The 57671-nt window shown below is 55.2% G+C and carries 52 protein-coding genes and 1 tRNA gene (1 of these 53 running past the window's edge); 13 read left to right on the top strand and 40 right to left on the bottom strand.

The features are described from left to right. The 5 genes from fdhF to ispF all read left to right on the top strand — a co-directional run. Positions 1 to 1494 carry the 3' portion of a formate dehydrogenase subunit alpha gene (gene fdhF / locus LG203_RS04715; protein ID WP_230344712.1) on the top strand. 1353 nt of this gene lie to the left of the window's left edge, so 1494 of the gene's 2847 nt are visible here — the last part of the coding sequence; the start codon falls outside the window, past its left edge; it ends in the stop codon at positions 1492 to 1494. A 6-nt stretch (positions 1495 to 1500) separates the two neighbouring features. Further along, entirely contained in the window at positions 1501 to 2361 is an 861-nt protein-coding gene (gene fdhD / locus LG203_RS04710) for a formate dehydrogenase accessory sulfurtransferase FdhD (RefSeq protein WP_230344711.1), read from the top strand. Continuing rightward, a complete protein-coding gene (locus LG203_RS04705; protein ID WP_230344710.1) occupies positions 2358 to 2582 on the top strand; it encodes a formate dehydrogenase subunit delta in 225 nt (74 codons plus the stop codon). The genes fdhD and LG203_RS04705 overlap by 4 nt, the downstream gene beginning before the upstream one ends. A gap of 121 nt (positions 2583 to 2703) precedes the next feature. Then, positions 2704 to 3423 carry a 2-C-methyl-D-erythritol 4-phosphate cytidylyltransferase gene (gene ispD, locus LG203_RS04700; RefSeq protein WP_230344709.1) on the top strand — a complete coding sequence of 240 codons (720 nt, stop codon included), beginning with the start codon at positions 2704 to 2706 and terminating at the stop codon, positions 3421 to 3423. Next, positions 3420 to 3902 carry a 2-C-methyl-D-erythritol 2,4-cyclodiphosphate synthase gene (ispF, locus tag LG203_RS04695; protein WP_013442038.1) on the top strand — a complete coding sequence of 161 codons (483 nt, stop codon included), beginning with the start codon at positions 3420 to 3422 and terminating at the stop codon, positions 3900 to 3902. Before ispD ends, ispF begins: the two co-directional genes overlap by 4 nt. 102 nt (positions 3903 to 4004) lie before the next feature. On the opposite strand, the gene LG203_RS04690 is transcribed toward ispF, so the two are convergent. The 6 genes from LG203_RS04690 to LG203_RS04665 form a co-directional block, all read right to left on the bottom strand. Then, entirely contained in the window at positions 4005 to 7112 is a 3108-nt protein-coding gene (locus LG203_RS04690; protein ID WP_230344708.1) for an efflux RND transporter permease subunit, read from the bottom strand. A gap of 12 nt (positions 7113 to 7124) precedes the next feature. Beyond that, positions 7125 to 8243: an efflux RND transporter periplasmic adaptor subunit gene (locus LG203_RS04685; protein WP_230344707.1), complete on the bottom strand. Its 1119-nt coding sequence runs from the start codon at positions 8241 to 8243 to the stop codon at positions 7125 to 7127. A 1-nt stretch (position 8244) separates the two neighbouring features. Further along, positions 8245 to 9531 (bottom strand): TolC family protein, encoded by a 1287-nt coding sequence (locus LG203_RS04680; RefSeq protein ID WP_230344706.1) that lies wholly within the window; start codon positions 9529 to 9531, stop codon positions 8245 to 8247. Between the two features lie 208 nt (positions 9532 to 9739). Further along, entirely contained in the window at positions 9740 to 10261 is a 522-nt protein-coding gene (locus LG203_RS04675; RefSeq protein ID WP_230345035.1) for a Smr/MutS family protein, read from the bottom strand. A gap of 164 nt (positions 10262 to 10425) precedes the next feature. Next, complete coding sequence (gene trxB, locus LG203_RS04670; protein ID WP_015829936.1) at positions 10426 to 11376, bottom strand: thioredoxin-disulfide reductase; 951 nt, start codon at positions 11374 to 11376, stop codon at positions 10426 to 10428. A gap of 54 nt (positions 11377 to 11430) precedes the next feature. After that, positions 11431 to 11895, bottom strand: coding sequence for a Dps family protein (locus LG203_RS04665; RefSeq protein WP_230344705.1), 465 nt, complete (start codon positions 11893 to 11895; stop codon positions 11431 to 11433). Positions 11896 to 12137: 242 nt separating this feature from the next. On the opposite strand from LG203_RS04665, the gene LG203_RS04655 reads away from it, so the two are divergent. The 4 genes from LG203_RS04655 to serS are packed head-to-tail and all read left to right on the top strand — an operon-like array spanning position 12138 to position 17742. Then, entirely contained in the window at positions 12138 to 14441 is a 2304-nt protein-coding gene (locus LG203_RS04655) for a DNA translocase FtsK (RefSeq protein WP_407665367.1), read from the top strand. Positions 14442 to 14444: 3 nt separating this feature from the next. Continuing rightward, the gene (lolA, locus tag LG203_RS04650; protein WP_230344704.1) at positions 14445 to 15074 is read left to right on the top strand and encodes an outer membrane lipoprotein chaperone LolA; all 630 of its coding nucleotides are present in this window, start codon (positions 14445 to 14447) and stop codon (positions 15072 to 15074) included. 22 nt (positions 15075 to 15096) lie between these two features. Next, positions 15097 to 16419, top strand: coding sequence for a replication-associated recombination protein A (locus tag LG203_RS04645; RefSeq protein WP_230344703.1), 1323 nt, complete (start codon positions 15097 to 15099; stop codon positions 16417 to 16419). Between the two features lie 33 nt (positions 16420 to 16452). After that, positions 16453 to 17742: a serine--tRNA ligase gene (gene serS / locus LG203_RS04640; RefSeq protein ID WP_230344702.1), complete on the top strand. Its 1290-nt coding sequence runs from the start codon at positions 16453 to 16455 to the stop codon at positions 17740 to 17742. Positions 17743 to 17844: 102 nt separating this feature from the next. On the opposite strand, the gene LG203_RS04635 is transcribed toward serS, so the two are convergent. The 4 genes from LG203_RS04635 to LG203_RS14465 all read right to left on the bottom strand — a co-directional run bounded on the left by LG203_RS04635 (position 17845) and on the right by LG203_RS14465 (position 22397). Next, a complete protein-coding gene (locus LG203_RS04635; protein WP_230344701.1) occupies positions 17845 to 19599 on the bottom strand; it encodes a cation:proton antiporter in 1755 nt (584 codons plus the stop codon). A gap of 22 nt (positions 19600 to 19621) precedes the next feature. Next, positions 19622 to 21049 (bottom strand): membrane-bound lytic murein transglycosylase MltF, encoded by a 1428-nt coding sequence (gene mltF, locus LG203_RS04630; RefSeq protein WP_230344700.1) that lies wholly within the window; start codon positions 21047 to 21049, stop codon positions 19622 to 19624. Positions 21050 to 21380: 331 nt separating this feature from the next. After that, on the bottom strand, positions 21381 to 22238 hold the full coding sequence (locus LG203_RS04625) for a hypothetical protein (protein ID WP_230344699.1): 858 nt from the start codon (positions 22236 to 22238) through the stop codon (positions 21381 to 21383). 9 nt (positions 22239 to 22247) lie between these two features. Further along, on the bottom strand, positions 22248 to 22397 hold the full coding sequence (locus LG203_RS14465; protein ID WP_407665366.1) for a DUF4113 domain-containing protein: 150 nt from the start codon (positions 22395 to 22397) through the stop codon (positions 22248 to 22250). Between the two features lie 636 nt (positions 22398 to 23033). On the opposite strand from LG203_RS14465, the gene LG203_RS04620 reads away from it, so the two are divergent. After that, positions 23034 to 24212, top strand: a complete 1179-nt coding sequence (locus LG203_RS04620; RefSeq protein ID WP_230344698.1) for a helix-turn-helix transcriptional regulator — start codon at positions 23034 to 23036, stop codon at positions 24210 to 24212. A gap of 87 nt (positions 24213 to 24299) precedes the next feature. Beyond that, positions 24300 to 24914 (top strand): hypothetical protein, encoded by a 615-nt coding sequence (locus tag LG203_RS04615; protein WP_230344697.1) that lies wholly within the window; start codon positions 24300 to 24302, stop codon positions 24912 to 24914. Between the two features lie 245 nt (positions 24915 to 25159). Here the strand turns inward: LG203_RS04615 and LG203_RS04610 are convergent. The 7 genes from LG203_RS04610 to LG203_RS04580 form a co-directional block, all read right to left on the bottom strand. Beyond that, a tRNA-Ser gene (locus LG203_RS04610) sits at positions 25160 to 25249 on the bottom strand. A gap of 165 nt (positions 25250 to 25414) precedes the next feature. Next, positions 25415 to 26488: a peptidogalycan biosysnthesis protein gene (locus LG203_RS04605; RefSeq protein ID WP_230344696.1), complete on the bottom strand. Its 1074-nt coding sequence runs from the start codon at positions 26486 to 26488 to the stop codon at positions 25415 to 25417. A 4-nt stretch (positions 26489 to 26492) separates the two neighbouring features. Next, on the bottom strand, positions 26493 to 27728 hold the full coding sequence (locus LG203_RS04600) for a beta-ketoacyl-[acyl-carrier-protein] synthase family protein (RefSeq protein WP_230344695.1): 1236 nt from the start codon (positions 27726 to 27728) through the stop codon (positions 26493 to 26495). Positions 27729 to 27733: 5 nt separating this feature from the next. Next, the gene (locus LG203_RS04595) at positions 27734 to 28009 is read right to left on the bottom strand and encodes an acyl carrier protein (protein WP_230344694.1); all 276 of its coding nucleotides are present in this window, start codon (positions 28007 to 28009) and stop codon (positions 27734 to 27736) included. Between the two features lie 16 nt (positions 28010 to 28025). Further along, entirely contained in the window at positions 28026 to 28859 is an 834-nt protein-coding gene (locus LG203_RS04590; protein ID WP_230344693.1) for an alpha/beta hydrolase, read from the bottom strand. A 71-nt stretch (positions 28860 to 28930) separates the two neighbouring features. Beyond that, entirely contained in the window at positions 28931 to 30304 is a 1374-nt protein-coding gene (locus tag LG203_RS04585; RefSeq protein WP_230344692.1) for an aspartate aminotransferase family protein, read from the bottom strand. Between the two features lie 11 nt (positions 30305 to 30315). Then, a complete protein-coding gene (locus LG203_RS04580) occupies positions 30316 to 31008 on the bottom strand; it encodes an MtnX-like HAD-IB family phosphatase (protein WP_230344691.1) in 693 nt (230 codons plus the stop codon). 337 nt (positions 31009 to 31345) lie between these two features. Here LG203_RS04580 and LG203_RS04575 point away from each other — a divergent pair, with 337 nt between their 5' ends. Continuing rightward, positions 31346 to 31777, top strand: coding sequence for a surface-adhesin E family protein (locus LG203_RS04575; RefSeq protein WP_230344690.1), 432 nt, complete (start codon positions 31346 to 31348; stop codon positions 31775 to 31777). Positions 31778 to 31816: 39 nt separating this feature from the next. Here the strand turns inward: LG203_RS04575 and LG203_RS04570 are convergent, their stop codons facing one another. The 5 genes from LG203_RS04570 to LG203_RS04550 are packed head-to-tail and all read right to left on the bottom strand — an operon-like array spanning position 31817 to position 35684. Next, positions 31817 to 32392 carry an SCO family protein gene (locus tag LG203_RS04570; protein WP_230345033.1) on the bottom strand — a complete coding sequence of 192 codons (576 nt, stop codon included), beginning with the start codon at positions 32390 to 32392 and terminating at the stop codon, positions 31817 to 31819. Between the two features lie 28 nt (positions 32393 to 32420). Continuing rightward, positions 32421 to 33326 (bottom strand): heme o synthase, encoded by a 906-nt coding sequence (gene cyoE, locus LG203_RS04565; RefSeq protein WP_230344689.1) that lies wholly within the window; start codon positions 33324 to 33326, stop codon positions 32421 to 32423. Between the two features lies 1 nt (position 33327). After that, complete coding sequence (locus tag LG203_RS04560; RefSeq protein ID WP_230344688.1) at positions 33328 to 34332, bottom strand: COX15/CtaA family protein; 1005 nt, start codon at positions 34330 to 34332, stop codon at positions 33328 to 33330. A gap of 3 nt (positions 34333 to 34335) precedes the next feature. Further along, the gene (locus LG203_RS04555; RefSeq protein ID WP_230344687.1) at positions 34336 to 34998 is read right to left on the bottom strand and encodes an SCO family protein; all 663 of its coding nucleotides are present in this window, start codon (positions 34996 to 34998) and stop codon (positions 34336 to 34338) included. Next, positions 34995 to 35684, bottom strand: coding sequence for an SURF1 family protein (locus LG203_RS04550; RefSeq protein WP_230344686.1), 690 nt, complete (start codon positions 35682 to 35684; stop codon positions 34995 to 34997). The genes LG203_RS04555 and LG203_RS04550 overlap by 4 nt, the downstream gene beginning before the upstream one ends. Before the next feature lie 127 nt (positions 35685 to 35811). Here LG203_RS04550 and LG203_RS04545 point away from each other — a divergent pair, with 127 nt between their 5' ends. Further along, complete coding sequence (locus LG203_RS04545; RefSeq protein ID WP_230344685.1) at positions 35812 to 36006, top strand: twin transmembrane helix small protein; 195 nt, start codon at positions 35812 to 35814, stop codon at positions 36004 to 36006. Positions 36007 to 36032: 26 nt separating this feature from the next. Here the strand turns inward: LG203_RS04545 and LG203_RS04540 are convergent, their stop codons facing one another. The 18 genes from LG203_RS04540 to guaB form a co-directional block, all read right to left on the bottom strand. Further along, positions 36033 to 36911, bottom strand: coding sequence for a cytochrome c oxidase subunit 3 (locus LG203_RS04540; RefSeq protein WP_230344684.1), 879 nt, complete (start codon positions 36909 to 36911; stop codon positions 36033 to 36035). A 112-nt stretch (positions 36912 to 37023) separates the two neighbouring features. Beyond that, positions 37024 to 37566 (bottom strand): cytochrome c oxidase assembly protein, encoded by a 543-nt coding sequence (locus LG203_RS04535; RefSeq protein ID WP_230344683.1) that lies wholly within the window; start codon positions 37564 to 37566, stop codon positions 37024 to 37026. Positions 37567 to 37694: 128 nt separating this feature from the next. After that, positions 37695 to 39287 (bottom strand): cytochrome c oxidase subunit I, encoded by a 1593-nt coding sequence (ctaD, locus tag LG203_RS04530; RefSeq protein WP_230344682.1) that lies wholly within the window; start codon positions 39285 to 39287, stop codon positions 37695 to 37697. 40 nt (positions 39288 to 39327) lie between these two features. Continuing rightward, a complete protein-coding gene (gene coxB, locus LG203_RS04525) occupies positions 39328 to 40497 on the bottom strand; it encodes a cytochrome c oxidase subunit II (RefSeq protein WP_230344681.1) in 1170 nt (389 codons plus the stop codon). 16 nt (positions 40498 to 40513) lie between these two features. Next, positions 40514 to 40978, bottom strand: coding sequence for a DUF2244 domain-containing protein (locus LG203_RS04520; RefSeq protein WP_230344680.1), 465 nt, complete (start codon positions 40976 to 40978; stop codon positions 40514 to 40516). A gap of 222 nt (positions 40979 to 41200) precedes the next feature. Continuing rightward, positions 41201 to 41791 (bottom strand): Yip1 family protein, encoded by a 591-nt coding sequence (locus LG203_RS04515; RefSeq protein ID WP_230337371.1) that lies wholly within the window; start codon positions 41789 to 41791, stop codon positions 41201 to 41203. Between the two features lie 252 nt (positions 41792 to 42043). After that, entirely contained in the window at positions 42044 to 43264 is a 1221-nt protein-coding gene (locus LG203_RS04510; RefSeq protein WP_230344679.1) for an ABC transporter permease, read from the bottom strand. Continuing rightward, positions 43257 to 43976 (bottom strand): ABC transporter ATP-binding protein, encoded by a 720-nt coding sequence (locus LG203_RS04505; protein ID WP_268867331.1) that lies wholly within the window; start codon positions 43974 to 43976, stop codon positions 43257 to 43259. Before LG203_RS04505 ends, LG203_RS04510 begins: the two co-directional genes overlap by 8 nt. A 2-nt stretch (positions 43977 to 43978) precedes the next feature. Next, positions 43979 to 45214: an efflux RND transporter periplasmic adaptor subunit gene (locus tag LG203_RS04500; protein WP_230344678.1), complete on the bottom strand. Its 1236-nt coding sequence runs from the start codon at positions 45212 to 45214 to the stop codon at positions 43979 to 43981. A gap of 37 nt (positions 45215 to 45251) precedes the next feature. Further along, positions 45252 to 46709, bottom strand: coding sequence for a TolC family protein (locus tag LG203_RS04495; RefSeq protein ID WP_230344677.1), 1458 nt, complete (start codon positions 46707 to 46709; stop codon positions 45252 to 45254). Between the two features lie 185 nt (positions 46710 to 46894). Beyond that, entirely contained in the window at positions 46895 to 48490 is a 1596-nt protein-coding gene (locus LG203_RS04490; RefSeq protein ID WP_013442081.1) for an ABC-F family ATPase, read from the bottom strand. Between the two features lie 110 nt (positions 48491 to 48600). Next, a complete protein-coding gene (locus LG203_RS04485) occupies positions 48601 to 49203 on the bottom strand; it encodes a nitroreductase family protein (protein ID WP_230344676.1) in 603 nt (200 codons plus the stop codon). Between the two features lie 12 nt (positions 49204 to 49215). Further along, the gene (locus LG203_RS04480) at positions 49216 to 49713 is read right to left on the bottom strand and encodes a GreA/GreB family elongation factor (protein ID WP_230344675.1); all 498 of its coding nucleotides are present in this window, start codon (positions 49711 to 49713) and stop codon (positions 49216 to 49218) included. 205 nt (positions 49714 to 49918) lie between these two features. Beyond that, entirely contained in the window at positions 49919 to 52399 is a 2481-nt protein-coding gene (locus LG203_RS04475; protein WP_230344674.1) for a TonB-dependent receptor, read from the bottom strand. Positions 52400 to 52505: 106 nt separating this feature from the next. Then, positions 52506 to 53567, bottom strand: coding sequence for a FecR domain-containing protein (locus LG203_RS04470; protein WP_230344673.1), 1062 nt, complete (start codon positions 53565 to 53567; stop codon positions 52506 to 52508). 8 nt (positions 53568 to 53575) lie between these two features. Continuing rightward, positions 53576 to 54088, bottom strand: a complete 513-nt coding sequence (locus tag LG203_RS04465) for a sigma-70 family RNA polymerase sigma factor (protein WP_230344672.1) — start codon at positions 54086 to 54088, stop codon at positions 53576 to 53578. 301 nt (positions 54089 to 54389) lie between these two features. After that, positions 54390 to 55997 (bottom strand): glutamine-hydrolyzing GMP synthase, encoded by a 1608-nt coding sequence (gene guaA / locus LG203_RS04460; RefSeq protein WP_230345031.1) that lies wholly within the window; start codon positions 55995 to 55997, stop codon positions 54390 to 54392. 86 nt (positions 55998 to 56083) lie between these two features. Then, the gene (gene guaB, locus LG203_RS04455; protein ID WP_230344671.1) at positions 56084 to 57544 is read right to left on the bottom strand and encodes an IMP dehydrogenase; all 1461 of its coding nucleotides are present in this window, start codon (positions 57542 to 57544) and stop codon (positions 56084 to 56086) included. Positions 57545 to 57671 lie beyond the last annotated feature (127 nt).

Below are 57671 nucleotides of genomic sequence, written 5' to 3'. Positions count from 1 at the left end.
CGCCCAGGTACCAATGTGGCGCTGATTTCCGCCATGGCGCATGTGGTCGTGACGGAAGGCCTGGTTGACGAAGCGTTCGTAAAAGCCCGCTGCGAGTGGGATTCTTTTGTAATGTGGCGCGACTTTGTCGCCAAGCCAGAAAATTCGCCTGAAGCCCTTGAAAGCGAACTCGGCATCAAGGCTGCCGAGGTGCGGGCAGCAGCCCGCCTGTTCGCTACGGGCGGCAATGCGGCGATCTATTATGGCTTGGGCGTGACCGAGCATAGCCAAGGTTCGACTACCGTCATGGGGATTGCCAACCTGGCCATGGCCACAGGCAATATCGGGCGTGAAGGCGTGGGCGTTAATCCCTTGCGTGGCCAGAACAATGTGCAGGGTTCCTGCGACATGGGGTCCATGCCACATGAGTTCACCGGCTATCGCCATGTGTCGGACGATGCTACCCGTGCCTTGTTCGAGTCGGCCTGGGGCCGTCCGCTGTCGGCTGATCCTGGCTTGCGCATTCCCAATATGCTGGATCAGGCAATTGAAGGCAGCTTCAAGGCGTTGTATTGCAATGGCGAGGATATCGCGCAATCGGATCCCGATACCCAACACGTCACCCACGCGCTGGAATCCATGGAATGCGTCATCGTGCAGGATCTGTTCCTGAACGAAACCGCGATGTACGCCCACGTATTCCTGCCTGGTGCCTCTTTCCTGGAAAAGACCGGCACCTTTACTAATGCCGAGCGTCGTATTTCCCCAGTCCGTCGCGTCATGACCCCGAAGAATGGCTATGAAGATTGGGAAATCACCGCCAAGCTGTCCACGGCGCTGGGCTACCCCATGCATTACAAGCATGCTTCGGACATTCTGGATGAAATTGCGGCGCTCACGCCCACATTCTCCGGCGTCAGCTTCAAGAAACTGGACGAACTGGGCAGCGTGCAATGGCCTTGCACGGAGGAGTTCCCGAATGGCACGCCGACCATGCACATCGACGAGTTTGTGCGCGGCAAGGGCAAGTTCTTCATTACGCAATACGTGCCGACCACGGAAAAGGTCAATGCCAAGTATCCATTGATCCTGACCACGGGCCGTATCCTTTCGCAATATAATGTAGGCGCGCAGACACGACGTACCGAGAACGTGGCCTGGCATCCTGAGGATATGGTTGAGATTCATCCGCATGATGCTGAAGATCGCGGCATCAGTGAAGGTGACTGGGTGGGGATCGCCAGCCGCGCCGGTGAAACGGTGCTACGCGCCAAGATTACCGAGCGTGTGCAGCCTGGCGTCATTTACACCACCTTCCACCATCCGGAATCCGGCGCCAACGTGATCACCACGGATAACTCCGATTGGGCGACCAATTGTCCCGAGTTCAAGGTAACGGCAGTGCAGGTCACCCGTGTTTCACAGCTTTCCGACTGGCAGCGCAGCTATCGGCAGTTCAGTGAAGAGCAGATCGCTTTTGCGCAAAACACAGCTAAAGAGGCGCGGATTGAGTAGAGATGTGTGAGTGAAAAATTAGTGAATGCCGAGACCGGATTGGATATTACCGGTCTCTATCCCGTCAGAAAGTGGCGCGATGATGGGAAAGAAATTGGCGTAACGGCGTTGCAGGATCGCGTGGCAGAAGAAATGCCAGTCGCCATGATTTACAACGATATTTCGCATGCGGTGATGCTGGCAACGCCGGATGACCTGGCGGATTTTGCCCTCGGGTTTTCATTGTGTGAAGGCATCTTGCGCGAGCCCAGCGATTTATATGGGCTCGATATCGTGCCGCAGGAAAAAGGCGTTGAACTGCGCATGGAGATTGCCAGCGAGTGCTTTGCCAATCTCAAGGAGCGACGTCGCAGCATGGCAGGGCGTACCGGCTGTGGTTTGTGCGGGGCTGAGAGCTTGGAGCAGGCACTGCGTATCCCCGAAAAAGTGGTGGCATCGGACCTTAGGTTTGATTACCGCGCGATATTGCGGGCGCAGGAAAGCATACAGAAAAGCCAGCCCTTGCAAGCGCTAACCGGCGCTACCCATGCCAGTGCCTGGGTAAGCCCAGAAGGTGATATACGCATGGTGCGCGAAGACGTGGGCCGGCACAACGCGCTTGATAAGCTGATAGGGGCGATTGCCCGCGCCGGGGATGACAGGCGTGGCTTTGTGTTGACGACCAGCCGGGCAAGTTATGAAATGGTGCAAAAAACCGTGACAGCCGGGATTCCCATGCTGGTGGCGATTTCGGCGCCTACTGGTCTCGCCATTCGTGTGGCAGAAAATAGTGGCATTGCTCTGGTCGGGTTTACTCGTAGCCATCAGCATGTGGTGTATGCAGGCGCAGAAAAGATTATTTACGGGCATTTTGAAGAGTCGACATGAATATTGAGCATCTGATTACCATGGCCAACCAGATTGGCACGTTTTTTTCTGCATATCCTGACCGCGAGCTGGCGAAAAATGAAATTGTCAGCCATATCAAACGCTTCTGGGCGCACAACATGCGCCAGCAACTGGTCAGTCATGTGAATGACAAGCAAGGCCAGGGACTGGATGCGATAGTCACCGATGCTGTGCGCCAGCATGTGGGACAGCTGGTTTAGCCTGTTTGCCAGCTGGTTGAAATGCGGCGTTCGACTGTCGGCGCTCTTGCTCTCAGTCAACAGTCCTCTTCTGTTTCAACCCTCATCCGTTTCTGCCAAGTCGGCATGCTAGAATCTGGGCATGCAAAAAAGTCATGTCCTGATCCCGGCAAGTGGCTCTGGTAGCCGCATGCAGGCCTCTCTTCCCAAACAGTATCTGCCCTTGCTCGGGCAATCCGTCGTGCTGCGCACCGTTCATCTTTTTCTCGCGAGTCCCTGTATCAGCAGTGTGCATGTGGTGCTGAATCCGGAGGATGATATCTGGGCCACCCAGCCAGATTTGCCAAGGTCTGAGCGCTTGCATGTGCATTACCAGGGCGGCAACACGCGCTCTGATTCCGTGTTGAATGGCCTTCGCGCCATGCAGCGTCTGGTGGATGAGCAGGACTGGGTGCTGGTGCACGATGCTGCCCGCCCCATGCTGACGCCTCAACTGTTGCAGCGCCTCATCGATGCCGTGCAGCAGGATAGCGTAGGGGGGATTTTGGCAATCCCGCTGGCGGATACGCTTAAACGCGCTGATCCCGAGCAGCGTGTACAGCGCACCGAGTCGCGCGATACGCTCTGGCAGGCGCAGACCCCGCAAATGTTTCCGCATGGTTTGCTGAAGCGCGCACTGGAGCATACCCAACAGCTTCCTGACTATATCCCGACGGACGAAGCGCAAGCCGTCGAGGCGCTGGGCCTTAAACCACTGCTGGTGCAAGGCGAGCTGCGCAACCTTAAAATCACCTATCCGCAGGATCTCTGGCTGGCCGAAGCCATTCTGCGGGCTGACCAGACCCAAGGAGAACAAGCATGATACGTATAGGCCATGGCTTTGATGTACATCAACTGATTGAAGGGCGCCGCTGCATTATCGGCGGCGTGGATATTCCGCACAGCAAAGGCCTGCTCGGGCATTCGGATGCCGATGTGCTGCTGCATGCCATCTGCGATGCCATGCTGGGCGCGGCGGCGCTGGGCGATATTGGCAAACACTTTCCGGATACCGATGTGCGCTACAAGGGCATTGATTCGCGCGAGCTATTACGCCACGTCGTCAAACTCATACGAGCCAAGCACTACGCCATTGTGAATATCGATGCCACGGTCATGGCGCAGGCGCCGCGCTTGTCTGCCCATATCGACCAGATGTGCGCCAACATCGCCGAGGATTGCAACCTGTTGCGCGATGCGATCAACGTAAAAGCCACCACCACCGAGAAGCTGGGGTTTGTCGGCCGTGAAGAGGGGATTGCGGCGGAAGCGGTCTGTCTATTGCAACGCTTCCAGATCTAGTATTCGTGCCATCCGCGATATTATGACCGCACAATAAAAAACGCCCGGGCATTGCTGTCCGGGCGTTTTTTTATCGGCTTTGCCAGCTACTGAAAGCTGGGCTTATTGCTCTTTGCGCCAGGGTTTGCTACGTGCCTCATCCGAAAAGGCAGGGAACAGCAAGGGCAGCAACAGCAGGGTGAAGAAGGTGGCTGTCACCAGACCGCCCACAATCACCACGGCAAATGGACGTTGTGTCTCAGAGCCTATGCTGTGTGACAGTGCGGCAGGCAGCAAGCCGAGGCCCGCCATCAGCGCGGTCATCAGGATAGGCCGCAAGCGAGCTACGGCACCATCCAGCACGGCATCCTTGACGCTTACCCCATCCAGTATCAGGCGCTTGATCTGCTCCACCATGATGACGCCGTTTTGTACCGAGATGCCGGCGAGGGCGATAAAGCCCACTGCTGCCGACACCGATAAATGCAAGCCTGCCAGCCACAGTCCACCCAGACCGCCGATGAGCGTGAATGGAATCATCATCAGCACCAGCAGCGCATTGCGTACCGATTTGAAGGCGGTAAACAGCAGCACAAAGATCAGCATGAGGGATAAAGGCACAATCACTTCCAGCCGTTGCATGGCGCGTTGCTGATTCTCAAACTGGCCGCCCCAGGTGATACTGTAGCCGGGTGGTAATGGCACTTGCTGTTTGACCTTGGCCATGGCTTCCTGCACAAAGCTGCCCTGATCGCGGTCTACCAGATTGGCCTTGATCGCCACAATGCGCGATACGCCTTCACGGCTGACGCGCGATGCGCCTTGCTTTACCTGAATATCGGCAATCTCGCTCAACGGGATACTGCCTGCATTATTCGGTAGCGCGATCGGCAGTTCGGCAATGTCATCAACAGCATCGCGATATTCCTCATTCAGACGCAAGGTCACATCAAAGCGGCGGTCGCCATCGTAAAAGGTATTGGCGGCATTGCCAGCCAGCGCCGTTTGCACGGTACTGTTGACGTCGCCTACCTGCAAGCCATAGCGGGCCATGCGCGCGCGATCCAGCTGAATATCCAGCTCCGAGTTGCCTGAGATGCGGATCGCCGCCACATCGGTTGCGCCCTTGATGCTGTTCAAGACATCCACTACCTCGTCGGCTTTGGATTCCAGAATCCCGAGGTCGGGCCCGAAAATCTTGACTGAAATTTCCCCTTTCACGCCAGAGAGCGCTTCTTCCACGCTGTCCTGAATCACCTGCGAGAAATTGGTGGGAATGCCGGGGATGGTGTGTATCTTGGCCGACATGTCCTTGATCAAGGCTTCCTTGCTGGAAAACTTCCAGGTGTCCTTGGGTTTCAGGTCAGCCAGGATCTCGATGTTGTTCGGACCTTTGGGGTCGGTGCCGTCGTCCGGACGACCCACATGGCTCACTACCAGATGCACTTCCTGATAGCCCAGCAATATCTTGCGCACATGCCGTTCCACTTCCTTGGTTTTTTCCAGACTGGTGGAAGGCGGCAGGCTGATGGTGAGCCAGATATTGCCTTCATCCAGCCGCGGCAGAAACTCGGAACCCAGCCGTGGCGCCAGCAGTACCGAGATGGCAAGCAGGGCAACCGAAACAATCACCACACGCTTGCGCATGGTGCCCATGCGAACCAGGAGGTGGCGATAGGCATGCTGCACTTTCTCCAGCCATGGGCTGTGGCTTTCCGCCATATCTTCACGGCGCATGGTGTAAGAGAGCAGGGCCGGCACCAGCGTCAGCGTCAGCAAAATGGCGCCCAGCAAGGCAAAACTCAGGGTAAATGCCATGGGCGAGAAGATTTTGCCCTCTACGCGCTGGAAGGTGAAGATGGGCAGGAATGCCAGAATGATGATGAGCTTGGAGAACAGGATAGGACGGCCCATCTCAATAGCGGTCTGCTTCAGCGTATGGATGCGCCAGCCATAACTGGCCTGCTGCGGGAATTTGTCCAGCTCGGTGATGGCTAACCTCACCATCAGCGCTTCAACCAGCACCACCGCACTGTCGATGATGATGCCGAAGTCCACCGCGCCCAACGAAATCAGGTTGGCCGATACGCCGCGAATATCCATGATGATGAAGGCGAATAGCAGCGACAAGGGAATCACGCTGGCGACAATCAGCGCAGCGCGCCAGTTGCGCAGGAACACGATCAGGATCGCCACTACCAGCAGGGCACCCACAATGAGGTTTTCTGTCACCGTATGCACGGTGTGGTCGATCAGGCTGGTACGGTCATAGAAGGGGGCAATGCGCACACCGGGTGGCAGCTTGGCATTCACTTCCTTGGCTTTTTCGCGTAGCGCTTCAATCACCTTGGCCGGATTCTGGCCCTTGTTCATGAGCACGATGCCCTCGATCACGTCATCGCGATCGTTATAGGACACAATGCCGGAGCGGGTCTTGTCGCCAATCACGGCCTGCCCCACATCGCTCACCACAATCGGCCGCCCATCCCGCGAGGTGATCACGGTCTGGCCAATATCATCAATGCTCTTGAACAGGCCTATGCCGCGCACCACCAGCGCTTCGTCGCCGCGATGCATGAGGCCACCACCGACGTTGCTGCTGTTATTGCCCAGTGCCTGGTTGACCTGATCAATGCTGATATCAAACTTCTTCAGCAGATAAGGATCGAGCCGCACCTGATATTCCTTGACCGCGCCACCAAAGCTGGTGATGTCGGCCACGCCGGGCACGGTGCGCAGCATGGGGATGATCTGCCAATCCTGAATCGCCCGGATTTCACGTTGTGGCATGTCCTTGGGTGCTTCAACCAGATAGCGGTAGATTTCGCCCACGGCTGTGGTTAGCGGTGCGAGGGTAGGCTGGTAAGCCGCAGGCAGGCCTACGCCCTGCAAGCGTTCCAGCACCTGCTGGCGGGCGAAATAATCATCGGTATGCTCGGAAAAAGTCAGGGTGACCACAGACAGGCCGGTAATCGATACCGAGCGCATTTGCATCAGGTGTGGCACGCCACTCATCTCATGCTCAATCGGCAGCGTGACCACGCGTTCGACTTCTTCTGGGGCGAGCCCGGCCGCCTGGGTGACGATGCCCACGTGCACATCTTCTACATCAGGAAATGCCTCAATCGGCAGGTTTTGAACGGCAAAATAGCCCGAAATAATCACGGCCAGGGTACCCAGCAGCACAAACACGCGCTGCTGGAGGGAGAAGGTAATCAGTTTTTCCAACATGGTGAGATCGCCTTATTTGCCTGCAGCCAGCTCGGAATTGAGCAGAATGGCACCCGAGGTCACCACACGCTCGCCCAATGCCAGACCGCTTTTGACGGTGGCAAAGTCGCGGGCCTGGGTGGCCAGTTCTACCCGGCGTTTTTGCAGGTGGCCAGGGGAGGTCTCCACAAACACATAGCTGTACAAGCCTTCGGTGATGAGCGCACTGTTAGGCAGGCGAATGACCTTCTCCTGAGAGCTTTGCAGCGGGGTAATGCGGGCATACATCTCGGGTTTGAGGCGGCCTTTGCCATCTACACTGCAACGCACCTGGATGCGCCGGGTGGCCGGGTCCACCATGCCCCCTATGGTCAAGACGCGGCCGCTGAAGGTTTCGCCAGGATAAGCATCTACTTCGATGGAAAGTGCCTGGCCGACGGATACCTTGGACAAATCACGCTCCGGCAGATCAATCGATGCCCAGAGGGAGTTTGGATCACTGATGATGAACAGCGGGCTGGCAGCGTCTGGCCGTACCTGGCTGCCAGGGTTGATCTGACGATCCACAATCATGCCGTTGATCGGGCTGCGCAAGCTGAAGCTCTCGCCATTCACACTGCCGTGGGTGCCGAGATTGCTCAGCATGGCGGAGGTGCGAGCGGCTTCTGCCTGTGATTCGGCCATGTCGGCCTGGCTATTTTCAAACTCCTTGCGCGCGATGACGCCGCCCTCCAGCAAGAGGCGGCTGCGCTCCAGCGCCTGTTTTTTGAGCTGCAGGTCGGCTTGCGCTTTACGGTGATCTGCCAAGGCGGTGCCCAAATCGGGGGAGTCGAGCACCGCCAGTGCCTGGCCAGATTTCACCGTATCACCCAGCTGCGCGCTGATGCTGACCACGCGGCCGGTGACGGGGGAACTGATGCGTACAGTGTGATTTTCATCAAAGGCAATCTTGCCGTTCAATGGCTCGCTGGCCGGGGCGGGAATCGCCGTAACCGCTTCCATTTTCAGGCTGGAAAACTGGCTTGAGCCTGGTTTTAACACGACCTCCTGCGAGGAAGGTGCCGGACTGGCACTGCGCGGCTTGTCGGCGGCAAATCCAGGAGTGGCGACGCTGAGGCAGATCAGGCTGAGAGAAATAATGCTGCGGTTCATGTTACGGAGCTTCCTGTGGTTGGGTGGCTGCCTGCCAGGCGGCCAGGGATTTTGCATAGTCGGCGCGCGCATTGGCGGCATCCAGTTGCAGGGTTCGGTATACACGGCGTGCATCCAGCAGATCGGTCACGCCCATGGCGCCATGTTGGTAGGCGAATTCGGCCGCGTCGGCAGCGGTCTTGGCTTCCGCCAGCATTTGCTCATCGTAGCGACGTACTTTATCAGTGGCGGCATTGAGATCAGCACGAGCGCGCGCGATTTCACCCAGGGCCATCGCCTGGGTTTGATCCCGGGCTTCCTCGGCAGTTGTCAGGTTGACCTCGGCTCTGGCGATTTCGCCCTGGTATTGATAATTGGTGAACAATGGGATGCTGACCGCTGCGCCCACAGTATTGCGGCTGTCGTCAGGGTAATGTTCGTATTGCACGCCTACGGTAATGTCGCGAGTCTGCAGCGACTCGGCGAGTTTTCGCGCTTCCATGGCCTGCTCGGTGCGCGCGGAGGCGGCCTGAATATCGGCACGCTGATCGAGCAAGGTCATATCGGTATTGCCGGTATCCGGCGCATTCGCCAGCGCAGGCCATTCATCGGTCAGGTACAGGCTGGAGGCATTTTTTTCCTGCCCGATCATGTAAGCCAGAATGGCTTGCGCTTTTTCGCGGTCCGCCTGTGCCTGGCGGACATCGTTTTTGGCGCGCAGGGCGTCAACGCGGATACGCGCCACATCGGTGGCCGATATATCGCCTGCCTTGAGACGTAGCTCGGCGGACTGCAATACCTTGTCAAAAATGGCCTGATTCTCCTGCTGCAGGCGTTCGGCCTGCTGTGCCAGCAGGAGATCATAGTAACTTGAGCGCAGATTCAGCGTTTGCTGGCGCATGCTGTCCTGCAGGTCAAAGCGGGAGGCCTTGATGGCGTCTTCCGCCACGGCGGTACGCAGTTCCCGTTTACCGCCGCGCTCTACCAACTGGTCAACCCGCACAATGCTGTCCAGGGTTTTATCCTGCAGGCCACCATTGCCATTGTTACCATGCAGCTTGAAATTAGTGCTGCTCAGGCTCAGTACGGGGTTGGGTTTCTGGCCAGCGCTGAGTTTGTCGGCTTGCGAGCCTTCCAGTGCTCGACGGGCAAACAGTACTTCGCGATTATTGGTTTGTAAAAGACGCTCGGCCTGAGAGAGGCTCAAGTGTTGCAGATCCGATGGTTGCAATTCGGATGTTTCATCCGCATGGGCAAGAGATGCCAAGCCCAGCGTGCAAAGCAGCAATACGATGTAACGGTATTTCATGGGCACTTTCCTGCAGCTATTTGAAAGGTCAATAGCCATCTTTTTCTGATGACATGCTGCGCATGCTAAGCACCCAACCTTATGGTTTGCTTACAACTGCAAAATACTTTTAAACATGTGAAAAAACCTCAGTGCTTGGCTATACGACTTGGCCTGAAGTGAAGGGGAATAGTCGGGAGAGGTGGCGCAGGACAGCTGCGTCAGCGAATCAGGCCTTGAGCAGTACGATCACGGCGCCGCTACCGCCGTCGGTGGCGCGCGCCTGGGCATAGGCCAGCACTTCGTCTTTTTGCATCAGCCAGCTGCGCAGTTTGTGCTTGAGCACGGGCTCGCGGTTGCGCGAACCCAGCCCTTTGCCATGCACGATGCGCACACAGCGTATGCCGCGTTTTTTGCAGTCCGCCAGAAACTCGGCGACGTAAAGCCTAGCTTCATCCACTACCAGACCATGCAGATCAATGCCTGCCTGCACCACCCAGTGGCCGCGCCGTAACTTGCTCAAAATAGCGGGGGACTGGCCTTCACGCAGATAGAGCAGCTCTTCGCCGCTCTCCAGTTCGTGCGCCGGGATGTAATGGTCACTGAGCGAGTCGATCAGGGCCTGGCGCTCATCGCGAATGAATTGCTTGGGGATGGGTTTGGGGCGTGGTGGCGTAAAGGTGACCTTGGACGATTGCAGGGGGCGAGCGCCTTTCACTGCCTCGCGAAAGAGCAGCTCGTCGTCGTCCAATGGGTCATCTGCTGGTTTGTCAGTCACAAGAATTTACCAGGTAAGCAACTGAATCAGTTAAACAATAGCCGCTTTTGTGCTCAAGCGGCAATATCACAAACAAAAACGCACGGCAGGGCCGGAGCCGGTTGCCGTGCGCGCATGGTGGCTTGCGCCGCGATGCCTTACTTCAGTTGATCCAGGTAACGCTCGGCATCCAGTGCGGCCATACAACCACTGCCTGCACTGGTGACCGCCTGACGGTAAATATGATCCTGCACATCGCCCGCCGCAAATACGCCAGGCACACTGGTTGCGGTGGCATTGCCATTGCGGCCTGCCTTGGTCACGATGTAACCACCTTCCATTTCCAGCTGGCCAGCAAAGATGTCGGTGTTGGGCTTGTGACCAATCGCAATGAACACGCCTTGCAAGGGGATATCCTTAGTGGCACCGGTTTCATTGTTCTTGATACGCATGCCGGTCACACCGCTATCATCGCCCAGCACTTCTTCCAGCACGGAGTGCAGTTCCAGCACGATCTTGCCTTCCTTCACGCGCTCCATGACCTTGTCCACCAGAATGGCTTCGGCCTTGAACTTGTCGCGTCTGTGCACCAGCGTTACCTTGCTGGCGATATTGGCGAGATACAGCGCTTCTTCTACGGCCGTGTTGCCACCGCCGATAACCGCGACTTCCTGATTGCGATAGAAAAAACCGTCACAGGTGGCGCAGGCAGATACACCCTTGCCAGAGAATTGTTCTTCAGAGGGCAAGCCCAGATACTGTGCCGAAGCGCCGGTGGCAATGATCAGGGCATCACAGGTGTATTCGCCAGAGTCGCCGATCAGCCGGATAGGCTTTTCGGTGAGTTTGGCGGTATGAATGTGATCAAAGATCATTTCCGTATTGAAACGCTCGGCATGTTTCTGAAAACGCGCCATCAGCTCGGGGCCTTGCACACCATCGGCATCCGCGGGCCAGTTGTCCACCTCGGTGGTGGTCATCAGCTGGCCACCCTGGGCAATCCCCGTGACGAGTACGGGTTTCAGGTTGGCGCGCGCCGCGTAAACGGCTGCTGAGTAGCCCGCAGGGCCAGAGCCCAGAATGAGCAGATGGGCGTGTTTTGTTGCCATGATGTTAAGACTCCTGAGTACGGTTTTTTCTATAGGTCGGTATTGCGGTAAGGCTTATTTTTCCAGCAGGCTGCGCAGCATCCATGCGGTTTTTTCGTGCAATTGCAGGCGCTGGGTCAGCAGGTCTGCACTGGCTTCGTCCGAGGCTTTTTCCACGACAGGGAAAATCGAGCGGGCGGTACGCACCACGGTTTCGTGACCGGCGACCAGTTCGCGGATCATCTCCTGCGCATTGGGCACGCCATCGGTTTCCTTGATGGAAGTCAGCTTGGCGAAGTCCTTGTAGGTGCCAGGTGCGTAGACATCCAGCGAACGAATGCGCTCGGCAACCAGATCAACTGCCAGCCACAGTTCGTTATATTGTTCCTCGAACATCAGATGCAAGGTGCGGAATTGCGGACCAGTGACGTTCCAGTGGAAGAAATGGGTTTTGAGGTAGAGCGTGTAAGTGTCTGCCAGAAAACGGGAGAGGCCTTCAGCGATCTTCTTGCGATCTTTTTCGTTGATGCCGATATCCATGAGGTGTATCCATCCTTTTCTTTTGTTGTGGTTAACGTTATGCCAGACAATTTTTATGTATGGTAGGTTCTCGAAATTAATAGTGCAAATTGATTCTGTAAATTTGCCTGATAAGTATCGCTAACCGGCGTGTGAGGAATACAAGCAGTACCAGCCATAACTGATATAATTCTCTCGTTATTTATATAATAACCGTTAATGATTTATTGTTGCTCAACCACTGTCCGGATAGCCTGATCATCTTGTTCTTCCAGAAAAAAAATCTCCCTTTAAACAGCAAGCGCGAGACGCCTCGTCCGGAAACTCCGGGTATCGTCAAAGAGGCCTGGTGGCTTGGGCTCGTGGTCGTTGGCCTCTATCTGACCATCATTCTGGCGACATACCAGCGCGAAGACCCTTCCTGGTCACACACTGCCAGTGATGCCGCGATAACACACAATGCGGGCGGTACTGTGGGTGCATGGCTGTCGGATATCCTGCTGTACCTGTTTGGGTTTTCAGCATGGTGGCTGGCGGTGTTTGCGTTTTATGCCATCTGGCTGGTGTATTTGCGCCTTGAAGTCGTCGCGGCCAGCCGCAAACCTTTGTTGCTGCTTAACTTCATAGGCTTTGGTCTGTTGCTTGTGGCCTCTGCCAGCCTGGAATATGGGCATCTGTTGGCCTTGCCTGCGCAATTGCCGCTGGCTCCCGGCGGTATGCTGGGCAGCGTCGTGGATGGCCTGCTGCGCGGCATGCTGGGTTTTGCTGGCTCGACCATGGCTTTACTCCTCATGATGGCGGTGGGCTTCAGTCTGTTTACTGGCTGGTCGTGGATCATGATGACTGAAAAGCTGGGTGGTGCCCTGGAGTGGGCGTATGCCTATGTGCGCAATAAATGGCAGGACCGCCAGGACCGCAAGCTGGGCAAGGTGGCCGAGCAGCTGCGTACCGAATTTGTCGATAACGAGCGCAAGCGCACCGAAGATCGGCCGCCTATCCAGATTCAGGCGCCCGCGCTGGAAATTCCCAAGAGCGACCGTATTGAAAAAGAGCGCCAGTCACCCTTGTTTGAAACCTTGCCGGACTCACCCTTGCCACCATTGCATCTGCTGGATGAGCCCAGTGGCGTGGTGGAAGTGCAGTCTGCCGAGACTCTGGAATTCACCTCGCGTCTGATCGAGCGCAAGCTGATGGACTTCGGTATTGAGGTCAAGGTAATTGCGGCCTTGCCTGGCCCGGTGATTACCCGCTATGAAATCGAGCCAGCCGCAGGCGTCAAGGGCAGCCAGGTGGCCAATCTCTCCAAGGATCTGGCGCGAGCCTTGTCCGTGATCAGCGTGCGCGTGGTGGAAACCATCCCTGGCAAAACCTATATGGGCCTGGAGATTCCGAATCCCAAGCGTCAGGTGGTATTCCTGTCCGAGATTCTCGGCTCGCAGGTGTATGCCGACATGAATTCGCCCCTGGCCATCGCCATGGGCAAGGATATTTCCGGCAAGCCGGTAGTGGCTGACCTTGCCAAGATGCCGCATGTGCTGGTCGCGGGTACGACGGGGTCGGGTAAATCTGTTGCCATCAATGCCATGATCCTGAGCCTGCTTTACAAGGCCGAGCCGAGCAAGGTACGTCTGATTCTGATTGATCCCAAGATGCTGGAGCTGTCGGTGTATGACGGCATTCCGCATTTGCTGGCCCCGGTGATTACCGACATGCGCCAGGCCGGCAATGCGCTGAACTGGGGTGTAGCGGAAATGGAGCGGCGCTACAAGCTGATGTCGGTGCTGGGCGTGCGTAATCTCGCGGGCTACAACCAGAAAATCCGCGATGCCGCCAAGGATGGCAAGAGCATTCCGCATCCATTTACACTCACGCCGGATAGCCCCGAGCCACTGGACGAGCTGCCGGTCATCGTCGTCATCATCGACGAACTGGCCGATCTGATGATGGTCGTAGGCAAAAAGGTGGAAGAACCGATTGCCCGTCTGGCGCAGAAAGCCCGTGCCTGCGGCATCCACTTGGTCGTGGCGACACAGCGTCCGTCGGTCGATGTGATTACCGGCTTGATCAAGGCCAATATCCCCACCCGGGTTGCCTTCCAGGTATCCAGCAAGATTGACTCGCGTACCATTCTTGACCAGATGGGCGCCGAAGCCTTGCTGGGGCAGGGTGACATGCTGTATCAGCCACCTGGCACCAGCGATCCGCAGCGCGTGCATGGTGCGTTTGTGTCCGATCAGGAAGTGCATCGCGTGGTCGAGCACATCAAGACCCTGGGCGAGCCCAACTATATTGAAGGCATCCTCACCGGTGCCACCGAAGAAGGTGGCGATGTGGGGGATGGCGGCGAAGGGGGTGGTGGCGGTGAAGCGGACCCGCTGTACGATGAGGCCGTGGCGATTGTGCTCAAGTCGCGCCGTGCTTCCATTTCCTCGGTGCAGCGCCAGTTGCGCATAGGCTACAACCGCGCTGCCCGCCTGATTGAAGACATGGAACGTGCGGGCCTGGTCTCTGCCATGCAGAGCAACGGTAACCGTGAAGTTTTAGCCCCTAACAGCCATAGCGAGTAACTGATGCGATCTTTTCTGAATACCCTTCTGCTGGCTTTCTCCAGCGCCAGCATGCTGACCCCCGCGTTGGCACAGGCCGATGGCCCCGAGCGGCTCAAGGCCTTTTACCAGAATACGGTCGGGCTCAAGGCGCAATTCAAGCAGACCGTCTCCGATGCGCAAGGCCGCAAGGTGCAGGAAGTGACCGGCAATATGCAATTGCAACGCCCCGGCAAATTCCGCTGGGATTACCAGAAACCCTATGTGCAAGAAATCGTCGGCGATGGCCAAAAGGTCTGGCTGTATGACCCCGAGCTGAATCAGGTGACGGTGCGCTCGCTAAGCAAGGCCATTGGCTCCAGCCCGGCTGCCATGCTGGCCGGCAGCAAGGAAATGGAAAAAAGCTTTGCCCTGCAGGATGGTGGTAACCAGGGTGGGCTGGAGTGGGTAAAGGCGACGCCACGCGAAAAGGAAAGCGGCTTCGAGCAGATCATGATCGGCTTCAAGGGCGATCAGCTGGCACAGATGGAATTGCTGGACAGCTTTGGTCACCGCACGCTCATCGAGTTCAGCCAGATTGAGCGCAACCCGACACTGGCCGCCCAGGCATTCCGGTTTGTGCCGCCTGCCGGTGCGGACGTCGTAGGCGAATAGCCTTTCCCCAGCGGACATTGTTTTGAGCGATCTTTTTCAGCCGAATACCCCCGATGCCCCCTTAGCCGAGCGTCTGCGCCCAGCCACGCTGGATGATGTGGTCGGCCAGAAGCATCTGCTGGGCGAGGGCAAGCCCTTGCGGCTGGCGTTTCAGTCCGGCAAGCTGCCCTCGATGATCTTGTGGGGCCCGCCTGGTGTCGGCAAAACCACACTGGCGCGCCTGATCGCCAATACGGCCGATGCAGAATTCATCCCCTTGTCGGCGGTGCTTTCCGGCATCAAGGACATCCGCGAAGCCGTTGAGCGCGCCCAGCACACCTTGCAGCAATCCGGTCGCCGCACCATTCTGTTTGTCGATGAGGTGCATCGCTTCAACAAAGGCCAGCAGGATGCATTTTTGCCGTTTGTGGAAAGCGGCCTGATTACCTTTATCGGCGCCACCACCGAAAACCCGTCGTTTGAAGTCAACAGCGCCTTGCTGAGCCGGGCGCGCGTGTTTGTGCTGCAAGCCCTGTCTGAAACTGACCTTGCCGAACTGCTGGAACGTGCCCGCGCCAATATGGCGCCTGAGATGGCATTGAGCGATGAGGTGAAAGAACAGGTGCTGGCCTATGCTGATGGCGATGCGCGGCGCCTGCTCAACTTTGTTGAAGGCTTGTTCAATGCGGCGCTGACCAGTGGCCTGACCGAGATCAATGCCGAGTTTTTGCAAAGCACCATGGCGAGCAAGCTGCGCCGCTTTGATAAGGGCGGCGAAGCGTTTTACGACCAGATATCCGCCTTGCACAAGTCGGTGCGCGGCTCCAACCCTGACGCGGCCTTGTACTGGTTTTTGCGCATGATTGATGGCGGGGCCGACCCGCTTTACCTAGGTCGCCGTCTTATCCGCATGGCGGTGGAAGATATCGGCATTGCCGATCCGCGTGCGCAGACCATGACGCTGGAAGCCTGCCAGATATACGAGCGGCTGGGCTCGCCAGAGGGCGAGCTGGCATTGTCGAATGCGGTGATCTACTGCGCCGTGGCGCCCAAGAGCAATGCCGCCTATATGGCCTATAATCAGGCCAAAGCCTTTGTCGCGCAGGATAAATCGCGCAATGTGCCTTTGCACTTGCGCAATGCACCAACCAAGCTGATGAAAGAGCTGGATTACGGCAAGGAATACCGCTACGCGCATAACGAGCCGGATGCCTATGCCGCGGGCGAGCAGTATTTCCCCGATGATCTTGAAGCCATTCAGTTTTACGTGCCCACGCCGCGCGGACTGGAAGGCAAGATTGCCGAAAAACTGGCAAGGCTGCGCGAGCTGGATGCGCAAGCCCTGCGTGCCCCCAAGAAGAAATAAACTATCAAGCAGAAATAACGATCAGGAAGCCTTATGTTAGACATACAACAATTACGCAATGAACTGGACACCGTGGTGAGCCGCCTGGCGAGCCGTGGCTTTGCGCTGGATACCGCCAGATTTGAAGCGCTGGAGAGTGATCGCAAGCTGGTGCAGACGCGCACGCAGGATTTGCAGGCCAAGCGTAACGCCACTTCCAAGCAGATCGGCATTGCCAAGTCCAAGGGTGAAGACGTCAGCAGCATCATGGCCGAAGTGGCCGGGCTCGGCGAGCAGCTCAAGGCGGATGAAGAGCGCCTGGGCGTGATTCAGGCTGAATTGCAGCAGTTCCTGCTCAATATCCCCAATCTGCCGCACGCCAGCGTGCCGCAAGGCAAGTCCGAGGAAGATAACGTGGAAGTGCGCAAGGTCGGCACGCCACGCAGTTTTGACTTCGAGATCAAGGACCACACCGATGTGGGTACGCCGCTGGGGCTGGATTTTGATACCGGCGCCAAGCTGGCAGGGGCGCGCTTTACGCTGATGCGCGGCCAGATTGCGCGTCTGCATCGTGCGCTTGCCCAGTTCATGCTGGATACGCAAACCGAGCGCCACGGCTACACCGAGTGCTATACACCGTATATTGTGAATGCGGACAGCCTGCGCGGTACCGGCCAGTTGCCCAAGTTCGAGGCGGATCTGTTTGCCGCGCAAAAAGGTGGGCAAGAAGGCGAGGGCGAAGCGCTATACCTGATCCCGACCTCGGAAGTGACTTTGACTAACACCGTGCGCGACGAGATTCTGGCAGCGGAAAGCCTGCCCATCAAGCTCACTGCCCATACGCCATGCTTCCGTTCCGAGGCAGGCTCCTATGGCCGCGACACGCGCGGCATGATACGTCAGCACCAGTTCGACAAAGTGGAAATGGTGCAGATTGTGCATCCGGAAAAAAGCTACGAGGCGCTGGAAGAGATGGTTGGCCACGCCGAGCATATCCTGCAGGCGCTGGGCCTGCCGTATCGCGTGGTGTCGTTGTGTACTGGCGACATGGGCTTTGGTGCCGCCAAGACCTATGATCTGGAAGTCTGGCTGCCCGCCCAGAATACCTACCGCGAGATCTCATCCGTATCCAACTGCGAGGCCTTCCAGGCACGTCGTTTGCAAGCGCGTTTCCGCAATGAAGGCGGCAAGCCCGAGCTGGTGCATACCCTGAATGGCTCCGGCCTGGCCGTAGGCCGCACTCTGGTGGCTGTGCTGGAAAACTATCAAGAGGCCGATGGCAGTGTGGTGGTGCCTGAAGTATTGCGGCCTTATATGGGCGGGCTGGAACGCCTGGGCGCATGAGGGCGGAATGGTGAGCGTGAAAAGCCCGAGCTGATGCCGGGCTGACAATCACAGGCATGACCAAATAAAAAACCACCGAGCCCGGTGGTTTTTTATTGCCTGCTAGTGCTCGTCTTTCTTCTGGTTCAAGGTTTCCAGCAGCGAGATTTGCAGCAGGTAATGCATGCGCACAAACCAGCGGCGCAGAATGATAAACAGCAGGCCTACAATCACCGCCACGGCCAATGTCAGCTTCAGGCTGGGAATCAGCGGCCAGCTCAGTACTAATAGCACGATGGTCAGCAATGCCAGCGAAATGGCCGGTATGCCGCGCGAGATGATGCGCCGGACCTTGTCGGCCTGCGCGCTGGCGAGTGTCTGCGTGGCATGGTCGGCCAGCAGCAGGCTGAATGCTTGCAGCTTGCGAAAAGCCGCAATCAGGAAAGGCGCTGAAAGCAGCAGGGTGCTGCCCCAGATCAGGGATTTCTTCAGATCGATTTCCCCAGCCCAGGCCGGCAAGTGCAGGAGCGGGCTCGCCAGCAAATGGCGAGCGGCAACAAATAGCGCCGCCACCAGGCATACATTAACGAATATCTGCAATATGAGCTTGCGGTAGAGACCTGCCAGCAATGCCCGGTCTTCGGCGTTGCCTTCGCCTTGCAGCCAGCCCTGGTACCAGTCAAAAAAGCGGGCGATCTTGTCAGGAACCCGTTGCGTCAGTCGGTTGGAAAGTGGGTCAGCCGCGCGGATGAGATAGGGTGTCAGCAGCGTGGTGACGACCGAGGTGGCAACGGCAATCGGGTAAAGAAAATGGCTGGTGACATTCAGCGTGAGGCCGAGCGTGGCAATGATGAAGGAGAATTCGCCTATCTGCGCCAGCCCCATGCCCACGCGCAGCGAAGTGCGGCCATCGTTGCCTGCCAGCAGCGTGCCCGTACCGCAGGAGATGATTTTGCCGAGAATCACCGCTGCCGAAATTACCATGATGGGCACGGCGTACTCGACGATGGCGTTGGGGTCCAGCATCAGGCCGATGGTCACGAAAAAGATGGCACTGAACATATCGCGCACTGGTTCGATCAGCCGTTCGATGGCGCGTATCTGCTTGGCTTCGGCCATGATGGCGCCGATCATGAAAGCCCCCAGGGCGATGCTGTAATCCATCTTGATCACCAGCAGGCAAAAGCCAAACAGCAAGCCCAACACACTCACCAGCAGCGTTTCATGCCGCTTGAACGAAGCCACGTAATCCAGCAGGCGCGGCACCACGAGGATGCCCACGACCAGCGACACCACCATAAACAGCACCAGCTTGCCTATGGTGCCCACGGCTTCGCCCGTGCTGACGGTACCGGTGGCCGCCATGCCGGAGAGCAGGGCGATGATGCCGATGGCGAGAATATCCTCCACGATCAGAATGCCGAAAATAAGCTGCGCGAAGCGCTCCCGCTTCATGCCCAGCTCTTCCAGTGCCTTGACGATAATAGTAGTGGACGAGATGGCCAGCATGGCACCCAGGAAAATCGAGTCCATGACTTTCCAGCCAAAATACTGGCCGATCTCATAGCCTATGTACACCATCACCACAATCTCGGTAATGGCCGCCACAAACGCCGTGGCGCCGACTTTTTGCAGCTTGCGCAGGTTAAATTCCAGCCCCAGCGAAAACATCAGAAAGACGATGCCTAGCTCGGCCAGGGTTTCCACCGTCTCCTGATTATGAATCAGAGGCCATGGTGGCGTATGCGGCCCAATGATAAGCCCGGCGAGGATGTAACCCAGCACCACCGGTTGCTTGATGCGCTGGAAGACGACCGTCACAAACCCCGCCACCAGCATGATGACAGCGAGATCCTGTATGAAAGAGAGTGCGTGCATGGTTAGTCTGACTGGTCGAACATCATGGTACAGGTTGGTAGGGCGCTATCCCCGTTGTCATGCCCGCATTCACCAGATTGAAATCCGGCAATATGGGCTGGTGCTTGGGCTCATAGCGCTCCAGAATCTTGTGATAGGTGCGGATGGATTCGACAAATACCACCGGCGCTCCGCCACTGGCATAGCCGTATTTCAGCGTGGAGTAATGTTCGGCACGATTAAGCAGGGGCAGGGTTTTTTTCACATCCGCCCAGCTATCCGGATTCAGCTTCAGGCGCTTGGTCAAAATCCGCGCGTCTTCCAGATGTGCAAAGCCAATGTTGTAAGCCGCCAGCGCCAGCCAGGTGCGATCAGGCTCTTGTATGCGCTCCGGCAACATATCTTTGAGCATTGCAATATAGCGTGCGCCACCCAATATGCTTTGCCGCGCATCCAGTCGGTCCGTTACACCCAGGCGGTCGGCCGTAGCCTCTGTCAGCATCATCATGCCGCGCACATTGGTTGGTGAGGTATTGAATCTATCCCAATGCGACTCCTGATAGCTCACCCCCGCCAGCAAGCGCCAATCCAGCCCTGTCAGCTCCTGCGCCTGCTTGAACAGCCCCACATACTGCGGCAGCACATTGCGCGTGCGTACCAGAAAATTCGTCACATCCATCGGGTTCAGCCGCTCGCTGTGCCCGTAATAGCGGTCAACCAGATTGCGCAAGCGCCCGTCTTTTTTGATCTTCTCGATAAATGCATTCGCCCGCTGGGAAATCCAGCTCTGCCCGCGTTTGGGGAAAGCCCACGCCACCTGCTCCGGTTTGCCCACGCTCATGCCATCCGCCAGATTAGGGTAGTAATTCTTGAGCATATTGGCCAGATGCGAATCCGCCACCGTAAAATCCAGCGTGCCATCCGCCACCTGCTCCATTAATTCATCCGCACTGGCTCGCTTCAGCTCCTCCCAATGCAGGGCTGGCGTGTGTTCCTTCATCTCGCGCAGGCGCTCGGCATAGCTTGTCCCTGCAGGCACCGCAATACGCTTTCCGATCAGGTCATTCACCGTTTTCGGCGGCTTGCTTTGCGAATCGTTGTAGATGACTTTCTGCTGCGTGGTCTGATAAGGCACACTGAACTTCACCAGATGCTGGCGCAGCTTGGTAATGCTCAAATCCGCCGCCGCAAAGTGCGCCTGACCCTTAAGCAGCGTCGGTATTACCTGTGAAATATTCCCCACCACCAAAAACTTCGCGCTGTACTCCGGCCCCAGATCCTTCATAAACATCTGCACCAGATCATACTCAAACCCCGCGTTCTGGTTCTCGTCATCTACATAATAGGTATTCGGCCCGTTGTGCGTTACCACAATCAATTCTTTGGTAAGCGGCCTGTGGGCGGGGCTGTCGCCAGATTGCTCGCAGGCCGAGCAAAGAAGGGCCAGCAGTATGGTCAGGAATTTGCGCATCGGCCCAAGTTTCGCCAAGTTTTTGGGGTTTGTCCAGTTGGAATATTGGGCTGGGAATGAAAGAGGTTAGTCTGTTTTAGGTTTTGGCATCTGCCAGCCTGTTCCTGATGAGCTTGAGTGCTTGCCCCGGAATAACTGCTCAAAAGATTCAATCACCGGCAGTGGAAATAAGAACGGTGACAAAGATAAAGAGACCGGTCACGCCATCCGAACTAACCCAGCCGGGCCGGACAGTTTCAATATTCTGAGTGATGTGCTGAATGGCCGTCAGGACTCGATTACGGCTTGGGAGCGATGTGGGGCCAAACATAAATATTTAATAAATTGGGTTTTAAACGGTAGGGAAGGTGGCTGAAATATCAGATAATTTAAGCCATTCCTTTGCTCTTGCGAAGACCTTGTTGAAATTTATATCATGAGAGATTAATCCATCAGTGCATAACGCTAATGCGGAATTTTGGGTATCAATTTCCCAAGCCCTCAATTTTTTAATTTTCGTAGGAATTTTCCCCCTTTTAAATAAAGTATACGCGGAAAATTTACTTAATCTTGACTGAAAAATAAATGTTGAATTACAGTCAAAATCAGGCATGACCATTTTTATGAAGTCTATTGTAGGTAAAAATGCTCTTGATTCTTGTCTGCAAATGCTACAAATTTTATAAATTGTTTTATTAGAAATTTTGTCTTGGCAAAATTCCCGTAATTCTTTATCCGAAAAATAGGAGTCAAACTTTCTTATATCGGATTCTACTGTTTTACATTGATTATCAAGATATTCAAATAAATTTTTGGTATCTATATATGCACTTTTAAAAAAATCTTCAAATCTTTGAGAGCGGGTCCCATTTTCAGCTGCATTCTCCAGTTCTTTTATGAATAAAGGTAAATTGGCTTTTTTATTAATTAAATTTTCTTTATCGAGTCTTGCAAATATATTCCTAGAAAGGTCTATGCCTGAATTCGAGATGTAAATCCTATCTGAAAAATCCTTTATTACTGAAAGTTTATCCCAAACTCTCTTATATCCATTAGTGATAATTGGGTCATGTAAAGTACAGTTGAAAATTTCAGAGAACGATATTGCTGAGATACATCCGAAATTATTAATGTCCTCAAAATATTCGGAAAATAGAGGGTATGCCTTGCTATCATTGTTGAGAAGATTTGTGTCAATTACTTTTAGCATTTTTCACTCTTACTTCGCTCTTATAATAGATGCCAAATCGGAAGTATCGGCTGGGCTTTTGTGCCCCTGTTTCATCGCCCAAGGAGCTTGATGCCCCTGCGATGCTGACCTCAGCGCACCTTTCCCCATCTTCCTATTCATCGAGTCCAAGGCAGCCATCAGTCTGGCTGACTTCTCCCCTTCGGCAGTTGAGCCGAACATATCATTCTGTTGCTCGCCTCTCTGCACTATTTCGCCCAGCATAACTCCGGCTTTCTGATAGAGGAAGCTTAATTTATAGCTGCGCTTTCATATCCACAGTGCTACGCCAATCGGGTCATTGGACTGAGTGGGTATTGGCGCCGTGATGCTGTTGAAGTAGTTGCAACCGTCGCCGAGGGGCGAGTGATAGACAAACACATGCAACAGGAAGGCCAGATTTAATGCCTATTTAGAACGGAAGGGGGGCTTCCACTTATAGAAGCTTTTCGAGACATTGCGACACGTCTGCTACGCCATGACCGCGTTCTTTTATTTACTTGAGGGCTTTAGACTTAAAGTCGTCCGGATCTCTTATACCTCCCAATCCGACTTTTGACTGTTTTAGACAGCTTGATTTGTGTAGCAGACCGGGTGAAGTCCATATTGCAGTCCCACGCATCCTTTCATTGCTTGGCTTCTTGTAACACTAATGAATATCGACTAGTCCTAAAGTGCTATTGCGTTAAATCCAGCTCCAATTAAGCTGGATATAAAAATGATTATAAAAATTAGTGCCTTACGTTTGGTGGGATATCACATATAAAGGGGAATATCTTGGATCTTTCAGAATCGTCATTCAATCAATTGGTGGACATCCTCTATCAAACTCTTGAAGATAATACGGTTTGGAAGAAGTTTTTCGATGAGGTCGCGCAAGCAATTGATGTAAATATTGTTCACATGCTTGGTGTAGATAAGAAACATACAGCCCTTTCCTATAGCGATGGGGCAAACATGCCAGCACATGGGGAATTAACATATATCCAGAACTATCACTCAATTGATCCCAGAGTTCCGATTGTATTTGGAACGGAAACAATGAAATGGGTCCATTGCCATCAACATCTTGATGAAGTCTTCGTCGCCAATAATCCTTTCTATCAGGAGTTTCTGATCCCATACGGGCTGCGATACATGTCAGCGTGCAAAGTGGTAGATGATGATAACGCTATCATTATTTTCTCCACTCTCCGCAAACCGGAGCAAGGGCCACTTCCTGATGAGGCATTGTCATTTTTGGACGGCCTGATGCCACACCTGGCAAGAGTCTGTAGGCTAACAGTTAAAAATTATGTTTATTCAACCCAGGCGCTTGTTGGGCATGCTCTGATTAATAAGCTTAGGCAAGCGGTGGTGCTCGCGACTACCACTGGAGATGTTGTTCATATAAATGAAGCAGCCTCCACCTTGTTGAGGCAGAGCTCCGGCGTATATATCAGCAATAATAAATTGCAATTCCCATTTCCTTACGATCAAGAGTTCTACCAAGTTTGTCATCGTTTGGAACAAGAGAATTTTCGCCCACCATTATCAGCGGGATCAAAAGGAACGGAATTTACTACTCTAAAGGTGCGCTATACGAAGGCTGATGGACAGACGGATAGTATTTACGCTTTTATAACGATGCTCATCCCTGAGCAGATGATGGGGACATTTGGTCTGAGGCCATTGATTATGGTGTTCTTCTATCATCCTGAAGCAGACACCACCATTGATCCTTCTTTATTAACGGCCGCTTTCGGCTTGAGTCCTGCTGAATGCCGAATCGCTATTTATTTGGCAGAAGGGTGTTCTCTAAAAGAGATTGCCAGAAAGCTGGACGTACAGTTTGACACTATTAGAAAACAGTTACAGTCCATTTATCATAAAACCTCCACCAATAGACAGCCGGAGCTCATCAGATTGCTATTGAACTTGCCATCGAATGCATTTGGAAGCCTCAGAAAAGATTGATTATTCCTCATTTGTGGAATAGACCTTAACAGTTGTAAATGCTGTAATTTGCTCACCATTTCATATTATCAAAAGGGGAGCACTATCATGAAGGGTTTACTTGCAGGTTTTTTGGCTTTGGTTTTATCAAACACAGCAAGCGCGACATCCTTGACTGCAACGTTTGGCGGTGATGACATTGTCGAAGCTTATGTATCTGAGAGTGTATGGGGGACAGGTGAAATACTAGGAAAATCTGACTTTTTCGTGAATGGTTTCGTAACCGCAACAATGCATAACTTGAAAGGTCCACTAAGCTTCGTCCAGTTTGCGATCTATAACAGTGGTGGACCAGCTTCGGTGATTGCTGAGCTTACCCTGTCCGATGCAAATTTCAAGTTTGCCAACGGCACACAGAAATTGCGTACTAATACGGACAATATCCTTTTTACAGATGCGTTACTCAGTGATCAGTTCTTTACTCCTGAACTTATTGGGTCAGCTGCTTTATTCGGTTACGGCGCGTTTGATCTGACAGATCCAGATAATACGAACTTTGTGGGCGTGTATAACGCTAACCCAGTTACATATTACTTTGCGGCCATTCCAATCTACGCAAACAATGTATCGGCAGTGCCAGAACTTGAGACGTCAGCGATGATGGCTTTTGGTATTGGCTTACTGGGTTACATCGGTCGTAGAAGAAAACATCACTCCGCTTAAGATTCGAACTCTTTACTGGGATATTAGACCCATTCAAAAATGGGCTGATATCCTTTTTTAATGTAAGAAATATGTGTATCGCCCAGAACACGCCAGCCTTGTACCTGAAGCCAAGCTTGCATATACGTGTCAGACCGCATAGCCACAGGTGAGCTCCATCATGTGGAGCTGGTGAAGTACAAACCGTGACACCTGTAAATCATGACTTCATCCGAGTTATTGGTTTTAAAACAATAAATTATCAATGGCGGAGAGGGAGGGATTCGAACCCTCGATACGCTTGCACGTATGCCTGATTTCGAGTCAGGTACATTCAACCACTCTGCCACCTCTCCGCGACTCGGTTGCTGGATTGCCCAGCTAATGAGGGCGCTATTCTACCATTATCGGCTTTTGATGCTGTACTTTTTGTGGGGCACTTGCTTGCGGGCCGGGCAGGGGCTTGCTGAAACAACCCTCTGCCATCGTCCCGTCACTATCCTGTTTCACCAGCCCTGCGATCAGGCCAGCTTGAGCAGAGTGTGCGTGTCTTGCAGCTTGGCGGGCATGGTGTTGCGGGTGTGGTATACCTCGCGGCTGCTTTGGTAGGTGTGAAAGCCATCGCGTATGCACATCTCGATGTTGTGTATCCAGCTTAAGCAATCGATATGGTGCTGGACGTTGGCGGCTGAGTTGATGCCGATGTATTTGTCCAGCATGACGCCTTGATGATGCAGCAGGAGGTTGAAGGCGATGAGGGTGTTTTGCTTGAAATACAGCACAAAGCGCGTTTGCTCGGGCATGAGGCCGGCGACGTACTCAAAGAATTTTTTGGTGAGCAGCTCGGACTGCGCCTGTTGGCCGGCGTGGGATTCGAGGTACAGGTTGTAGATATCGTCCAGGTGCGGCGGGATGCCTTGGTGCTCTTCTATTCGAATGTCGCGGGCTGCGCTGCGTTTTTGCTGGATGTCGGTGCGCAGCTTTGTACTCAGGCTGGCGAGGTAGTCTTGCACGGAGCCATGCGTGATCTTGTTGATGGCGAGCGGCATGCTGGGCAGGGCGTTGTAGCCCAGGTCTTTGAGCGCCGAGCCGTATAACTGGTAATCCACGTCTTTCACATCCTTGAAGGCGATCAAGGTGGCGTTTTCTTTTTTGGCGATGGTGGCCAGCGTGCGGTTCAGCACCTGAATCAGTGCGGGGTCGAAAGGGTACTCGCGGCTGATGGCGAGCTTGCAGGAGTCGGTGACCGGCGAGCCTACGCACAGCATCTTGACGGTCATGAGGCTGGGCAGCTGCTCTTTTACCTGCGTGAGGATGTTCTGCATGGTGCCTTTGAGGCTGCTTTCGAGCGCATATTGCGTGACGAAGTAGGGTGCGATGCACAGCAGCACCTGGTTTTTGCGGATGCCGATATAGCCGGTTTTAAAACCGGGAGTGTGGCCGGTATCAAAGGCGAGATGCAGGCGATAACCTTCAATGTCGTCCTGCAGCAGGGCTTTCCAGTTTTCTTCGAGGAACTTGGCGGCGCTGAAGCCGGTTTCGACTTCAAAGGCGGAAAGGGTGTCGGGCTGGTAATGGCTTAAGTCAGGTTGCATGGCGTTAGCTCTTTTTCAGGATGATGACGCCACCGGTGCCGCCAAAAGCAAATGAATTGCTCATGGCGTACCGCACGTGCTGCGGGGTGGCGTGGTTGGCAACATAGTGGAGGTCACACTCCGGGTCAGGCTGCTGCAGGTGCATGGTGGGCGGGAGCCATTGCGCTTGCAGGGCCAGGGTGGTGGCCACCAGCTCAACCGCACCTGCGGCGCCCATGAGATGACCATGCATGGACTTGGTGGAGCTGATGGCGAGTTGGTAGGCATGGGGGCCGAATACCTGCTTGATGGCGGCGGTTTCGGTGGCGTCATTCAGCGGTGTGCCAGTGCCATGCGCATTGATGTAGTCAATCTGCTCCGGCGCCAGCCCGGCATTATCCAGCGCGGCTTGCATGGCGCGTGCTTGTCCGGCGACGGAGGGCTGCGTGATATGGCTGGCGTCGTTGGCGGTGCCGTAGCCGGCGATTTCGGCATGGATGGTGGCGCCGCGTGCCATGGCGGCGTCGTAGCTTTCCAGCACAAACATGGCGCAGCCTTCGCCCAATACAAGCCCGCTGCGGTCAGCCGAGAATGGTTTGCAGGAGGCGGCCGGGTTTTGCTCATCTACCTTTGCCAGCGTGCGCAGCGCTTCCCAGGCTTTGATGGTGCCGAAGGTGAGCAGCGCTTCGCTACCGCCCGCCAGCATGTAATCGCAGTGTCCGTAGGCGATCTGCCGGCTCGCTTCGCCAATGGCAATGGCAGACGAAGAGCACGCGGTGGTGTAGGTGAGGTTGGGGCCGCCCAGGCCGTAATGCATGGCAATGTGCGAGGCGGCGGCGTTGTTCATCGCCATCAGCACGGTAAATGGTTTCAGGCGGCTTTGGCCTTCTTTAAACAGCCGGTGGTAGCCTTCTTCGGTAGAGGCGGCGCCGCCCATGCCGGTGCCGAGATAGCAGCCGGTTTTGTTGGTGTCCATGCTGTCAGCGTCCAACCCGGCATTGTCCAGTGCCTGCTGGGCGGCATAGAGTGCAAACTGGCTTACCCGATCCAGCACCGCCAGCTCTTTTTTGGAAAAGTGCTGAGCGCCATCGAAGTCGGCACTGGCGGCGATGTTGATTTCCAGCTGATCGCTGAAGTCGGTCTCCAGACGTTTGATGCCGGATATGCCTTGCATCAGGTTCAGCCCAAACTCTTCCACGGTATTGCCCAGCGGCGAGACGATGCCCATGCCGGTAATGACGACGCGACGCGTGTTTGCCATGATGTTTACCGCTGTGCCTGTGCTGGCGTGGCTGGACCTTCTGGCGCCTGCTCACGCAGCAGTTGGTCCAGCAGAGTTGCTACATCCTGCACCGTCTTGATTTCTTCCTTGGGCGTGGGCACCTTGATGCCGAAGGTGTCTTCGGCATCAAAAATGATGTCAAAGGTGTCGAGCGAATCCAGCCCGATCTCGGTGAGCACACTGTCGGGAGAGATCGTGGCTTTGTCGATTTCCAGTTTCTCGGCGATCAGGGTTCTGACGGTTTCAAAGGTGTTTTCCATGATGGTCCTTATCGGTTCAGTGAGCGAGGGCAAGGCAAAACTCGGCGCTGCGCTTGGCGACGTCATCCTTGCGTTTGTCCAGGGTTAATACGTGGTAGGTGTCGCTGATATACATGGTCTGGATATCACGCGAGCCCAGACGCTTTTCCACGTAATGGGCGTTTTTGATGCTGGCCATGTCGTCTTCCGTGGAGTGCACGATCAGCACTGGCGATACCACTTCTGCCAATTGCTTCTTTGCCTGGCGGATCAGGCGCACGCTTTGCAGAATCACGGTGGCGGGTGTTTTGAAATAGCCGATCTTCTCGGAGGTCTGGGCATCCTTGTTATCCAGAATCGCCGCGACCAGTGCCCGGGTGCGTTCGCACTTGATGCCATAGGGCGCGGTTTCCTCCCAATGCACGACATATTTGAGCGGGGTATACAACACGATAGGCAGCAGGAAGCGTTGCTTGAATGGCGGCATGTTCCAGCCGTCATAAAACAGTGTGACCGATAGCAGAATGACGCCTGCCACCGCCTCTTTATAACGCGCCGCTACCATGAGGGCGATCAGCGCTCCCATGGAAAGCCCGGCGATAAACACCTGGCGATAACGTTTGCGCATGTCCAGAAATACGACTTCGATCGAGGCTACCCAATCCTGCCAGGTGGTGGCGGTCAGGGTTTTGATCGAAGCGCAGTGCCCGGCCAGCACCGGACAGACGGCAGTGAGGCCCTTGCGGGCGAGCACTTTGCCATAATGCTTCATCTCGGCCGGGGTGCCGGTGAGGCCGTGCACCAGCAGCACGGCATCCTGCCCTTTGCCTTCGATAAAGCCGTTTTCACCGATCAGCTGTTCCAGACTCATGCTGCATGTCCTTGTTCAGCATGCGCCTGGAGGCGGGGCATGAGGGCTTGCATGTGGAGGTCGGCTTGCAATTACTCGGCTCCGCAACGATGCAATAACTGCTCAAACAGCTGAATGCCGAGGTCGATTTCTTCTTCCGAAATCATGAGCGATGGCGCCAGCGTGATGACGTTTTTCTCGTAGCCGCCAATATCCAGCACCAGCCCATAGCGTTTGCCGTCGACCATCAGGTCGCCCTTCAGGCCTTCATTGAACATGCGGTCGGCAAGTGCGCGACTGGCGGTAAAGCCGTCTTTCTCGCACAGTTCGATACGCAGTGCCAGCCCCAGGCCGCTGACATCACCCACCACTTTCCAGCGCGACTTGAGTTCGTGCAGGCGCTTGAGGAAATAGGCGCCGCGTTGCCGCACATGCGGTTCAAAGTCGGCCTCCTGCGTCATCTTCAACACTTCCAGCGCGACCGAGGTGCCGAGCGGATTGGAGGCAAATGTGGAATGGGTGGAGCCCGGCGGGAATTTCTCGGGGGAGATCAATTCCTCACGCGCCCAGATGCCGGAGAGTGGATTCAGGCCATTGGTGATGGCTTTGCCGAAGACGAAGATGTCGGGGACGATGTCGAAGTTTTCCCAAGACCACAGCTTGCCGGTGCGATAGACGCCCATCTGAATCTCATCCGCCACCAACAGCACATTGCGTTTCTTCAGCGATTCCTGCAGCTTTTTCATGTAGCCCTCGGGCGGGATGATGTAGCCGCCGGTACCTTGCATGGGCTCGATGTAAAAGGCACCGAATTCGCACTGTTTGGATTTTTCATCCCACACCGATTGGTATTCGGTATCGAACAGTTTTTCAAATTCCTTGTGGCAATAGGTATCGCAGCTTTCCACTTTCAGGTCATACGGGCAGCGGAAGCAGTAAGGGTAGGGCACGAAGTGCGCGCGATCGGCAAAATTGCCAAAGCGACGGCGATAACGGTAGCTGGAGGTAATGGCCGAGGCACCCAGGGTGCGGCCGTGATAGCCGCCCATGAAGGCAAACTGGTGGGTTTTGCCGGTATGGTTGCGCACAACCTTGAGCGAATCTTCAATCGCCTGCGCACCGCCCACATTGAAGTGCACCCGGCCTTTGACGCCGTATTTGTCTTCCATGTACTTGCATACGATTTCGGCAAGCTCGACTTTCTCGCGGTGCAGATACTGGCTGGCAAGCTGAGGCAGCGTATCAATCTGTTTTTTCAGCGTGTCGGCAATGCGCTTGTTCTTGTAGCCAAAGTTGACGGCGGAATACCACATCTGCCAGTCCAGATAGGGCGTGCCGCGCTCATCAAACAAAAAGCTGCCGTCACAGCCTTCGAACACTTTGGGTGGGTCGGCATAGTTGACGGTATCCCCGTGAGAGCAGTACTTGCTGTTTTTATCCAGGATTTCGATGATCTTGGTTTCCATGATGGCGGTGGTTATCCTTTAACGTGAATAGCGGTTGGGAATGCGTTGTGCTCCAAAGGCCAGCTACGAAGGGCCTCCAGAACGTCCTTGAAAGTGGAGAAGGGGTGATAGGGAATATCCTGCTGTTGGCAGTAATCAATCAGCTTGCCTTTGGCGAAGACCACATCGGCTTGCCGCGCAATGCAGGCATCCGATTTGCCGTCGCCGATCAGAATCACCGGGCCGCCGGAGATGGCGGACTGTTCACGGGCAATCGCGCATTTGCAATTGCCGTTGCCGCCCTGGCAATCGGCCCGGCGATTGGGAAAACGGATGGCAATGCCTTCAGACGTAAAATCAAGGCGATTGGAAAAAATCTGGACAGCTGGGAAACCGGAGTGCCGGAACGCCATGTGGATGGCATGATCGATACCATCACTGGCGACAATCACCTCGCCAAAACGCGAGGCATATTCATAAAAAGGCACAAAGCCCTGGTCCAGCTCGATCTGCCGGAAAAATGCATCCAGTGCATCGCGGTTACCGCGCACCATCCCAATCTGCCGTGACATGCATTCCATGGCATCTATTTCGCCGCGTAACCAGGATTGCTCGATATCCTCCCAACTCGCGGGGGCAAACTTTTCCAGCAAGGCATCGATCGTGTCTTTCTTCGAGATCGTGCCGTCAAAATCCACAATAAACAGCATTATGCAAACGTCCATTTTGATATTCGTTATGCGAAAGTCATGTGCTTCCATATCTGCGAGAACTCTCGCCAGCCTGCTGATTTGAATGCGTTTTTTTTTTGCATGCAATGGCAATCAGGCTGTGCTATGGAAGCTAGTTTGATGCGGGATGCTTACTTGAGCCTTACGGCAAATGGGGAGTCAACAAAGTGTGACGGGGGCGGCATGATGCAGCGGGATGCGGCAGTCAGCATGGCGTGCGGCTGCATAAATCAGGCTCATCATCCGCCATGCAAAATTTTCCGGCACGTTGCCAGACCGGCTTTTGCGCCGTGTACACTACGGTTTCTCGCATTGGATTGGCATGAACGCTATGAGTGGTTGTAAACGTATTGGGGTGAACCTTGCGCTAGTGATAGCTGCCGTGGTCTGGGGATGTGGCATCGCACAGGCTGCTGATTGGGAGTCCATCAGCAACGCTGAAGGAAGCGAGCTTTGGGTGGATACGGATTCGTATGCGGATGACGATGTGTACTCGTCGATATGGACCAAGACATTGTACAAACCTGCGCTACAGCTGCCGGGTGCTGCAGCGGGTATCAAGTATGCGGAAAAACGCGCGCGCTTTGAGTTTGACTGTGTGAAACATGCCTTCCGCTTGCGCGAGTTCATGTATTACGGCGTCAAGGGCGAGCTGCTGAACAAGGGCAAGGGCGAGGATGCGTTTGTGCCGGTGGCGCCGCAATCTGCAGGCTACAAAGTGGGAACGCTGACTTGCCAGGTGCGCCGCATGGTGCGGCCTTGATCAGCATGGCTTGAAACAGCCATGATTGAAGCCAGCGGTTTACATCAAGAGGCGGAGATCGTGCGCCATCATGGCTGGCGAGGCGCCGTAGTTGAAATAAAGTCTTATCTTTCCTTGTTTATCATAGACATAGGTGCCAGCGCTATGGTCTATGCTGTAGTTGCCGCGGGCATCGGGCGGTTGCTTGCTGGCGCTGATCTTGAAGTGATGGGCGGTCTCGGCAATGTCGGCTTCGCTGCCATACAATCCTAAAAAGCGCGGGTCAAAATAGGGCACATATTTCGCCAGTACATCCGGCGTATCGCGTGCCGGATCCAGTGTCACAAACAGCACTTGCACCTGGTCAGCATCCTTGCCCAGCAGTTTCATGGCCTGCGCCAGATCCGACATGGTGGTGGGGCAGACGTCCGGGCAGTGGGTATACCCAAAAAACAGCACAACGAGCTTGCCTTTGAAGTCCTTGAGGCTGGCCGGTTTGCCGTGGTGGTCAGTTAAATGGAGGCCGGATGCAAAGTCGGCGCCCGTGATATCCGTTGCTTCAAAGGCTTCTTTCGGCTGTGGTTTGCATGCACTCAGGCATGCCAGCATCAGGCACAGCATCAGGGCTCTGACCAGCATTGGCGACTTCCTCAAAACAGATAATTTACCATTCTAGCACCCAGTAATGGTCGAGCATGAGTGCGGCAAACAGCAGTGTCAGGTAGGTGATGGAATAGCGAAACGTGCGTTTGGCGAGCGCGTCCGAGTATTCTGCATACAGCGCCACCACATACACCATGAAGATCAGATTGAGCACCACGGCCGAGATAAGGTAAATCAGGTGGCTCATGCCCATGCTGTAAGGGATGAAGGTGATGGTGACCAGAATGATGGTGTAGAGCACGATATGCAGCAAGGTGAACTGCACACCATGTGTCACCGGCAGCATGGGGATACCGACCTTGGCGTATTCTTCGCGGCGATACAGCGCCAGTGCCCAGAAGTGCGGGGGGGTCCAGGCGAAGATGATGAGGAACATGATCAGCGCTTCGGGCGAAATGACATTGTTGATGGCGGCCCAGCCCAGAATGGGCGGCATGGCCCCGGATGCGCCGCCGATGACAATGTTGAGCGGGGTGGCGGGCTTGAGAAACACGGTGTAGATCACGGCGTAACCGAGCAATGTGCCGAAGGTCAGCCACATGGTGAGCGGGTTGACCATGGCATAAAGCAGGCTCAGCCCGGCGAACCCCAGCAAGGTAGCCAATACCAGAGTTTGCCGCGTGCTGACCTGACCGGTGGGGAGAGGTCGGTGACGGGTGCGGGCCATGCGGGCATCTATCTTCTGCTCGATGATGCAGTTGAAGGCTGCCGCCGCCCCCGATGTCATGGCGATGCCCAGCGTCGCGGCGATCAACACGTCCAGCGGTGGCAGATGCGGCGTCGCCATGAACATCCCTATCATGGCGGTAAATACAATCAGCGCACTCACCCGCGGCTTGCACATCATGAAGAAGCTTCGCAGACTGACGCGGATTTCCTGGATATTCAATGCGATAGCATGGGCCATGTCATGTCTCCTCAGGCTGTTTGAGTGGGGTGATGGTGGAATTGAGCACGACCAGCGTGCTGAGTAGCAAAGCGGCGAATACATTATGGCCGACCGCCAGTACCAAGGGCAGCCGTAGCAACACATTGGCAATGCCCAGGCTGATCTGGCAGATCAGCAAAAGCAGCAGCACCAGCGCGATTTTTGTAAGCGTGCCTTTATTCAACAGGCTGAGCGCCAGCGTGCCGCAGACCAGCAGGGTGACCAAGGCTCCTAGCCGGTGTGTCCACTGTATGGTTACCAGCGCATCCGCTGACAATGCGCCACCATCGGGCCCTTGGCCGAGTTCGCGCAACATATGATAGGCATCTGCATAGTTGAGTGACGGTATCCAGTTGCTCTGGCATGCTGGGAAATCCGTACACGCCAGCGCGGCATAGTTGGCGCTGGTCCATCCACCGAGAATGATCTGCACCAGTACGACCAGCACCGCTGCCCTGATCCACCAGCGAGAGGAGGCCGTGATTTGCGAGCTGGCGATACGTCCCCAATGCCGATGCGCCATCCATACCAGAAGCGCCAATGTCAGCATGCCACCCAGCAGATGAGCGGACACCACCGCAGGTTTCAGCAGCAAGGTCACGGTCCACATGCCCAGCATGGCTTGTAACGCCACCAAAGCAGTTGTCAGTGTGGCTAGCCATGGCGAGATCGATAAATAAACGCGCCCGCGCCAGCCCAGCACGCACAGCCCTAGTATCACCAGCCCCAATGTCCCTGCCAGATAGCGATGCAGCATTTCCTTCCAGGCTTTGTGCTGCTCCAGCGGCTTGTCCGGATAGGCGCTGGCGGCTGCCGCGAGATCGGCCGGGTGTTGCGGCACGCTTAATTGCCCATAGCAGCCAGGCCAGTCCGGGCAGCCAAGGCCGGCATCTGACAGCCGAACGTAGGCGCCGAGGCCGACCACGGTGAGCGCCAGCAGCGGGGCCAGCAATATCAAACGTTTAAACCAGAGTGCGGCGACCATGCCTTAGCCCGCCCACGCATAATTGAGCAGGCGGGCAATATCGGCCCGAATATCCCGTGGCGCCAGGCTGGCGGGGAAATACATCATCAGGTTCGCCAGTGGGTCGACCAGATAAATCGTGTTGTCATCAGTGATTGGCGCTTCATGGTTTGTCGATGGGGCTCCAGCGATCTGGAAGTGCTGCGCATAAGCCTGAATGGCGCTGGATGGCGCATGCAGAATGATGAGGTCGGGGTAGCGGGCCTGCATCGCCTGCAGATTGGCGTCGCTGGAAATCAGGATACGCTGTACCCGCCCCATGTTTTTATCCATGGATACATGGATTTGCCGCATGAGATGCAAGCGCTCTTCGCATGCCTCGCGGCATGGCTCGGCAATGTAGACCATGCTCCATTTGTCGCGCCACAGGGTGGCTGGCACCGCAGCCTCGCGCATATCCTGTATGCCAGCGGGGGGCGGCAACGGTTTTAATGGCGAGACCAGAGTGCCATGGCTGCGACCATTGGGATGCCAGTCCAGCCCATACATGGCGGCCACCACGAGCAGGGGCAGGGTGAAAAATACCAGCATCCAGAACAGCATCTTGCGCCCTTGCGACCATCCTGAAACAGCTTGGCTGGAGGTGTTGGCTATCGAAGAATCGAACGAGGTCTTGGCCATGGTCATGAGGCTGGCTTTTCTTGTGGTGGAGTTGGTGAGCGGACGGGTACCACGCTGAGGTAGAGATAAATGGCCAAGGCGGCGAATGCAAAGCCAAACCATTGATAGGCATAGCTCAAATGCATGCCGATGCGTTCTGCCGGTTGCGGCCAGTCGCGGTCAAATCCCCCGGCCTGGCTATCCGCATCGAGCCGGACGATCACCGGACTGATGGCAAACGGTACCAGGGCGGCGTAGCGTTGCATGTCCATGTTTTGCCACACGGCGTCCCAGTGCATGGGGTCGCTTTTCCCCAGGGTGTAATACCGGGTGGCAGGCACCCATACTTGCCCTGTCACTTGTTGCAGGCCGCTGGGCGTTTTTACCTGTGGTAATTCACTATGCTCGGCCATGGCCGGGATCCAGCCGCGATTGACCAGCACATATTGCTGGCTACCATGAATGCGCAGCGGCGTGATGACGTGGTAACCCGCCTGCTCATGGCTGACCTGATTGTCCAGAAATATCTGATAGCGCGGCTCGTATTCGCCTTCGACGGTGACGCGCTGGTAACGTAATTCCTCGGCATTCTTCAGATGCAAAGGCAATGGGCCAGGCTCGGCATGAAGGTATTGTGAGTACAAGGCCTGCAATGCCTGTTTTTGCTGGGCTTTATCGTATTGCCACAGGCCGAGCTTGATGCATATCGCCATGCAGAAAAGAGTGATCAATGCGCCGGGAATACGCGGAGAAAAACGATAGCGCTGCCTTGTTTTTATTGGAAATTGCAAAATAAGCTGACCCCATCCATACTGATTAAAACCTGACCTGGACATCGCCATGTTGATTAAGCTCGCTATCGTTGTCATGCTGGTACTTATCGTTGGCAGCCTGTTTTACGCCCTGTTTTCACTGGTGAGAAACAAGGGGCAAGGGCAGGCCACCATCAAGGCGCTCACTTTGCGCATTGCCCTTTCCCTGGGTTTGTTTCTCTTGCTGATGCTGGGCTTTTATACCGGGGTGATCGGGCATTAAGCTGCCCGGTATAAAAGCAGGCCGTATTAAAGCCAGTAAACAAATACGAACAACCCCAGCCACACCACGTCCACAAAGTGCCAGTACCAGGCAACGCCTTCAAAGCCGAAGTGATGCTCGGGCGTGAAGTGCCCCTTGATGCTGCGCAGCCAGATCACGATCAGCATGAGCGTCCCCAGCGTGACGTGAAAGCCGTGAAAGCCAGTCAGCATGAAAAAGGTGCTGCCATATACACCGGCGCCCAGGGTCAGCCCCAACTCGGTATAGGCATGGTGATATTCGAAGGCCTGCAGGCCGATAAAGGCCAAGCCCAAGGCAATAGTGAAAAACAAGCCCCATACCAGCTGCCTGCGGTTGTTTTTGAGCAGGCCCCAATGTGCCCAGGTGACCGTGACGCCGGAGCTGAGCAGGATCAGGGTGTTGATGGCGGGGATGCCCCATGCCCCCATGGGGGTGAATTGCGCTGGCTGGTAATCGCGCCCCAGCACGTGACCGCCAGGCCCGGCGGAAGGCCAGGTCGCGACAAAATCCTTGTACATGGTAAAGGCCGGATCAAAGCTGGCCAGCTCAGGTACCGAGATAATGCGTGCAAAAAACAGCGCCCCAAAAAATGCGGCAAAGAAGGCGATCTCGGAGCAGATGAAGGCAATCATGCCCCAGCGGAATGACTTGTCCTCCCATGTGCGGTACATGCCGCTCTGGCTTTCGGCAATGATTTTGGCAAACCAGCGGAAGATCATGCTGATCATGAGCACCAGGCCCAGCAGCATCAACCACTTGCCAGCGGCATAGCTGTTGGTGCTGAAGATGAAGCCCATGGTAAGCAGCAAGAGCCCACCGGACAAGATCACCGGGTAAAGGCTGGGGGTGGGGACAAAGTATTTGTCGTGCGTTTGAGTGGACATCCATATGCTCCTGTTAGCCAGATGATGCTGTGTTATTGGTTTAATTAATCCTTCTGTTTTAATGCTGATGCTGTTTCCATGCTGCTGACGTTGGTTGCTATTTCTTGTGCGGCTATTTGATTGCACTGTAAAACGCATACGACAGGGTGAGGGCTTTTACATCGTCCGGAATATCCGGGCTCACGTAAAAGCGCAACGGCATTTCACGGGATTCGCCCGCCTTCAGATCCTGTCGCTGAAAACAAAAACACTCGATTTTCTTGAAATACTCCGATGCCTTACCCGGGCTGACGCTGGGGACAGCCTGCCCGGCGACGGTTTCATTGGCCATGTTGCGGGCAATGAAGGTCACGGTTTCTATCTTGCCTGGATGCACACGTATGCTGGATTGCACTGGATGAAAGCTCCACGCCAGCCCCGGCATGACATTGCTTGTGAAGCTCACTTCTACCCAGCGCGTGGCATCCACCCGTGACTGCGCGCTTACCGCCACATTTTCCGTCTTGCCATTCAGGCCGGTGACGCGGCAAAGCACGTCATACAGCGGCACCAGTCCGTAAGCAAATGCCAGCGCCATGGCGACAATGACCAGCAGCTTGTAGCCGAGCTGGCGATTTAGCTGGCTGAGGCTGGCAATGGCGCTTATCTTTTCCATAGCATCCACATGCCGAGGGCATACCAGAACAGGGCAACGGCTGCCAGTAGCAGCGCAATCATGCGGCTGCGGCGACGTTTGTCCTGGGCGTTTTTCATATCGTCTGCCATGGGAATAAGTGACATGGCTTAGCGGATGACCGGTTGTTCATTGAAAGTGTGATAAGGCGGGGGCGAGGGCAATGTCCACTCCAGGCCGTTGGAGCCTTCCCACACCTTGTCGGTGGCTTTTTTGCCGCCGCGCACGCAACTCACAATGTTGTAGACGAACAGCAACTGCGTGAGCCCCAGGGTGAACGCTGCAATCGAGGAGATCATGTTGAACTCCGAGAACTGCAGGGCGTAATCCGGAATGCGGCGTGGCATGCCTGCCAACCCCAGGAAAAACTGCGGGATGAAAGTAAGGTTGAACGAAATTGCGGTCAGCCAGAAATGCAGCTTGCCCAGCTTTTCGTTGTACATGTGGCCGGTCATCTTCGGCAGCCAGTAGTACACGCCGGCCATGATGCCCATGATGCCGCCTGCAAACAGTGTGTAGTGGAAATGCGCCACCACGAAATACGTATGGTGGTATTGCGCATCCGCCGCCACATCCGCCAGCACCAGGCCGGTGAGGCCACCGATGCCAAACAGGATGATCCAGCCGATGGCAAACAGCATGGGCGTTTCAAAGGTCATGGATCCACGCCAGATGGTGGCAATCCAGCAGTAAAACAGTACCGCCAATGGCAGGGAAATCGCCATGGTGCTGTACATGAAGTAAAGCAGCGCAGGCACTGGCATGCCGGCAGTGAAGAAGTGGTGCGCCCATACCACCACCGAAAGAACGCCGATGGCACAGAGTGAATATACCTGCGCTTTGTAGCCATAGATAGGCTTGCGGGCAAAGGTGGACAGTATCTGTGGAATAAAGCCCCATACGGGTAACAGCAGGATATACACCTCAGGGTGGCCAAAGAACCAGAACAGATGCTGAAACAGGATGGGATCGCCACCGCCAGCGGCATCAAAGAAGTGGGTGCCGAAGTGACGGTCGGTCAGCAGCATGGTGACGGCCCCGGCCAGCACAGGAATGGTGGCGATGAGCAGGAAAGCGGTGATCAGCCAGCCCCAGGCAAACAGCGGCAGCTTCATCAGCGTCATGCCAGGGGCGCGCATATTGAAGATGGTGACGATGATGTTGATCGACCCCATCACCGACGAAATCCCCAGCAAGTGTACGGCGAAAATCGCAAAATCCACGCCTATGCCACCTTGTACCGAGAGCGGTGCATAAAAGGTCCAGCCCGTGGCAATCGCGCCATCACCGATGCCAAACAAGGCCAGGGTAAAGGGCAGCGTAAGCAGAATGGCGGCGGGGGGCAGCAACCAGAAACCCCAGTTGTTGAGCCGCGGCAAGGCCATGTCCGGTGCACCGATTTGCAAAGGCAGCATCCAGTTGGCGAAGCCGGTGGCCGCGGGCATGAGTGCCGCAAAAATCATCACCAGGGCATGCACGCCGATCAGCTGGTTGTAAAACTCGGGGTGCATCAGCTGCAGACCAGGCTGAAACAGTTCAGCGCGTACCGCCATGATCATCGCCCCACCCACCATGAACATGATGAGCGAGAAGGTGAGATACATGGTGCCTATGTCTTTGTGGTTGGTGGTGGTCAGCCAGCGCAGCATTCCGCTTGGATGATCGTGATGTTCTTCATGGTCGACTGTGGTGCTGTAACTCATTTTCGAACTCCTTTAAATCCTTGATGCAGAAGGAATATGGCTAACGCATTGCCTTTACTTGCGCGGGCTGCAACATATCGCCCACACTATTGCCCAGCGCATTGCGCTCATAGGTAATCACGGAAGCAATTTCGGTATCGTTGAGAATCCCTTTCCAGGCCGGCATGACGCCCTTGCCATTCATTACCCGGTCAAGATGCCCGTCTTTGACCATCTTGTTGTCCTTGTCCAGAATCGGGCCGGTGGCAATCTTGCTGCCAGTCAGGGCGGGGAAGGCCGGTGGCAAACCCTGGCCGCCTACCTGATGACAAACAGCGCAGTTTTTATCGTAGATGCCCTTGCCATTGGCAATCAGATCTTCCTTGGTCCATTCCTTGTCAGCGCCTGCAGCCGCGGCTTGCAGCTCGGCTTTTTTGCTGGTGGCCCAGGCGTTGAAATCCTGCTCGTTTTTGGCAATGACGACCGCAGGCATGAAGCCATGGCCCTTGCCACAGAGTTCCTTGCACTGGCCACGGAAGGTGCCTGGTTCCTCAATCTTGACCCAGGTCTCGCGCAGAAAGCCGGGAATCGCATCACGCGCTGCACCAAAGGCCGGAATCCACCAGTTGTGGATGACATCGCTGGAGGTGAGCAGGACACGTACTTTCTTGTCGGTTGGCAGCACAAGTGGATTGTCTACTTCAAGCAGGTATTCGGGATTTTTCGCCGCCTGGTTATTGATCTGCTCTTGCGGCGTCGTCATGTTGCTGACAAAGCTGATGCCTTTGGCTGGGCCGTCCAGATATTCGTATTGCCAGCGCCACTGCGACCCCGTCACCTTGATCACCATGTCGGCGTCGGTGCGGGTGTCCTCCATGGCGACTACGCTATGAAACGCGGGAATCCCCATCAGGATGAAGTCGATGTAAAGCAGAATGGCGAACGGCACCAGCGTCCAGAAGAGCTGAGAGCGGGTACTGGGGCCGGTAAAGCCGGCGGGCTGGTAATCACGACTTTTGCGATGCATGACGATGGAATAGATCATGATTCCCAGCACGACAACGAAGATCACCATGACGATGATCATGAATTTGTTGTGCACTTGCAGGGTATCCAGCGCCATCGGTGTGACAGGTTTTGGAAAATTCCATGCGTAGTCCGCATGTGCTGTCAGGGGCAAAAGAGCGCCCAGTAAACATTGCCAGATTCTTGTTATGCGTAACCTTGCCATGCCTGCTCCCATTGGATTAGCGGCCATGCTGAATGGCTTGCTGTAGTTGGTGGGCGAGTTGCAGGCGCTGTTCATTGTTCATGAAGTGGCGCCCGAGCTCGATTTCCTTTCCATGCGATCTGACAAACAATGCCTGCTCGCCATAAGGCCGGCGGCGTAGCTGGACCTGCGTCCAGTAACGCTGCATGACGATCTGGTGATGCGTGTGGATGTCGTGTTTTTCAATCGCAAGGTGGGTTTCGTTGATCACAATCGATTCATAGTCTTGCGCATGGCGATGGATGAAATGGAACGCATAGGCGACAGCGATCAGTTCCAGCCCGGCAAAGGGCAATACCAGCCATGCACCAGCCATGGTGAATACAAGTGCGATAACGAGGGAGAGGAGAGCGATGGACGCAACAACGCTGAACTTGCCCTTGAGGGACAAGGCGCAGTTGGGACGTGCAATAAAGCTTACTTCTACAAAGTTCGATGCCATCTTGCTTCTCCTCAAATTGCCCCGTTTCTGACGAACGGTTTTTGATGCGAAGACTACTTGGACGATCTTGAAACTTGTAAAACGTATAACCTTGATTGACTTGCCTGATCCGTATTCAAGTGAGACTTTTGAATGCGAATGAGGGCGAGTCTACATAAAAAATTCTTGCTTGCGTAGCCCTGGTGTAAAAATGGCTTGGGTCAACTCTGGAAAAGTCCGGGATTAATTGACCAGCAGATTCTGGATACTGCCCCAGACCACCAGCGTGCAAATCATGAGAAAGCCCCATGCAATCACGCCTGCCATGAAGACGGCACCGAAAAACAGTGCCGACTGTCCGCTGTCGCGGATGTTGAAAATGGTGGGAATGCCAAAATAAATAAATCCGGCAGACGCCATCATCGCCAGGGTGGCAATTGCAAGGTTGACGTAAATGTCCGGAACCAGCAAAAAGATGGGCGCCATCCACAGCGGCGTCGGTGCAACTGCGGCCAGGATGAAACTTTCGCGATAGGTGGGATGGATGTCAGCGACTTCTGCCAGTTGTCGCACAATGCTTGCCATGATGGGCACCACCACGAGTTGCACAATGAAAAAGGCAATCGACACCAGTAGCAGTTTGTTGCCAGGCATGAGTTCGAGAAAGGCAAAGCTGTGGGCGGAGCCCGCAATGTAGAGCATGGCCGCGGGAATCAGGGAAAACGGAATGACGTGTAACAGGTAGAGGCGGTGTATGGATGGTTGGCCTTGAAGCAAGGATTGCCAGCCAGCCACGGGGGTGAAAAACAACTTGAATAACGTCAGCGGATGCATCTTGAATCCTCCTGCGCAGTTGATGGGAATACCCGTGCGTTGCACTATACGCCTAACTGATTGGAGAAAGAAAGCATTCCGATCAATAGCTTGCGAGGCTTATCCTAAGTCATTGAAAATACTAACCTGTATAAATTTGGATGGGGTGTGCGCAGTTAATACAAATGCCGTCGGCAGAAAATGCCTGGTGGGCCTTGCATGGGATGCCATGCAAGGCCGGTGAAATGCAGCGAACGTCGGTGAAAAAGCGGATTACTGAAAGCGCAATGCTTCGATCGGGTTCAGCTGCGCCGCTTTTTGCGCGGGGTAGAATCCGAAAAAGACACCAACGCTGGCAGCGACGATGAACGCCGTCAGGATGGACTGGCTTGAGATGACAATTGAGGCTGCGGTAAGGTGACTTACCAGTAATGCGCCACCAACACCAATGCCAATGCCAATCAGGCAGCCGACAATGGAAATGACGATGGCTTCCAGCAAAAACTGCATCAGGATATCGCGTTCGCGTGCACCTATTGCCATGCGTATGCCGATTTCGCGCGTACGTTCGGTGACAGATACCAGCATGATGTTCATGATGCCGATGCCGCCCACCAGCAATGATACCGAGGCAATGGCCCCAAGCAGCAATGACATGGTTTTGGTGGTTTCAGCAGCGGAGTTGGCCAGGGCCGTGAGGTTGCGCACGGAAAAGTCGTTATCCATGCCTTCGCGTATGCGATGCCGCTGACGCAGCAGGCTATTGAGGCTGTCTTCCACCATGGGCATGACTTTGTCCGAGTCTGCCTGCACGATGATCTGGCGTACACTTCCCGAAAATTGGGCGCCAAAGACGCGTCTTTGCGAGGTGGTAAGCGGGATGATGATGGTGTCATCCTGGTCACGGCCATCCAGGCTTTGCCCCTTGTTATCCAGCACGCCCAGAATAATAAAAGGGCTATCCTTGATGCGGATGGTTTTGCCGATCGGATCGTCATCACCAAACAGATTCTGCACCACGGTTTTGCCGATAAGCGCGACGCGGGTTGCTGACCGGATATCGGAGTCTGAAAATACATAGCCGTCGCTCAGGTTCCATGAGCGCACATCCAGATAGCTGGGCGTGGTACCGATGATACTGGTGTTCCAGTTGTTCCCGGCGTAAATCACCTGGGCGCTGCCCATGTTGATCGGGGCCACATTGCTCACGCCTTCCAGATCTTCCATGGCGGTGGCATCCTTGACGTTTAGCGAGGGGGCATTGCCGGTGGCGGAGCGGGCGCCGCCCATGTTGGGTGGTCCAGCCAACACGATAAACAGATTGCTGCCCATGGATTGTATGGATTTTTTGACAGCTTGTTCCGCCCCCTGGCCAATCGCCATCATGAGTACCACGGCACCGACGCCTATTACCATGCCCAGCATGGTAAGAAAGGTGCGCAGGCGATTGGCCCCCATGGAATGCCAGGCTTCTCCCAGCATGGCGCTAAACATGAGGCGCTCCTTTCACGGCGATAGGCGATGTTCGGGTGTCTTCCACAATTCGCCCATCCAGAAAGCGCACCTGACGGCTGGCATGCTCGGCAATATCGGATTCATGGGTGACCAGCACTATCGTGATGCCTTCGCGGTTGAGCTCGCCAAACAAGGTCATGATTTCTTCACTGGTTTTGCTGTCGAGATTGCCAGTCGGCTCGTCAGCCAGGATCAGGCTGGGACGATTGATGAGGGCGCGTGCGATGGCAACACGTTGCTGTTGCCCGCCGGAAATCTGGTTGGGGTGCGAGTTCACATGATTCGCCAGGCCGACTTTTTCAAGCAATAGCCGTGCGCGGGCATGACGTTCGGTTTTGTCTATCCCGGCATAGACCAGGGGTAGGGCGACATTGTCCAACAGGCTGGAGCGCGCCAGCAGGTTGAAGCCCTGGAAAACAAAACCAATCGTATGGTTGCGGACTTTAGCCAAGCGATCACCCTGCAGACGCGCAACCGGTTGGTCGTTCAACATATACTCGCCGCTGCTGGGTTGATCCAGGCAGCCCAGGATATTCATGAAGGTGGATTTGCCGGAGCCTGAGGGCCCCATGATGGCCACAAAGTCACCCGCATCTATTTCCAGGTTGACCTCCTTCAGCACCGGGAATTTTCCGGCGGCGGTCTGGTAATCCTTGTAGAGGTTTTTTACCTCGATCACATGGCCAGGCATGGCTAGAACATCCGCATCTTGGGGCCGGGCGCATTTTGTTGTGGATTGTTCTGACCTTGCAGATCGCCCACAATGATTTTGTCGCCGGGTTTCAGGTGACGGCTCCGGATTTCGGTCAGCTTACCATCGGTGATGCCGAGCAGGACATTGACAGCCTCCGGTTTGTCTCCCTTCAGTACATATACCTTGCCTTTGGCCATGTCGCCGCGCGGCTTCTTGCCATCTGGTCCACCGCGATGATTGCGCTCGCCAGGGCCTTTGCCGCCATCGGGCCTTGCGCCATTCGGGGGCATGTTGCTGGTATCGTCATCATCAAGCTTAGGCTTGTAGCGCAAGGCGGCATTCGGTACGAGCATGACATTGTCGTGCTTGGCGACGCCGATATTGACGTAAGCGGTCATGCCTGGGAGCAGAGTTTGATCAGGATTGTCCACGGAGATGACCACGTTGTAGGTGACCACGTTGGAAGTTGTCGTCGGGTTCAGGCGCAATTGTTTGACCACCCCTTCAAAATTGCGATTAGGAAAAGCATCCACCGCAAACTTCGCGGCCTGACCTTCCTTGATGTTGCCTATGTCCGCCTCGGCAAAGCTGGTGTTGATCTGCATCTTGGACAGGTCCTGGGCAATCGTGATCAGGGTGGGGGTTTGCAGGCTGGCGGCGACGGTTTGGCCGACGTCGACAGCGCGATCCACCACCACCCCGGAAACGGGGGAGCGGATGATGGAATAGCCGAGATTGGTCTGATCGCGCCGCAATTGTGCCTGAATGGTGTACAGGTTAGCCTGGGCGGACTTCAGGGCCTGCACGGCCTGATCGAGTTCTTGGCGGGATACATACTCCTGCTGGAATAGCGAACGTATGCGGGCTTCATTCGCCTTGGCGAGCTCAAGCGATGCCTGGGCATTGCGGACATTGCCTTCTGATTGTGCAATCTGGGCGGAGAACAGCGCATCGTCCAGCTCCAGCAATATCTGGCCTTTTTCTACCTTGTCATTGAAATCCACATACAGCTTGCTGATACGACCTGACACCTGCGTACCGACGTTCACCAGCGTGACGGGATTCAGGGTGCCATTGGCGGAGACGGATTGCTCCACATCGCCCTGGGTTACTTCCTTGAAGCGATAAAGCTCATCGGGTTTGGGTTGATGGCTTTTGTCATAAAAATAGTAGCCGCCACCTGCTACCGCAAGCAGTACCAGGCTAAGTCCGATTTTTTTGAAGGAAGTACTCATGAGCGTGCTTTCAGCATAAATGCATGCATAAGGTTGGTTATGGATTGTTCTGGTCTGGCAAGGTCTGGATCATGGCGTTGTCCAACACGCCGACGGCTTGCGCCAGCGTTGCCCGTGCCACATTGCCATTCAGATAGGCCTGTATCAATTGCTGCTTGGCTGATGCTAGTGCGCTCTGGGCATTCAGTGTGTCGATGATGTTGCCCACACCCGCCTTGTAGCGACCGAGGGCGACGCGGGATGATTCTTCGGCGCTTTGCACCAGCACTTGCGCAGCAATCACCGATTCATTGGCGGTGCGCAGATTCTGGTAGGCATTCCACACATCCAGCGATATTTGCAGGCGGATACGGTCACGCTGGGCTGCCCGCACTTCGCGCGTGGCTTCGGCGGAGCGTATGCGATACGTCGGGGCATAACCGCTGAACAACGGAATAGAAACCGTGAGGCCTAACGTTGAGGTATTGGCAGAAGTGAGGCTGCTGCCGTCCTGCTGGCTATTGCTCATGGCAATCGAAACCGTAGGCTTGGCGGCTGCTTTTGACGCATCAATGCTGGCTTGCGCCGCTTTTACCTGCGCCTCGCTCGCCATTAGGTCGGGACGGCGATTGCGGGCTTGCTCGATCAAGGCGTCAATATCATCACTCACTGGCTGCAGGGTGGAGTAGTTGCTATTGCTAACCAGCCGAAGGGGCTGGTTAGCCTGTATTCCCATGACATTGGCCAGCGTGCCATAGGCGGTTTTCAAGTTGCCTTCGGCGGTAATGCGGGAGAGCGTGGCCTGGGCATACGCGGTCTGCGCCTGCAGTTTATCGGCGGGGGTGGCAACACCGGCTTTGTAGCGCGCATCTGCGGCTTTGAAGCTCTCTTCGCTGGCACGCTCGGCTTCGCGACTGGCATCCAGCGCGGCAATATTGGCTTGCACCTGATAATAGGCCTGCACGGCAGATAACAAGAGCGTCTGCACGGTGACATCCTGGGTCGCGCTGGCTGCTTGTAGTAGCTGACGCGCGCTTTCCAGGGCGGCATCGCGATTGCCAAAGTCATACAGCAGGTAAGACGCCACAATGCTGTTGCTCAGATTGCTGTAGGCGTTGTTGCGTGTGGCCAGTTCCGGACTGGTCACGTTGATATTGGTGCCTACGGTATCTGTAACGCTGGGCAGATAAGCCGAGCGGGCAATGCCGACCTGGGCTGCCTGCACGCGGGCATTGGCCCAGGCTTCACGGGTTTGCGGATTGTTGCAGAGTGCCGCATCCGCAACCTCGCCCAGGGTGAGTGCATTTTGCAGATTAGGTGCAGCGCACGCGGTATTGCCCACATAGCCGTTGGGAATCGCGGCAGGAACAGTCACATCAAGCGGATTGCCATCTTTGTACCATAGGGAACTCTCGGCCTGTACGGGCAGGGCGCTTGTGAAGGTGATCAGACTTAGGCAGATAGGCAGTGCAGCGTATGGCGAGGCGGTGAAACCGGATCGTGCAAGGGGCGACATGTGATCTGTTACTTTCAGCGCTTTATAGTGATTGGACACAATTATCGCTGATATGGACGTAAAGGCACGCAAGCCGTTCAAAAATTGCGGGTGAATTTACAAAATTTAACAGGCCATTGAATAACAGCGCTGAGGCTGCCATGCAATGGCCTGTTTTAGCTCGTATTTTAAGTGAGATTAAATGCTTATTCGACGCCTTGGCTTGCCAGGTAGTCTTCGTAATTGCCGGTGTAATCGCTGATGCCATCGGCCTTGATTTCGATGATGCGGGTCGCCAGCGAACTCACAAACTCACGGTCATGGCTCACGAAAAACAGCGTGCCCTTGTACTTGTCCAGCGCGGTATTCAGCGCTTCGATGGATTCCATGTCCATGTGGTTGGTTGGTTCATCCATCAGCAGGACATTGGTGCGTGCCAGCATCAGTTTGCCGTAGAGCATGCGGCCTTTTTCACCGCCGGAAAGCACCTTGACTGACTTCTTGGTATCTTCACCCGAGAACAACAGGCGGCCTAGCATGCTGCGTACCGAGTTGTCATCGTCACCTTCCTGAGTGAACTGGGACATCCAGTCGAACAGGTTGAGGTCTTTTTCAAACTCGTATTCATGGTCTTGTGCAAAGTAGCCGAGCTTGGCTTTCTCTGCCCATTTCACTTCGCCATGGTTGGGCTGCAGGTCGCCTGCCAGACAGCGCAGCAAGGTGGTTTTACCAATGCCGTTTTCACCAATGATCGCCACTTTTTCGCCTGCTTCAAAAATCAGGTCGATGTCATTGAACAGGGGACGGTCAAAGCCATGGCTGAGCTTTTTCAGCTCAACAGCGTTACGGTGCAGTTTTTCACGATCATCGTATTCAAAACGGATGAACGGGTACTGACGGCTGGATGGCTTGAATTCCTCAATCTTGATCTTGTCGATCTGCTTGGCGCGGCTGGTAGCCTGCTTGGCCTTGGAGGCATTGGCCGAGAAGCGGCGAACGAACTCCTGCAGGTCGGCGATCTGTTGTTTGGCCTTGGCATTGTCCTTGGCTTGCTGTGCACGGGCCTGGGCTGAGGCTTCCATGTAGTCGTCATAGTTGCCGGGGTAAACCGTCAGCTTGGCGTAATCCATGTCGGCGGTATGCGTACATACCTGATTCAGGAAGTGTCGATCGTGCGAAATGATGATCATGGTGCAGTCACGATTGTTCAGCACATCTTCCAGCCAGCGGATGGTGTTGATATCCAGGTTGTTGGTCGGTTCATCCAGCAGCAGGATATCAGGATTGGCAAACAGGGCCTGCACCAGCAGCACACGCAGTTTCCAGCCGGGAGCCACTGCGCTCATCGGCCCGGTATGTTGCTCGATGGGGATACCCACACCCAGCAGCAGTTCGCCTGCGCGCGCTTCGGCGGTGTAGCCGTCATATTCCGCGTAGACACCTTCCAACTCGGCGGCACGCATGTAGTCTTCTTCGGTCGCTTCCGGGTTCATGTAGATTTCGTTTTTTTCTACATTTGCCTTCCACATCTGCTCGTGGCCCATCATCACCACATCGATGACGCGCTGATCTTCGTAAGCAAACTGATCCTGACGCAGAAAGGCCATGCGCTCATTGCTGTCCAGCGAGATATTGCCTGCGGTGGGCTCCAGCACGCCAGCGAGAATCTTCATGAAGGTCGATTTTCCGCAGCCATTGGCGCCGATGAGACCGTAGCGATTACCGTCGCCAAACTTGACGGAGACATTTTCAAACAGTGGCTTGGCGCCAAACTGCATGGTGATATTGTTTGCTATAAGCATTACGTATAAGTCCAGAAAGTTGAATCTTTCAATCCATTATTTAATATATAAACAATGGATTGGGTAATTTTGTTGATGTGTTTAATTAATTTTAGCGGTTGCTTGGCAACTTAAAACGTGTCGCGGATAACCACGTCGCTCATGGGCAGCTGACCGCCACGTGGCCATGGTTCCTTGATGCCCTTGCCAATGGCTACAAACATGGCAGGCACATGGTCTGCGGGCAGTTTCAGCAGCTTAGCCACCGCATCAAAATCAAACCCATCCATGGGGCAGCTGTCGTAGCCCATTTCCTTGGCTGCCAGCATCAAGGTCATGGCAGCCATGCCGCATGAGCGCATGCCTTCATCGCGCTGCACTTGCTCCTTGCCAGCGTAATATTGGCCGATGGCCGGAACCAGATAATTTCTCACCGCTTCCGGCGCATTTGCCCAATAACGATCAGGCTGCTTGCTCCAGGATTGCAGGTCCGCCACCAGAACGACCAGCAATGAGGCATCGGTCACTTGCGCCTGATCCCAGCTGGCTGCGCGCACTTGCTTGCGCACCTCTGGTGATTGCACCAGTACAAAACGCCAGTTCTGAATATTGAATGCGGTCGGGGAGAGCATGGCCAGCGACATCAGCTGTTCGATCTCGGCTTCGCTCATCGTGTGCTGCGAGTCAAACGCCTTGATCGAGCGACGGGTTTCAATGGCTTGGCTTACGTTCATGTTACAAAATCCTCAATAGTGGATGGCAATAATTTCCAGCTCAAGGTTACCTGCCGGACGGTGCCATGTGACACTGTCTCCAACCTTTTGCCCGATCAGTGCGTTAGCAAGGGGCGATACCCAGCTGACGCGATTGCTGGCGATATCGGCTTCATCCTCACCGACGATCATGAACACATGGGTTTCACCGACTTCGTCTTCCACTTCTACGGTAGCACCAAACAACACCGTATCTGTAGGCTGTTTTGCCGGGTCAACCAGCATGGCGGATTCCAGTCGGGCATGCAGATAGCGCAGGTCGCGGTCTATCATCGCCAGCTGTTGCTGCGCGACAGGATCTTCTTTGCGCGGGACAAGCGGCAGGCGCTCTGTATCGAGTTGATCTGCCTGTTGTTTCAGTTGCTTGAGGCCGGTTGGCGTAACGTAGTTGGGATGTGGGCTGAGCGGACGTTCTGGCAAATCCGTGCCAGCGTGCTCCAGGTCATCCTCTTTTACAAATCCACGGCTCATGGCGCATGACCCATAAAACCTTGAATTATAACTCAACTAGAGGCGCTTTGGCTTTGAAGCTGGTCGGGGAATCTGAGGCGACTTATCTGAATAATTCGACTAGCTTCTGCAAAGAGATGAGGCCTTGGGTGAAGGGGGAATTTTAAAGATGTTGATAACGGCCGCTATGTCATTCTTGGCGGCCGTTATCAGCACGGCATTGCCCCTAGAAATCCGCGGAGACTGACAGCAGGAGGGTGCGAGGTGCCCCAACAGTCAGCCCGTCGCGTGCTGCAGATAGCCAGTAGTTTTTGTCGAATACGTTTTCGATGGAGCCTCTGACCGTGATGGGCGTTTTCCCGGCCATGAAGGCGTAGCGGGCTCCCAGGTCATAACGCGTCCAGGTCGGGATGCGTTGCGTATTGCCGGCATCCACATATTGCGGGCTGGTATGTACCATGCGGGCTGTTAGTGTCAGCCCTTGCAGTACAAGGGGATCCCACTCTCCTGCAAGGTTGAACTGCAGCTTGGGTACGGCGGGTGCCGTGTTGCCATCATTGGTACCCGCTTCTGTTTTGGTCAGCTTGCCTTGCGTCCATGCCAGGCCACCCAGTACACGAACGTGATCGGTAGCTTCTCCCTGGGTAATCAACTCAATACCCCGATTCCGCTGCTCGCCATCCATGCCATAGCGGCTTGTGGCTGGATTGATAAAGCCTGCAGGCCGCTCGATCTGAAATACGCTCAGGGTCGAGGCAAAACGCCCGAAGTCATACTTCAGACCAGCTTCACGTTGCTTGGATACCTGTGGCGCGAACATTTGTCCGGCATTGCTGGCACCACTTGGTGCGGTGTCACCTTGGCTTAGCGCTTCAATGTAGTTGCCATAAAAAGACAGCTGATCGCCGGGCTTGATGACGAGGGCTACGGCAGGCGTGACATCGGATTTGTCGTAATGGTCTGTTCTGGCGCCTGTCGTACCATTGAAGTTCGATGTTTCGACTTGCTGGCGTCGCGCGCCCAGGGTGAGCTGCACCTTGCGATCCATCATTGAAATGGTATCTGCTACAGCCAGGCTGTTCAGCCTCGCCTCACTTACCTTGGGCAGGTGGCCGTTCAGTGTCAGGCTTGGCTCAGCAAAAGTGACTGGAGAGTAAATGCTGGAAGCACTGACACTGCCAATCAGTCTTAGCAACCTGTTCTCCTGGGAGAATGTGCTGTTGCTCAGAACCACCTCGTGCTCAAGGGCGCCGGTGGTGACTTTGCCTCTGATGCCGGTTTCGGCCGATAGCGCGCTGATGGACTCGTTCAGGCGGGAAGGTCTTAAAAATAGCCCACCTTGTGGGTTTTGCAATTGCATGCTGGTTTGCAAACTATTGAAATCATATTCTTTGCCGCCAACTGCGCCATAGATGGTCCAGCTCTTGTTTACATCAAACTCGGCCCGCATGGCACCAGATAGCTCATTGCTTGCCCAGTATGTCCACTTGGGAATGAAGTTCTTGTCTGCGTCTGGCGCATGACCAATCTTTACGCCAGCCTCGGGGGCGAATAACAACGCCCCTCGACCTCGTGTAACGTTGTGCTGGTAGTTAAAGTCGCCCTCCAGACGAACGCGTTCACCCTGAAAGTCCATGCCAATCGCAATGGCATCCAGATTGTCTCTGACGTTGTTGACGGCTGTTTCGCCGGAGCTGGTGATGGCATTCAGTCGTATGCCCAGCTGTTGTTCTGCACCGAAGCGGCGGGCTATGTCCACGTGGGCTCCCAATACGCTATCTCCCATGTAAGAGAGCGTCAGGCGGTTGAGTGGGGTGGCACCTGCGCGCTTGGGGACCAGATTGATAGACCCGCCAACCGAGCCTGCCGGCGCCATGCCATTCAGCAAGGCATTGGGGCCTCTCAAGACTTCAACGCGCTCAATCCCGATAAGGGAGCTGGTGTTGCGTGGGGACACCCCATAGAGGCCATTGAACATCACATCGTAATTAAACAGGGTGAAGCCGCGGATATTGAATTCATCGCGCCCTGAACTGCGCGAGTATGTATTGCGAATGGAGGGGTCATTGATGAGGATGTCGCCTATACTCCTTGCCTGCTGGTCTTCGATCAGTTTGGCAGTGTATTGGGTTCCACTGAATGGGGTATCCTGCATGTCTTTATTGCCGAGCAAGCCAACCCGTCCGCCGCGCGCAACCTGGCCACCTGCATAGTCCTTGGGCAGCGTGCTGGAGGAGGTGTCCGAGGATGCTATTACCTTGACTTCCGGCAGTACGCTCTCATCAGGCTTGCTTTGACTGACAGCTGCCTTCTGTAAGACATAGCCTCCTCCTGTTTTGGGCGTCGCCTCCAGCCCGCTGCCTTGCAACAATGCGGCGAGGCCAGTCGCCGCGGTATAACGACCTTTCAGTCCTTTTGTATTCAGCTTGTCCAGCGCTGCTGCATCGTAGGACAGATTGATGTCTGCTGCCGTGGCAAACTGAATCAGGGCTGCATCCAGTGGGCCTGGCGCGATGTTGAATTCACTCGAATTCTGCGGCAACTGCTTGCCAGACTCTTCGGCTGCCCATGCGATCTGTGGCAGCGTGGTCACGCCTATCGCGATACTGAACAGGGCGCCCTGAACAGCAAGGCTGAGTATGGTGCGGGAAGGCTTTGATCGCAGAGAGTGTGCGTTCTTTAGTCGATGGTAATGATCAGGTGTCATATCGGTCTTTCCATGAGGTAGGTTAAATGCTTCTACCAAGTAGGCCGATTGAGATGGAAAATCCCCTCAAATTATTTGAAATTTTTTATGAGGATTTTGCGAGACCTTATAACAGGGCGTCGCTATCCGTGTTTGCAGGTCCGACGGATACCCACAGGCGGGTGCGGTAACTGAGGCTTATGGGCTGGGTATGGGCGAGAAACTGCAGTGTTTTGTCCGTGTCCTTGATGTGGAACAGCCCCGACACTCGTAAATCGGCAATCTCTGGCGCGCAACTGATATGCCCCATGCGATAACGGGCGAGCTCTGCCAATAAATCAGCTAGCCGAATGTTATTGCCAGAAATGACCCCATGGACCCAGCTGCCGGCATCCATGCCTTGCAAGTTGGCGGGCTCCGTGCCGCTTTCCCGTAACCAGCGGCTTTCATTTGCTTTTACGACATAGGATGCCTTGCTTTGCGCTGGATACAGCGCTACGGCATGCTCCTGCACGCTAATGAGCGCACCTTCTGTTGCCAGCCTGACCGTGAAGCGTGTTCCCAGTGCCTGCATTTTGCCAAACGAGGTGTATACGAGAAAAGGCCGCTTTTCTGCATGGTGCATATCGGTGCCGGTCTTCACCATGATTTCGCCACGGAGCAACAGGATAATGCGGTTTTCTCCCGACAGGTCTGTGCGAATGGCCGTGTCGGTATTCAGTATCAGCTCGGTGCCATCGGCAAGCTGCAATGTGCGTTGTTCGCCTATGCCGGTGCTGGCGTCGGCGGTAAGGCGTTGCCAGGGCAATTGGGCTCGCATTAGCCAGCCCGTGCCGATGGCAAGGGTTGCCAGTGACAGCAGTTGTATTGTTTTGCGCCGCTTCAGCAAGCTCTGGTGACGTTGCTGATCGGCATGCTCCATGGCGGAAATTACTATGGCAGAAGGTGCGCTTGTGTCCGAAAAGCTATGGCGTAGTGAATGAATGCGTTCCCAGGCAACAGCATGCATGGGGTTTGCCCGCAGCCAATCTTCAAATCTGCGTTTTATGTCTTCGTTGGCTTCGTTATAGTCGAGTTTGATCGACCATGTGATGGCGGCATCGATAATGTCGTCTGGCAGAGCGGCTGATGATGGAATGTCGGGATTGTCATTCTGGGGCTGGGTGTTGGCGGCAGATGTGGAATGCATTGCGGTGCTCATGGCTCAAAACGCAAGGCATAGCAATGCCGTAAGGCTTTAGCTATGTAGCGCTCTACGGTTGCCAGAGAGACTCCGATTTGTTCAGCAATCTGCGGGCACGTTAAGCCATCTAGCTGCGCCATCAGAAAAGCATTGCGTACCATGGGCTTGAGAGCATCAAGCGTGCGATCAATCTCAATGAGCGTTTCCAGGAATATCAGGCGACTTTCAGGCGGGGGTGCCTCGGGGGCTGGCCAGCTTGCCAGCGTTTCCTGCCATGCCAGCTCCAGTTCACGCCGCCGCCAGTGCTCGACCACAAAACCGTGGGCAATCGTGGACAGAAAAGCGCGGGGCTGATGGGCCTGAACGGGCTGCTTGCGTAATAGCAAGCGCATGAATACATCCTGCGCCATGTCATTGGCATCAAACGCATTGCCCAATTTACGGCGTATCCAGCCTTGCAACCAACCATAGTGGTCAATGTATAAAGCATGGACTTCTTGATGCAGGGTAAGGTCCGGCTTCGACACGAGGAATTCCTGGATGGGCCCATGTTGCAATTGAGAATCATTATTATATTGCGGTAGGCAATTTATGCGCAATAGCTAAGTGGACATCTCTCGATGGCAGGCATTCCTGTCGGGCATCCGTTGGCGGATTTTATGTGTGGGCATACGGCATGCGTGTTGAGGAGCTTGAGCAAGCAAGGGAAATACATTCGCGATTTTGCAGACAACCGGGATTAGGCATTCTGTCTGGGTACTGGAGTGTGTTTCGAAGCTAATCACACTCCAGCCTTGATACTACGAAATCAGAAAGTGAATCCTGATTTCATTCCCACTCAATCGTTGCCGGTGGTTTGCCGGAGATGTCGTAGACGACGCGATTGATGCCACGGACTTCGTTGATGATGCGGTTGGAGACGCGGCCGAGCAGGCTGTAGGGGAGTTCGGCCCAATGCGCAGTCATGAAGTCGCTGGTGATGACGGCGCGCAGGGAGACGACGTAGTCGTAGGTGCGGCCGTCGCCCATGACGCCGACGGATTTGACTGGCAGGAAGACGGTAAAGGCCTGGCTGGTGAGGTCGTACCAGCTTTTGCCGCTGACGTCGTCTATGGTGCTGCGCAATTCTTCGATGAAAATCGCATCTGCCTGACGCAGCAGGTCGGCGAACTCCTGTTTCACTTCGCCCAGAATCCGTACGCCGAGGCCGGGACCGGGGAAGGGGTGACGGTACACCATGTCAGGCGGCAGGCCGAGGGCTACGCCCAGCTGGCGAACTTCATCCTTGAACAGGTCGCGCAGGGGTTCCAGCAGCTTCAGGCCCAATTGCTCCGGCAGGCCGCCTACATTGTGGTGGCTCTTGATGGTGACGGCTTTTTTGGATTTCGCGCCGCCAGATTCAATCACGTCCGGGTAGATCGTGCCTTGAGCCAGGAACGTGGCGCCTTTATGGCCGCCGGTGCCAGCCTTGAGTTTGGCGGCTTCAGCCTTGAACACTTCAACGAATTCACGGCCGATGATCTTGCGCTTGGCTTCCGGGTCGCTGACGCCAGCGAGCTGGCCCATGAATTGCGCGGTGGCATCCACATGGATCACGCGGGCGTGCAACTGGCCTGCAAACATTTCCATGACCATCTTGCCTTCGTTGAGGCGTAACAGGCCATGGTCAACAAACACACAGGTCAGCTGGTCGCCGATGGCGCGGTGGATCAATGCGGCTGCAACGCTGGAGTCCACGCCGCCGGACAGGCCCAGAATGACCTCTTCATCGCCCACTTGCTGGCGAATGCGCTCAACGGCTTCGCTGATGTAGTCGCCCATGATCCAGTCAGCGCGGGTCTGGCAGATATCCAGCACGAAGCGGTTCAGCATGGCCTGGCCTTGGCGGGTATGCGTGACCTCGGGGTGGAACTGCACGGCGTAGAATTTGCGCTCTTCATCGGCCATGGCGGCAATCGGCGTGGTGTCGTTGCTGGCAATGACCTTGAAGCCAGGTGGCAGCTCAGTGACTTTATCGCCGTGGCTCATCCATACCTCCAGCAGGCCATGGCCTTCGCTGTTGGTGCGATCCTGAATCGCATTGAACAGGGCAGAGTGGCCGCGCGCACGGACTTCGGCAAAGCCGAATTCGCGCTTGGTGCCTGCTTCCACCTTGCCGCCGAGCTGCTGGGCCATGGTTTGCATGCCGTAGCAGATGCCGAGCACGGGCACGCCCAGCTCAAACACCGCTTGCGGTGCACGGTCGGTTTCCTCTTCGTACACGCTGGCATGGCTGCCGGAGAGAATGATGCCGTTGGCGCCAAAGTCGCGCACAAAATCATCGGAAACATCACATGGATGAATTTCGCAATAAACATGCGCTTCACGTACGCGACGTGCAATGAGCTGGGTGACCTGGGAGCCAAAGTCGAGGATAAGGATTTTCTGGTGAGCCATGGTATTGAGTGCCATTAAAATGATGAAGGGCAAACGGCTTTAATCAGTATCAAAGCGGTTTGCCCATGCATCAATGCAGGTTGATGTTAGTCGATATGATAGTTCGGCGCTTCTTTGGTGATCTGCACATCGTGTACATGCGATTCGCGCATGCCGGCCGAGGTGATCTGCACAAACTCGGCTTTTTCGCGCATTTCGTTGATGCTCTTGCAGCCCACATAGCCCATGGAGGCGCGCAGGCCACCCATCAGCTGGTGAATGACGGCAATCACGCTGCCTTTGTATGGCACGCGACCTTCAATGCCTTCAGGTACCAGCTTGTCGGCATTGCCTTCGTTGTCCTGGAAGTAACGGTCACTGGAGCCTTTTTGCATGGCGCCAACCGAACCCATGCCACGGTATGACTTGTAAGAGCGGCCCTGGAACAGTTCGATTTCGCCTGGGGCTTCTTCTGTACCTGCAAACATGCCGCCCAGCATCACGGAATAAGCACCGGCGGCGATCGCCTTGGAAATGTCACCGGAGTAACGGATGCCGCCATCGGCAATAAACGGAACGCCCGTGCCACGCAATGCTTCTTCAACATTCGATACGGCGCTGATTTGCGGAACGCCTACACCGGCCACGATGCGGGTGGTGCAGATGGAGCCTGGGCCGATACCGACCTTGACGCCGTCAGCGCCTGCATCCACCAATGCCAGTGCTGCGGAAGCGGTGGCGATATTGCCGCCGATGACCTGCACTTGCGGGAAGTTCTGCTTGACCCATTTGACGCGATCCAGCACGCCCTGAGAGTGACCGTGGGCGGTGTCGACCACGATGGCATCAACGCCGGCTTCTACCAGAGCGGCGACGCGTTCTTCGGTGCCTTCGCCCACGCCGACTGCAGCGCCTACGCGCAAGCGACCATGGGCATCTTTACAGGCCAGGGGGTGATCCGTCGATTTCTGAATGTCCTTGACCGTGATCAGGCCCTTGAGGTCAAAGGCATCATTCACGACCAGCACCCGTTCAAGGCGGTGCTTGTGCAGGAGCGCCATGACGGCTTCACGTGGGGCACCTTCTGGTACGGTGACCAGACGCTCGCGTGGCGTCATGATGTTGACGATAGGCTGGTCAAGATTGGTTTCAAAGCGCAAGTCACGGTTGGTGACAATGCCGACTACCTTGGTGCCATCCACGACGGGCAGGCCGGAAATCTTGTGCTGGCGGGTTAAGGCCAGAACATCGCGCACGGTCATGTGCGGTTGAATGGTGACGGGGTCGTTGACCACGCCGGACTCAAAACGCTTGACGCGAGCCACATGGGCAGCCTGCGTCTGAATGTTCATGTTTTTGTGAATAATGCCCATGCCGCCTTCCTGGGCGAGCGCAATCGCCAGTGGGGCTTCCGTCACGGTGTCCATGGCTGCAGACACAACGGGGATATTGAGGCGAATAGAGCGGGTGAGCTGGGTGGCGAGGCTTACTTCGCGTGGCAGCACATTGGAGTGTGCCGGTACCAGTAATACGTCATCGAAGGTAAGCGCTTGTTGCAACAGACGCATATAATTTCTTTCCGACAAAAGCTAATTATACCGATTTGCCGTATTTCGGTAAACGACCATCATGCGTTGGTGTAAGCAAACGGTCTTATTTTTACCGGCGCCGTTGCCAGGACTGCTTTAAATGATC

Origin of the sequence: Methylovorus mays (assembly GCF_020531915.1) — a bacterium.
Classification (GTDB): Bacteria; Pseudomonadota; Gammaproteobacteria; order Burkholderiales; family Methylophilaceae; genus Methylovorus; species Methylovorus mays.
This window is presented reverse-complemented; position numbering and strand designations above follow the sequence as displayed.

Coding starts and splice junctions, on each gene's coding strand:
- LG203_RS04550 (WP_230344686.1), bottom strand. CDS start 35,684: ATGGCGATATGCATCAAGCTCGGCCTGTGGCAATACGATAAAGCCCAG.
- LG203_RS14465 (WP_407665366.1), bottom strand. CDS start 22,397: ATGGCTGCCTTGGACTCGATGAATAGGAAGATGGGGAAAGGTGCGCTG.
- LG203_RS04545 (WP_230344685.1), top strand. CDS start 35,812: ATGTTGATTAAGCTCGCTATCGTTGTCATGCTGGTACTTATCGTTGGC.
- ispD (WP_230344709.1), top strand. CDS start 2,704: ATGCAAAAAAGTCATGTCCTGATCCCGGCAAGTGGCTCTGGTAGCCGC.
- LG203_RS04475 (WP_230344674.1), bottom strand. CDS start 52,399: ATGACACCTGATCATTACCATCGACTAAAGAACGCACACTCTCTGCGA.
- ispF (WP_013442038.1), top strand. CDS start 3,420: ATGATACGTATAGGCCATGGCTTTGATGTACATCAACTGATTGAAGGG.
- LG203_RS04680 (WP_230344706.1), bottom strand. CDS start 9,531: ATGAAATACCGTTACATCGTATTGCTGCTTTGCACGCTGGGCTTGGCA.
- LG203_RS04685 (WP_230344707.1), bottom strand. CDS start 8,243: ATGAACCGCAGCATTATTTCTCTCAGCCTGATCTGCCTCAGCGTCGCC.
- LG203_RS04485 (WP_230344676.1), bottom strand. CDS start 49,203: ATGAACGTAAGCCAAGCCATTGAAACCCGTCGCTCGATCAAGGCGTTT.
- LG203_RS04625 (WP_230344699.1), bottom strand. CDS start 22,238: ATGCTAAAAGTAATTGACACAAATCTTCTCAACAATGATAGCAAGGCA.
- LG203_RS04705 (WP_230344710.1), top strand. CDS start 2,358: ATGAATATTGAGCATCTGATTACCATGGCCAACCAGATTGGCACGTTT.
- coxB (WP_230344681.1), bottom strand. CDS start 40,497: ATGGCAAGGTTACGCATAACAAGAATCTGGCAATGTTTACTGGGCGCT.
- LG203_RS04595 (WP_230344694.1), bottom strand. CDS start 28,009: ATGGAAAACACCTTTGAAACCGTCAGAACCCTGATCGCCGAGAAACTG.
- LG203_RS04490 (WP_013442081.1), bottom strand. CDS start 48,490: ATGCTTATAGCAAACAATATCACCATGCAGTTTGGCGCCAAGCCACTG.
- LG203_RS04555 (WP_230344687.1), bottom strand. CDS start 34,998: ATGACCATGGCCAAGACCTCGTTCGATTCTTCGATAGCCAACACCTCC.
- LG203_RS04575 (WP_230344690.1), top strand. CDS start 31,346: ATGAGTGGTTGTAAACGTATTGGGGTGAACCTTGCGCTAGTGATAGCT.
- cyoE (WP_230344689.1), bottom strand. CDS start 33,326: ATGGCCCATGCTATCGCATTGAATATCCAGGAAATCCGCGTCAGTCTG.
- guaB (WP_230344671.1), bottom strand. CDS start 57,544: ATGCGTCTGTTGCAACAAGCGCTTACCTTCGATGACGTATTACTGGTA.
- LG203_RS04500 (WP_230344678.1), bottom strand. CDS start 45,214: ATGAGTACTTCCTTCAAAAAAATCGGACTTAGCCTGGTACTGCTTGCG.
- serS (WP_230344702.1), top strand. CDS start 16,453: ATGTTAGACATACAACAATTACGCAATGAACTGGACACCGTGGTGAGC.
- LG203_RS04535 (WP_230344683.1), bottom strand. CDS start 37,566: ATGGAAAAGATAAGCGCCATTGCCAGCCTCAGCCAGCTAAATCGCCAG.
- LG203_RS04600 (WP_230344695.1), bottom strand. CDS start 27,728: ATGGCAAACACGCGTCGCGTCGTCATTACCGGCATGGGCATCGTCTCG.
- LG203_RS04510 (WP_230344679.1), bottom strand. CDS start 43,264: ATGTTTAGCGCCATGCTGGGAGAAGCCTGGCATTCCATGGGGGCCAAT.
- LG203_RS04665 (WP_230344705.1), bottom strand. CDS start 11,895: ATGGATATCGGCATCAACGAAAAAGATCGCAAGAAGATCGCTGAAGGC.
- mltF (WP_230344700.1), bottom strand. CDS start 21,049: ATGCGCAAATTCCTGACCATACTGCTGGCCCTTCTTTGCTCGGCCTGC.
- LG203_RS04495 (WP_230344677.1), bottom strand. CDS start 46,709: ATGTCGCCCCTTGCACGATCCGGTTTCACCGCCTCGCCATACGCTGCA.
- trxB (WP_015829936.1), bottom strand. CDS start 11,376: ATGGCAACAAAACACGCCCATCTGCTCATTCTGGGCTCTGGCCCTGCG.
- lolA (WP_230344704.1), top strand. CDS start 14,445: ATGCGATCTTTTCTGAATACCCTTCTGCTGGCTTTCTCCAGCGCCAGC.
- LG203_RS04585 (WP_230344692.1), bottom strand. CDS start 30,304: ATGGAAACCAAGATCATCGAAATCCTGGATAAAAACAGCAAGTACTGC.
- LG203_RS04560 (WP_230344688.1), bottom strand. CDS start 34,332: ATGGTCGCCGCACTCTGGTTTAAACGTTTGATATTGCTGGCCCCGCTG.
- LG203_RS04605 (WP_230344696.1), bottom strand. CDS start 26,488: ATGCAACCTGACTTAAGCCATTACCAGCCCGACACCCTTTCCGCCTTT.
- LG203_RS04580 (WP_230344691.1), bottom strand. CDS start 31,008: ATGGACGTTTGCATAATGCTGTTTATTGTGGATTTTGACGGCACGATC.
- LG203_RS04615 (WP_230344697.1), top strand. CDS start 24,300: ATGAAGGGTTTACTTGCAGGTTTTTTGGCTTTGGTTTTATCAAACACA.
- LG203_RS04470 (WP_230344673.1), bottom strand. CDS start 53,567: ATGCATTCCACATCTGCCGCCAACACCCAGCCCCAGAATGACAATCCC.
- LG203_RS04480 (WP_230344675.1), bottom strand. CDS start 49,713: ATGAGCCGTGGATTTGTAAAAGAGGATGACCTGGAGCACGCTGGCACG.
- LG203_RS04590 (WP_230344693.1), bottom strand. CDS start 28,859: ATGAGTCTGGAACAGCTGATCGGTGAAAACGGCTTTATCGAAGGCAAA.
- LG203_RS04515 (WP_230337371.1), bottom strand. CDS start 41,791: ATGCATCCGCTGACGTTATTCAAGTTGTTTTTCACCCCCGTGGCTGGC.
- LG203_RS04635 (WP_230344701.1), bottom strand. CDS start 19,599: ATGCACGCACTCTCTTTCATACAGGATCTCGCTGTCATCATGCTGGTG.
- guaA (WP_230345031.1), bottom strand. CDS start 55,997: ATGGCTCACCAGAAAATCCTTATCCTCGACTTTGGCTCCCAGGTCACC.
- LG203_RS04540 (WP_230344684.1), bottom strand. CDS start 36,911: ATGTCCACTCAAACGCACGACAAATACTTTGTCCCCACCCCCAGCCTT.
- ctaD (WP_230344682.1), bottom strand. CDS start 39,287: ATGAGTTACAGCACCACAGTCGACCATGAAGAACATCACGATCATCCA.
- LG203_RS04520 (WP_230344680.1), bottom strand. CDS start 40,978: ATGGCATCGAACTTTGTAGAAGTAAGCTTTATTGCACGTCCCAACTGC.
- LG203_RS04505 (WP_268867331.1), bottom strand. CDS start 43,976: ATGCCTGGCCATGTGATCGAGGTAAAAAACCTCTACAAGGATTACCAG.
- LG203_RS04690 (WP_230344708.1), bottom strand. CDS start 7,112: ATGTTGGAAAAACTGATTACCTTCTCCCTCCAGCAGCGCGTGTTTGTG.